This window comes from Nocardiopsis sp. NPDC007018 (assembly GCF_040635075.1).
Taxonomy (GTDB): domain Bacteria; phylum Actinomycetota; class Actinomycetes; order Streptosporangiales; family Streptosporangiaceae; genus Nocardiopsis.
In genome coordinates this window covers 1-57671 of sequence record NZ_JBEYHA010000006.1, presented here as the reverse complement: position 1 = coordinate 57671, position 57671 = coordinate 1, and the positions used below count along the sequence as shown (strand labels likewise).

Annotated in this window: 41 protein-coding genes, 1 tRNA gene and 1 riboswitch (1 of these 43 running past the window's edge); of the genes, 18 read left to right on the top strand and 24 right to left on the bottom strand. The window is 72.9% G+C overall.

The genetic code is table 11. The features are described 5' to 3' along the window. The 6 genes from ABZ635_RS04640 to ABZ635_RS04615 all read right to left on the bottom strand — a co-directional run. Positions 1-1578, bottom strand: partial view of a glycosyltransferase gene (locus tag ABZ635_RS04640; protein WP_357758886.1) — the 5' portion only. 165 nt of this gene lie to the left of the window's left edge; 1578 of the gene's 1743 nt are visible here — the first part of the coding sequence; the start codon lies at positions 1576-1578; its stop codon lies off the left edge, out of view. Beyond that, positions 1575-3575 (bottom strand): glycosyl transferase family 2, encoded by a 2001-nt coding sequence (locus tag ABZ635_RS04635; protein WP_357758883.1) that lies wholly within the window; start codon positions 3573-3575, stop codon positions 1575-1577. Before ABZ635_RS04635 ends, ABZ635_RS04640 begins: the two co-directional genes overlap by 4 nt. A gap of 218 nt (positions 3576-3793) precedes the next feature. Continuing rightward, positions 3794-5470, bottom strand: a complete 1677-nt coding sequence (locus tag ABZ635_RS04630; protein ID WP_357758881.1) for a glycosyltransferase family A protein — start codon at positions 5468-5470, stop codon at positions 3794-3796. After that, a complete protein-coding gene (locus tag ABZ635_RS04625) occupies positions 5467-7506 on the bottom strand; it encodes a glycosyl transferase family 2 (RefSeq protein WP_357758878.1) in 2040 nt (679 codons plus the stop codon). The genes ABZ635_RS04630 and ABZ635_RS04625 overlap by 4 nt, the downstream gene beginning before the upstream one ends. 154 nt (positions 7507-7660) lie before the next feature. Further along, a complete protein-coding gene (locus ABZ635_RS04620; RefSeq protein WP_357758875.1) occupies positions 7661-8695 on the bottom strand; it encodes a class I SAM-dependent methyltransferase in 1035 nt (344 codons plus the stop codon). Positions 8696-8942: 247 nt separating this feature from the next. After that, positions 8943-11024, bottom strand: coding sequence for an acyltransferase family protein (locus tag ABZ635_RS04615; protein WP_357758872.1), 2082 nt, complete (start codon positions 11022-11024; stop codon positions 8943-8945). A gap of 503 nt (positions 11025-11527) precedes the next feature. Here ABZ635_RS04615 and ABZ635_RS04610 point away from each other — a divergent pair. Next, positions 11528-12142 carry a superoxide dismutase gene (locus ABZ635_RS04610; RefSeq protein ID WP_357758869.1) on the top strand — a complete coding sequence of 205 codons (615 nt, stop codon included), beginning with the start codon at positions 11528-11530 and terminating at the stop codon, positions 12140-12142. A gap of 162 nt (positions 12143-12304) precedes the next feature. Here ABZ635_RS04610 and ABZ635_RS04605 read toward each other — a convergent pair whose 3' ends face one another. The 4 genes from ABZ635_RS04605 to ABZ635_RS04590 form a co-directional block, all read right to left on the bottom strand. Beyond that, positions 12305-13792 (bottom strand): PLP-dependent aminotransferase family protein, encoded by a 1488-nt coding sequence (locus ABZ635_RS04605; protein WP_357758867.1) that lies wholly within the window; start codon positions 13790-13792, stop codon positions 12305-12307. A gap of 205 nt (positions 13793-13997) precedes the next feature. Next, entirely contained in the window at positions 13998-14795 is a 798-nt protein-coding gene (fabI, locus tag ABZ635_RS04600) for an enoyl-ACP reductase FabI (protein ID WP_357758864.1), read from the bottom strand. A 138-nt stretch (positions 14796-14933) separates the two neighbouring features. Next, on the bottom strand, positions 14934-15638 hold the full coding sequence (gene bioD, locus ABZ635_RS04595; RefSeq protein ID WP_357758861.1) for a dethiobiotin synthase: 705 nt from the start codon (positions 15636-15638) through the stop codon (positions 14934-14936). Next, positions 15635-17020: an adenosylmethionine--8-amino-7-oxononanoate transaminase gene (locus ABZ635_RS04590; RefSeq protein ID WP_357758859.1), complete on the bottom strand. Its 1386-nt coding sequence runs from the start codon at positions 17018-17020 to the stop codon at positions 15635-15637. Before ABZ635_RS04590 ends, bioD begins: the two co-directional genes overlap by 4 nt. 334 nt (positions 17021-17354) lie before the next feature. Here ABZ635_RS04590 and ABZ635_RS04585 point away from each other — a divergent pair, with 334 nt between their 5' ends. Together ABZ635_RS04585 and ABZ635_RS04580 are read left to right on the top strand one after the other, a co-directional pair. Continuing rightward, complete coding sequence (locus tag ABZ635_RS04585) at positions 17355-18608, top strand: 8-amino-7-oxononanoate synthase (RefSeq protein ID WP_357758856.1); 1254 nt, start codon at positions 17355-17357, stop codon at positions 18606-18608. A 75-nt stretch (positions 18609-18683) separates the two neighbouring features. Beyond that, entirely contained in the window at positions 18684-20096 is a 1413-nt protein-coding gene (locus ABZ635_RS04580) for an SGNH/GDSL hydrolase family protein (protein ID WP_357758853.1), read from the top strand. An 88-nt stretch (positions 20097-20184) separates the two neighbouring features. Here ABZ635_RS04580 and rocD read toward each other — a convergent pair whose 3' ends face one another. After that, entirely contained in the window at positions 20185-21459 is a 1275-nt protein-coding gene (rocD, locus tag ABZ635_RS04575; protein ID WP_357758851.1) for an ornithine--oxo-acid transaminase, read from the bottom strand. A 373-nt stretch (positions 21460-21832) separates the two neighbouring features. Between rocD and ABZ635_RS04570 the strand changes: the two genes are divergently transcribed. From ABZ635_RS04570 to thiD, 3 genes are all read left to right on the top strand, one after another. After that, on the top strand, positions 21833-23530 hold the full coding sequence (locus ABZ635_RS04570; RefSeq protein WP_357758848.1) for an acyl-CoA synthetase: 1698 nt from the start codon (positions 21833-21835) through the stop codon (positions 23528-23530). A 353-nt stretch (positions 23531-23883) separates the two neighbouring features. Then, a complete protein-coding gene (locus ABZ635_RS04565; RefSeq protein WP_357758845.1) occupies positions 23884-24807 on the top strand; it encodes a DUF368 domain-containing protein in 924 nt (307 codons plus the stop codon). Positions 24808-24886: 79 nt separating this feature from the next. Next, positions 24887-24986: riboswitch (TPP riboswitch) on the top strand. Then, entirely contained in the window at positions 24975-25778 is an 804-nt protein-coding gene (gene thiD, locus ABZ635_RS04560; protein ID WP_357758842.1) for a bifunctional hydroxymethylpyrimidine kinase/phosphomethylpyrimidine kinase, read from the top strand. Its footprint overlaps the riboswitch before it by 12 nt. 88 nt (positions 25779-25866) lie before the next feature. Here the strand turns inward: thiD and ABZ635_RS04555 are convergent, their stop codons facing one another. Together ABZ635_RS04555 and ABZ635_RS04550 are read right to left on the bottom strand one after the other, a co-directional pair. Next, entirely contained in the window at positions 25867-27312 is a 1446-nt protein-coding gene (locus ABZ635_RS04555; protein WP_357758839.1) for a sodium:alanine symporter family protein, read from the bottom strand. 221 nt (positions 27313-27533) lie between these two features. After that, complete coding sequence (locus ABZ635_RS04550; protein ID WP_357758836.1) at positions 27534-27803, bottom strand: DUF6457 domain-containing protein; 270 nt, start codon at positions 27801-27803, stop codon at positions 27534-27536. 225 nt (positions 27804-28028) lie between these two features. Here ABZ635_RS04550 and ABZ635_RS04545 point away from each other — a divergent pair, with 225 nt between their 5' ends. After that, entirely contained in the window at positions 28029-29213 is a 1185-nt protein-coding gene (locus ABZ635_RS04545; protein WP_357758833.1) for a glycosyltransferase family 1 protein, read from the top strand. A 148-nt stretch (positions 29214-29361) separates the two neighbouring features. On the opposite strand, the gene ABZ635_RS04540 is transcribed toward ABZ635_RS04545, so the two are convergent. Beyond that, on the bottom strand, positions 29362-30687 hold the full coding sequence (locus ABZ635_RS04540; RefSeq protein WP_357758831.1) for a pyridoxal phosphate-dependent aminotransferase: 1326 nt from the start codon (positions 30685-30687) through the stop codon (positions 29362-29364). Positions 30688-30834: 147 nt separating this feature from the next. On the opposite strand from ABZ635_RS04540, the gene ABZ635_RS04535 reads away from it, so the two are divergent. Then, a complete protein-coding gene (locus ABZ635_RS04535) occupies positions 30835-31785 on the top strand; it encodes a LysR family transcriptional regulator (protein WP_357758829.1) in 951 nt (316 codons plus the stop codon). 97 nt (positions 31786-31882) lie between these two features. Here ABZ635_RS04535 and ABZ635_RS04530 read toward each other — a convergent pair whose 3' ends face one another. The 3 genes from ABZ635_RS04530 to ABZ635_RS04520 form a co-directional block, all read right to left on the bottom strand. Continuing rightward, on the bottom strand, positions 31883-32212 hold the full coding sequence (locus tag ABZ635_RS04530; protein WP_357758827.1) for a hypothetical protein: 330 nt from the start codon (positions 32210-32212) through the stop codon (positions 31883-31885). 110 nt (positions 32213-32322) lie between these two features. Continuing rightward, complete coding sequence (locus tag ABZ635_RS04525; RefSeq protein WP_357758824.1) at positions 32323-33552, bottom strand: glycosyltransferase; 1230 nt, start codon at positions 33550-33552, stop codon at positions 32323-32325. A 16-nt stretch (positions 33553-33568) separates the two neighbouring features. Beyond that, positions 33569-34462, bottom strand: a complete 894-nt coding sequence (locus ABZ635_RS04520; protein ID WP_357758821.1) for a DMT family transporter — start codon at positions 34460-34462, stop codon at positions 33569-33571. A gap of 438 nt (positions 34463-34900) precedes the next feature. Between ABZ635_RS04520 and ABZ635_RS04515 the strand changes: the two genes are divergently transcribed. Further along, positions 34901-36538 (top strand): beta-N-acetylhexosaminidase, encoded by a 1638-nt coding sequence (locus tag ABZ635_RS04515; RefSeq protein ID WP_357758819.1) that lies wholly within the window; start codon positions 34901-34903, stop codon positions 36536-36538. Positions 36539-36630: 92 nt separating this feature from the next. Here ABZ635_RS04515 and ABZ635_RS04510 read toward each other — a convergent pair whose 3' ends face one another. Both ABZ635_RS04510 and ABZ635_RS04505 read right to left on the bottom strand, forming a co-directional pair. Then, positions 36631-37869 (bottom strand): alanine racemase, encoded by a 1239-nt coding sequence (locus ABZ635_RS04510; protein WP_357758816.1) that lies wholly within the window; start codon positions 37867-37869, stop codon positions 36631-36633. A gap of 148 nt (positions 37870-38017) precedes the next feature. Continuing rightward, complete coding sequence (locus ABZ635_RS04505; protein WP_357758813.1) at positions 38018-38998, bottom strand: glycerophosphodiester phosphodiesterase family protein; 981 nt, start codon at positions 38996-38998, stop codon at positions 38018-38020. 315 nt (positions 38999-39313) lie between these two features. Here ABZ635_RS04505 and ABZ635_RS04500 point away from each other — a divergent pair, with 315 nt between their 5' ends. Both ABZ635_RS04500 and ABZ635_RS04495 read left to right on the top strand, forming a co-directional pair. Next, complete coding sequence (locus tag ABZ635_RS04500) at positions 39314-40780, top strand: hypothetical protein (RefSeq protein ID WP_357758810.1); 1467 nt, start codon at positions 39314-39316, stop codon at positions 40778-40780. Between the two features lie 264 nt (positions 40781-41044). Further along, a complete protein-coding gene (locus ABZ635_RS04495) occupies positions 41045-42853 on the top strand; it encodes a gamma-glutamyltransferase family protein (protein WP_357758807.1) in 1809 nt (602 codons plus the stop codon). Positions 42854-43217: 364 nt separating this feature from the next. Here the strand turns inward: ABZ635_RS04495 and ABZ635_RS04490 are convergent, their stop codons facing one another. The 5 genes from ABZ635_RS04490 to ABZ635_RS04470 form a co-directional block, all read right to left on the bottom strand. Further along, positions 43218-44405, bottom strand: coding sequence for a C40 family peptidase (locus tag ABZ635_RS04490; RefSeq protein WP_357758804.1), 1188 nt, complete (start codon positions 44403-44405; stop codon positions 43218-43220). A gap of 194 nt (positions 44406-44599) precedes the next feature. Then, entirely contained in the window at positions 44600-46330 is a 1731-nt protein-coding gene (locus ABZ635_RS04485) for a bifunctional 3'-5' exonuclease/DNA polymerase (protein WP_357758801.1), read from the bottom strand. 64 nt (positions 46331-46394) lie between these two features. Continuing rightward, a complete protein-coding gene (locus ABZ635_RS04480) occupies positions 46395-47315 on the bottom strand; it encodes a 2-hydroxyacid dehydrogenase (protein ID WP_357758798.1) in 921 nt (306 codons plus the stop codon). A gap of 85 nt (positions 47316-47400) precedes the next feature. Next, entirely contained in the window at positions 47401-48243 is an 843-nt protein-coding gene (locus ABZ635_RS04475) for an RNA methyltransferase (protein WP_357758795.1), read from the bottom strand. A 33-nt stretch (positions 48244-48276) separates the two neighbouring features. After that, positions 48277-48864, bottom strand: a complete 588-nt coding sequence (locus tag ABZ635_RS04470; protein WP_357758792.1) for a hypothetical protein — start codon at positions 48862-48864, stop codon at positions 48277-48279. Positions 48865-49305: 441 nt separating this feature from the next. Here ABZ635_RS04470 and ABZ635_RS04465 point away from each other — a divergent pair, with 441 nt between their 5' ends. The 7 genes from ABZ635_RS04465 to ABZ635_RS04435 all read left to right on the top strand — a co-directional run bounded on the left by ABZ635_RS04465 (position 49306) and on the right by ABZ635_RS04435 (position 57588). After that, on the top strand, positions 49306-51039 hold the full coding sequence (locus ABZ635_RS04465; RefSeq protein ID WP_357758789.1) for a substrate-binding domain-containing protein: 1734 nt from the start codon (positions 49306-49308) through the stop codon (positions 51037-51039). 238 nt (positions 51040-51277) lie between these two features. After that, a complete protein-coding gene (locus tag ABZ635_RS04460) occupies positions 51278-53080 on the top strand; it encodes a substrate-binding and VWA domain-containing protein (RefSeq protein WP_357758786.1) in 1803 nt (600 codons plus the stop codon). 163 nt (positions 53081-53243) lie between these two features. Continuing rightward, positions 53244-53861 carry a hypothetical protein gene (locus ABZ635_RS04455; RefSeq protein ID WP_357758783.1) on the top strand — a complete coding sequence of 206 codons (618 nt, stop codon included), beginning with the start codon at positions 53244-53246 and terminating at the stop codon, positions 53859-53861. A 107-nt stretch (positions 53862-53968) separates the two neighbouring features. After that, positions 53969-55864 carry a DUF2510 domain-containing protein gene (locus tag ABZ635_RS04450; RefSeq protein WP_357758781.1) on the top strand — a complete coding sequence of 632 codons (1896 nt, stop codon included), beginning with the start codon at positions 53969-53971 and terminating at the stop codon, positions 55862-55864. 74 nt (positions 55865-55938) lie between these two features. Next, positions 55939-56589: an oligoribonuclease gene (gene orn, locus ABZ635_RS04445; protein WP_357758778.1), complete on the top strand. Its 651-nt coding sequence runs from the start codon at positions 55939-55941 to the stop codon at positions 56587-56589. 67 nt (positions 56590-56656) lie between these two features. Next, positions 56657-56732 (top strand) — tRNA-His (locus ABZ635_RS04440). A gap of 310 nt (positions 56733-57042) precedes the next feature. Next, positions 57043-57588: a hypothetical protein gene (locus tag ABZ635_RS04435; protein ID WP_357758775.1), complete on the top strand. Its 546-nt coding sequence runs from the start codon at positions 57043-57045 to the stop codon at positions 57586-57588. Positions 57589-57671: the final 83 nt, after the last annotated feature.

Here is a 57671-nt window from a genome sequence, read left to right as displayed (position 1 = left end):
TGAAGCGGCCATCGGGGCCTCCAGCCGGGCCTCCTCCTCGTCCGAGGCGCGGACCAGGTCGGTCGCGGGCATCCAGTGGATGCCGTGGACCTCCTCCACCAGCCGGTCCAGCTCCCGCCCGGACGCCTCCGGGTCGAGGTGGCGGGCCCGCGCGAACGCGGCGGTGCGCTCCAGGCGCACCATGCCCTCCTCCGCGGTGAGCGCGCCCGGCATGGGCGCGCACAGCAGGCCCACCGCATGGGTGTCGCAGGCGTGCACCATCTCCGCGACGGCCCTCGGGTAGAGTTCGGCGCCCGCCTCCAGGTACAGCCGGTGCGGTACGCGCGGGTCCGTGCCCGGCTCGCTCTCGACGAACCGCACACGCGGGTCGCCCCGGAAGGTCTCGTGCGCCAGCCTCAGGTCGAGGTCGTCCTCCTCCAGCGGCGAACGGCGCTCATCCCGCAACCGCCCCCACGGGCCCACCATCCACAGGCGCAGGTCCGGCGTCGTACCGGTCAGCAGCGCGGCGGCGGTGGCGTCGACCTCCTCCAGGGTGTGCCCGGCCACGTCGAGCACGACGTCGACCAGCGGCACCTCCCACAGACGCTCGGCGCGTTTGCGGCGCAGGTGGAAGTCGGGCACCCGGTTGGCCACGTAGGGCATCCGGTAGCGCGTCCCGGCGTCCCTCTTCTCCTGCATCTGCGAACGACCCAGGTGCCAACTGCTGGTCTCCTGGTCCGGAACGAACACCGCGCCCCGTTGGGCCACCCGGTGGCCGAACTCGCTGTCGCCGCCCAGGATCATCTCCGGGTCCAGGCCGCCCGCCGCGTCGAACAGGCTCCGGTGCAGCGACCCGGTCGCCCCCACGTACACCTTGAACGCCTCGTGGTGGGCCGAACGCAACCGGTCGTGGCGGTCGATGAACCGCTCCACCCAGTGCGGGTCGGCGCCCTCCCGGTCGAACAACAACTCGGCGCGCCCGGCGGCCACCTCGTCCCGCACGTACTCCGGGGTCATCGCCGCCGGGTCGAAGTCCACGAACATCTTGTGGCCCATCACCACGGCGTAGTCCACCACGTGGTGCCAGCGCATCTGCGACTCCACGTGTTCGCGGTAGACGAGCATGTCGGCGTCCAGACGCAGCACCACCCGCCCCGTGGAGGCGGCCACGCCGGTGTTGACCGCGTGTCCCGAACCCCAGCCGCCCGGCGCCGAGGTGATCAGCCGCGTGTTCTCCGGACGCACCTCCGGCAGGGTGAGCGGAACGGGCGATCCGTCGTCCACCACGACCACCTCCATCAGGTGCGCCGGGTAGCTCTGCGCGGCCAGCGACGCCAGCACCAACGCCAGCTTCTCGGGGTGGCCGTGCGCGGGGATCACCACGCTCACCGACAGCGTCGGCGTCCACTCCCCCAGCGGCGCCGGCTCCAGTCGCGCGTAGTCGTTGCGGAACACCAGGGGCTGGCCCTGCGGCGCCGTGTACCGATCCGCTTCGGTCCGCCGCCGCTCCCGCCCCTGTTCCGGGACCATCCCGACCCGGACCCGGGTGTCGGCCCGGGTCTCCGGGCCGCGTTTGGAGACGTTGTCCGCACTGGTCACGACTGTCCTCCCGTGTACTCGGTGGTCCGGAGCAGGGTCCGCGCGGGACCGGACTCCGGCCGGCCCAACGGCGCGGGTTCACCCTCCAGCAGCGAGCTCGGCCGCCAGCCGGACCACTGCCGGGTGCTCCTGCGGAGGAAATAGCCCATGTCGGCACCCCAGGTGTGTCCCTGTCCGGCCCGGCGCAGCAGGTAGCCGAGGCCGTGGGTGCGGTAGATCCGACCACTGTGGCGGCGGACCGCGAGGAGGAGCTGGCTGTCGATCGCCCGGGGCAGCGGGCGGAAGCCGCCGACGTCGCGCAGCACGGAGCGGTCGACGACGATCGTGCTGCCCACCACGTCCGGGGACGGCTTCTCCGTCTGGTAGCTCCGCCACACGGTGAGGTCGAGCTCCTCCAGGTACACCAGGTCCTGGGTGACGCCGACCAGGTCGGCGCAGGAGTAGGCGCGGGCCATCACCATGTCGGCGAGGTGCTCGGGGCCGTACCAGTCGTCGTCGTCCCACTTGGCCACGACACTGCCGGACGTGCGGTCGACCGCGTCGTTCAGGACGGCGCCGAACACCCGGTCGGCCGGGGCCTCGTACACGGTGATCGGGATGCCGGTCGCGGCGAACTCCGCCACGGCGGGCCCGACCTCGGGGTGGCCCGCGGAGAACCCGTGCAGGGCCAGGACCAGCTCGAACCGCACCCCGCGCTGACGGGCCACCTGGGCCAGCGCGAACCCCACCAGTTCCGGACGGCGGGTGCACAGCATCACCGACACCAGCGGGTCGGGCGGTACCGGGACCCCGGCGCGTTCGGCCAGCGCCCGCCATCGGGCCCGCTGCCCGTGGGCGCGCAGCGCGGCGCGCCGCAGACGCACGCTGTGCTCCTCCCGGCTGAGCGGGTCGGCCAGCTCGGTCGCGTCCAGGCGGGTCAGCGTGGCGGTGAGCTCCGGTCCCAGCGCCGCCGCCCAGTCGGGAACCGGCCCGCTGACCACGGGCACCCCGGCGGCGGCCAGCGCGACCACGGCCCGCACCACGGCGACCGGTCGCGCGTGCCCGGACCAGTCGACCCGTACCCCGCGCAGGTAGCGGACCCGGCCCACGTCCAGGTCGGTGACGGTGCCGTCCTCGGGGACGGTGGCCAGGACCTTCTCCCCCTCACGGAGGACGGTGCGGCCGCCCCGGGCGGACAGGTCACCCAGGGGTCCGCCGGCCTTCTTCGTGAAGCCCACGGGGTTGACGCACTGTTCGTCGATCGGGGCGAGGGACGTGACGGGGTCGGACACGTCGGCGCGGGCCCCCACGGCCGGTACGTCGAGGTGGGGGACGACGGCGTCCTCCCACAGCGGCGGCTGCCTGTCGCCCGCGCGGACCACGAGGTCGGACACGGGCGAGACCCGGCGCAGCGGCACGGGTCCGGTGGCGCTCACCCCGGTGGCGGCCGTGTCACCGGGGCGCCACCGCGCCGCGCCCACACCCTGCACCCCCGCCAGCGGGGTGGCCCGGCCTCCGCGACGGCCCCCGGTGGTGCCGTGCACCACGCAGTCGAGGGCCTGGCCGGTCTCGACGGAGTTGGGGAAGAACAGCTCGCAGATCCAGCCGCGCTTGCCCACACGGCGCACGCGCGACTCGAGGAGGTCGTTCCACTCGTCGATGCCCGGCGGGCCGGGGACGAGCGGCCCGTGGTGGCCCGGGGTGTCGACGACCACCGTGACGAGGTGGACGGTGCGCGGCAGGGCCTGGACGGTGACCAGGTGGCGGCGCAGGTCGGTGAGGCTGGCCGCCACGACGGCGACGAGCCCGACCGCGTCCGGCTGGTCCTGACCGCCCACCCCGGCGATCGCGAACGGTTCGCCGAGGGGGTGGTGGTCGAGGTCGACGCGCAGGTCGCCGGGGCGCAGCCGTAGTCCGGAGAGCGCCTTCAGGGTCGACTCGCGGTCCCCGGTGTGGCAGAGGACGGCCGGTTCGTCGCCGCGCGTGCGCAGCGCCTGGCGTAGGACGGAGTGGATCATCGGGCGACCCCGGGGTTCGGAGTGGGCTGGAGGTGCGAACCGGCCCTGACCGGCCACACCGCCCCACCCTAGCCACTCCCGTCACACACGGTGACTTACCGTCACGGCGTGTCCGTCACGGGGACAGAACCACCCCTGCCACTGGGGTCCGGCCCCGTGAGCCGGACCCACGGCCCGGCCGCGACTCCGGCCCCCGCGGCCGTGGCCGGTGGTTCCGATCAGCGGGCCAGCCTGCGCAGCACCCTCCGGGTGAGACCGGGGGTGAACCAGCGCAGCTTGCGCTCGGCCCGTTCAGCCCGCGCGCGGAGCCGGTCGGCCTCGGCCAGGGCCCGGTCCAGACGGTTCCGGACCACCTCGGGACGGTCCTCGGACACCTCCTCGGCGCCGGGGTCGACCACGAACGGCTCCCCCGGAATCCAGTGAGTGCCGCAGGTCAGCTCCACCACGCGGTCCAGGTCCGTGCCGGTCGCCCCCGGTTCCAGGTGCAGGGCGCGGGCGAAGGCGGAGGCCCGCTCCAGGCGCAGGACCCCGTCGCTCCGCGTGGCCCCGGGCAGTGGGGCGCAGAGCAGACCGGCGCCCTCCCTGTCGATCTCCTTGACCAGGTCCCGCAGGGCGTCCGGGGAGGGGGCCGTCCCGGCGCTCACGGTGAGCCGGAAGGTCACCCGGGGGTCGCGTTGGGGGGCGTCGGCCACGAACCGCACGCGCGGGTCGCCCCGGAAGGTCTCGCGGACCAGGCGCAGGTCCAGGTGCTCCTCGTCGAGCGGGGAACGGCGGTCCTCGTCCAACGAGTCCCAGGGCCCCACGAGCCACAGGCGCAGATCCGGCGTCGTACCGGACAACAGGGCGGCCGCGGTGGCGTCGACCTCCTCCAGGGTGTGCCCGGCGGCGTCCAGTACGACGTCGACCAGCGGCACCTCCCACTGGCGCTCGGGGTGCTTGCGGCGCAGGTGGAAGTCGGGCACCCGGTTGGCGACGTACGGCATCCGGTAGCGGGTGCCCGCGTCGCGCCGCGTCTGCATCTGTGAGCGTCCCAGGTGCCAACTGCTGGTGTCGAGGTCGGGAACGAACACGGCGCCGCTCTGGGCCACCCGGTAGGCGAACTCGGTGTCGCCGCCCAGGACCAGCGCGGCGTCCAGGCCGCCCGCCGTCTCGAACAGGCTCCGGTGCAGCGACCCGGTGGCGCCGACGAACACCTTGTAGGCGAGGCGTCCGGCGGTGCGCAGCCGGTCGTTCTTGTTGATGAGCCGCTCCACCCAGTGCGGGTCGGCGCCCTCCCGGTCGAACAACAGCTCGGCGCGCCCGGCGGCGACCTCGTCCCGCACGTGTGCGGGGGTCATCGCGGCCGGGTCGAAGTCCACGAACATCTTGTGACCGAGGGCGACCCCGTAGTCGATCTGGTGGTGCCAGCGCATCTGCGACTCCACGTGTTCGCGGTAGACGAGCATGTCGGCGTCCAGACGCAGCACCACCCGCCCCGAGGAGGCCGCGACACCGGTGTTGACCGCGTGGGCCGAGCCCCAGCCGCCGGGCGCCGAGGTGATCAGCCGCGTGTTCTCCGGACGCACCTCCGGCAGGGTCAGGGGCTCGGGCGATCCGTCGTCCACCACGACCACCTCCATCAGGTGCGCCGGGTAGCTCTGGGCCGCCAGCGACGCCAGCACCAACGCCAGCTTCTCGGGGTGGCCGTGCGCGGGAATCACCACGCTCACCGACAGCGTCGGCGTCCACTCCCCCAGCGCGGGCGGGGTGAGCGGGGCGTAGTCGTTGCGGCGCAGCCGGGGCTGGCCGCCGAAGTCCACCGCGCCTCGGGGCAGCGGTTCCCCGGGCACGATCGCCGGACCCGTGTCGGAGACCGGGCCCACGGCCGGGGCGGCGTGTTCTTCGGTACTGGTCAAGGGTGTCCCCCCGTGTGCTGTGTGGTACCGACCGGCCGTCCGTCGTCGGCTCCGCTCCCCAGCGGGGCGGGCTCGCCCTCCAGGAGGGAGCTGGGCCGCCAGCCGGACCACTGTCGGGCGTAGTTGTGCAGGAAGTAGGCCATGTCCTCGGACCAGGTGTGGCCGCCGCCGGTGCGGCGCAGCACGTAGCCCAGCCCGTGGGTGCGGTGGACGCGGCCGCCCCCACGGGTGACGGCGATGAGCAGCTGGGTGTCGATGGCGCGGGGCAGCGGGCGGAACCCGCCGGTCTCCTCCAGCACCACGCGGTCGGTGAGGATCGTGCCACCGGCGATGAACCGGGTGGCGGTCTCCGACTCCCGGCTGCGCCAGACCATGAGGTCGATCTCCTGGAGGAAGACGAAGTCCTGGCCGGTACCGACCAGTTCGGCCCCCGAGTAGGTGCGGGCCAGGACCAGGTCGGCCAGGTGTTCGGGGCCGTACCAGTCGTCGTCGTCCCACTTGGCGAGGAGGTCGCCGGACGCCAGGGCGACGGAGTCGTTGAGGACGGCGCCGAAGACCCGGTCGGCGGGCGCCTCGTGCACGACCAGGGGCAGGTCGGTGGCCCGGTAGGCGTCGACGGCGGCCCGCACCCGGGGCAGCGAGGCGGGGAAGCCGTGCAGGGTGAGGACGGTCTCCACGTTCACGCCGCGCTGGCGGGCGATCTGGGCCAGGGCGAAGCCCACCATGTCGGGACGGCGGGTGCACAGGATGACCGACACCCGGGGCGCCGGAGGCACGGGGACTCCGGCCTCGGCTGCCAGGGCCCGCCAGCGGGAGCGCTGTCCGTGGGTGTACAGGGCGGCGCGGCGCAGGCGGACGCTGTACTCCTCGCGGGCCAGCCGGTCGGAGAGGTCGGCCTCGGCGGCGGAGCCGAGCAGCGCGGTGAGCGGCGCTCCGAGCCCGGCCGCCCAGGCGGGGACCGGGCCGCTGACGAGCGGCACGCCCCCGGCCGCCAGGGACGCCACCGCGCGCACGGCCGCGTGCGGGCCGCTGTGACCGGACCAGTCCACCCGCACCCCGCGCAGGTGGCGCAGGCGGGACAGGTCGACGTCCGTGACGGTGCCGTCCGGGGCGACCGTGACGAGGTCCTTCCGGCCGTCCGCGACCACGGCGGAGTCGCCGCGCAGGGTGAGGTCTCCCAAGGGGCCCTTCTCGGCCTTGGTGAACCCGGTGGGGTTGACGGTGGTCTCGTCGACGGGCGCGACGTGGTGGACGGGGTCGGCGCCGGGCCGGTCGGTGACCAGGAGTGGGGAGCGGCCCGCCCGGTCGTGGCCGTGCGGTCCGGTCAGCGCCTCCCAGGAGTCGGTGCCGGTGGTGGCGCGGTCCAGGACGGGCACGTTCGCGTCGGTCCAGTCGGGGGGTGCGTCGGGGCCGTGCGCGCGCAGGGCCAGGTCGCCGACCGGGGTGACCCGGCGCAGCGGCACCGGCCCCTCGGCGGACACGCCGTGGGCGCCGGTGTCGCCGGGCCGCCACAGCGCCGCCTCGACACCGTTGAGGGCGGCCGACGGGGCGACGGCCGGGCCGCGCCGACGGCCGCGTGTGCCGTGGAAGACCGCGTCCAGGACCGGTGCGGACTCGATGGCGTTGGGGAAGAACAGTTCGCACACCCAGCCCCGGCTGCCCACCCTGCGCACCCGCAGTTCCTGGAGGTCGCGCCACTGCCCCAGGCCCGGCCCGACGGGCACCGGGGGTTCCTGGTGGCCGGGTGTGGCGACCAGGGCCGCCACCAGGTGCACGGCGCGCGGCAGGTGCACGGCGTTGGTGAGGGCCCGGTGGAGGTCGGTGGTGGTGGCCGCGACCAGCGCCACCAGACCGGCCACCGGGTCGTCGTCGAGGACGGGTGCGCCGAGGGGGTGGGCGTCGAGGTCGAGGACGAGGTCGCCGGGGGCGGTGGGCAGCCCGGTCAGCTCGGCGCGGGTGTTCGCGCCCGCGTGGCACAGCACGGCCGGTTCCTTGCCGCGAGCGCGCAGGGCGTGACGAAGGACGGTGGTGATCATCGGGTGGCCTTCGAGGTCGGGCGGCGGCTGGGGGCGGGCTGCCGGCGGTGTCGGAGCGGGAGGGAACGCTACGTGGGGCGGTACGGGCAGGAGGGCGGATCGGTAGGCGGTGCTCGAAGGGGCCGCCGCCAACGGGCCGGGGACGGTGTCGGGCTCAGGGGCTCCGGCGGGTGAACACGTGGGCGCCCTTCTCCAGTGGCTCCTCGGCGCGCAGCAGGCCGAACTCGCGGACCCAGCGCTCGCCCAGGGCCCTCTCGTCCGGCCGGTCGGCGTCGTCCAGGACCACCACGGCGTCGTCGGTCAGGCGCGGCAGCAGCGCGGGGACCGCCGGGTACCGGGCCTGCGCGCCGGTGGCCTGGGGCGGACCGTCCACGAACAGCAGGCCGACGCGGTCCAGGTCGTCCAGGCGCGAGAGGTCGTACCACAGCGGCCGGGACTCGTCCGGGCCGTCGGACGCCTGCCCGGCCAGATCCGGCTCGGCCTCCGTCAGCGGGGCGTACCGGACCTCCACGAGGTCGTCGAGGCCGTGCGCGGCCACCAGGTCGCGGCTGAGATCGGCGTAGCGTTCCTCGTGCTCGATCGCGACCAGGCGGCCCGTGCCCGCGCGGCGCAGCGCGTACCCGAGCCACACGCTGGAGGCGCCGCTGCCGCACTCCACCACGAGCTCGGGGCGGTGTCGGTCGATGAGCCGGACGAGCAGGCGGAGCACGTCCGGTGAGGCGGCCCAGCCGCGCAGCGGCGGCATGAACGGGGCGGCGTCCAGGTACGCGCGCAGTTCGGCCCAGGCCACCTGCTGTTCGTAGTCGTGGCGGCCCTGCACGGTGACGGCGCGCTGGATCTCCCGGCTGACCCGGGGAAGCGCGTGGTCCTGGAGCCGGGTCAGCCGCTCGGCGACCCCGTCCAGGGACCGGGTGATCTCCAGGCGGTCCCGGCCGAGCGCCTCGGTGACCCCGCGCGCGCTCCCGGCGACCGCGACCGACAGGGCGCGCACGGAGCCGCGCAGCGACCACAGGGCCAGGCCGAGCACGCACACCAGACCGCCGAGCAGGAGCACGGCGGTGGCGATCACCGCCTCCGCCCAGTCAAGGACCCCCAGGGCGCCCGCCACGGTCGGGAGGGCGAGCGCGGCCGGGCCGAGGACGGCGCCGATCGCCAGGAGGAGTGTGGCTCGGCGGCGGAGCGTGCGCAAGGGGACCTCCACGGGGGTCGCGCGGCAGCGGGTTTTCGGGGGCGTTCCGGGATGAGGGGAGAAAAAGCCCCGGACACTTTCGACACTAACTCCTCAAAGTGCCCGCATTGTTGCCCGCCGGGGAAATCGAAACCCGAAAGGGAATCAATTCCCCCGGCGTTCACCCATGGATCACCGGGGTTTCACGCCCGGACACTTCCGCGTCCGTTCCGCCGGAACGGCCCCCGCCTCTCACCCGCTCACGGCCTCACCATCCGGTCGCCTCGACCAGTGCCTCCTCCATCGCCGGGGCCAGGGTGCGGGCGTAGGTGGCGGTGACGTGGGAGTGGTCCCAGAACACGAGGATGTTGCCGACCACGGCGTCGCACGTACCGCCCGGGCACACCTGGTCGGTGAGGTCCATGAGGGTGACGTTGGGCGGCAGGTCGGCCTCGGCGGCCGGGTCGGTCTCCGCCTGGCTCGCGGAGACCGGCGACGCGCACCGGTCCACCGGTCCGGACTCCACGCACTCGGCTCCCTGGTAGGTGAGCCGGGGCAGGTCCCGCAGGCCCAGGACCTCGACACCCAGTCCGTCCAGCCACGCCCACATGTCCAGGAAGCCGTCGTGGACCCGCTCGCCGTTGAGCGTGGCACGGGTGGAGGAGGTCAGGACCGCGTCCGGACGCAGCTCCTCCAGTTCGGCCATGGCCGCGGCCTTCCACACCTCGCACTCGTCGAAGACCACGCCGTCCCGGTAGGAGGTGTCGGTGCTGAACTGGCAGCCGCTCTTGGTGAACGAGACCAGGCGCCACCCCCGGGCGTCGGCCGCCTCACGCACCGCGGGGTACCAGTGGGCGGCCCGCGAGGCGCCGACCAGGGCGATCGTGCGTTCGGCGTCCTGGGGGCCGCTGTCGCACACCACCAGCTCCTCCGAGGCCAGCGTGACGTGGCAGCCCTCCTGGTGGTGCCAGGAGAGGTCCTGGCGGGCGTCGGCGGGGTCCGGCCGCACAGGAACGTCAGCCAGGACCGAGGCCACGGCCGGGTCGGCGACCGCCAGGGCCCCCGGGTAGCTCTCCGGGGCCGCCATCTCCACCGCGCGTTCGGCCCGCTCCCGGTCGATGCGGTCGCTCCACAGCAGGGAGACGGCCAGCACCGGGACGAGCAGGGCGGAGGCGATCCCGATCGACCACGCGGGGGTGCGGCGGGCCGCCGGACGGGTGAAGCGGTCGAGGCCGCCCTCCGCGAGGCGGTGGGTGAGCCAGGCCAGGACCAGGGACGCCCCCAGTACGCCGAGGCCGCCCAGCGGGCTGGCCAGGGAGCGGCCGGTGACCTCCAGGTAGCAGACCAGGACCGGCCAGTGCCACAGGTAGAGGGGGTAGGAGAGCTTGCCGAGGTCGGTGAGCGGCCTCCAGGTGAGCAGGCGGTCCGCGCCGTGCGGGCTGCCGGTGGTCCCGGCCAGGATCACCAGGACGGCGGCACCGGTGGGCCAGAGAGCGACGTATCCGGGGAAGAGCGTGGACACCGAGAGCAGCACCCCGCAGGAGACCAGGGCGGCCAGGCCGAACCAGCCCAGGGAAACGCGCAGCCCCCGGGGCAGGCGCACGCGGTGGACCACCAGGGCCAGGATCGCGCCGAGCGCCAGCTCCCACAGGCGGGCGCCGGTGTCGAAGTAGGCCCAGGCCTGGTCGCTCGCGGTGACCGAGACCGAGTAGCTCAGGGAGAGCGCGAACACCGCCGTGACCAGGCCCAGGACGGTGGCCCGGAACGGCAGCCGCACCCGTGCGGCCGCGAGCGCGGCGAGGGCGACCAGCACCGGCCACAGCAGGTAGAACTGGCCCTGGATGGACAGGGACCAGAAGTGCTGGACGGGGCTGGGCGCGGCCTCCCGCGCCAGGTAGTCCACGGCGCCCCGGGCCAGCGCCCAGTTCTCGTGGTAGAGCGCCGCCGCCCGCACCTCGTCGAGGACGTCGGCCCAGCGCGAGCGCGGCAGCACCAGGTACGTGGCCGCCATGGTCGCCGCCAGGACCACGGCCGCGGCGGGGACGAGCCGCCGGGCCAGCCGGGTCCAGAAGGCCGCGAAGCGGACCCGGCCCTCGCGTTCGACGCTCCTGACCAGGGACCCGGTGATGAGGAACCCGGTGAGCATCAGGAAGACGTCGACACCGCCGGAGACCCGGCCGAGCCAGATGTGGTAGACGGCCACCAGGAGGACGGCGACGGCGCGCAGGCCCTCGATCTCGGGCCGGAATCCCCCCGATCCGCCCTTGATGCGTGCGTCGTCTGGGACTGAAGTGGCTGACGTGACTGAAGTGGCCCTCGTAACGAGGGGCTTCGGAGTGGAAGGGTCCATGAGCGGCGGCGGCCTCGGAGCGCTAGGGATTCTGTGCACCGAACGAGGCGTCTGAACGGGTTTCGTCACTCGAATTCGGCGCTGCATTATCGCCGTTCCCGATGCCCGTCCGGTAAATGGCGGACCAACGCCCGAACAACGTTCTCCTACCCTGCCGGGCCGACCTCGTACGACCCGGCCAGGTTAGGTCGGCGGAACGCGAACGGACGGCCCCGGCGTTATTCGGGAGGTTCGGGAACAACGGTGATGGTTCGTGTGGCGGACGGGAGGGAAGGGTGGGGGGAGGCCACGCGGGGAGCACGGGTCGACCGGGGCCGGACCGGAGGGGTCGGACACACGCCGGGACCCGTCACACCGCCCCCGCGAGGGGGCGTTTATTCCCGGGTCCGTGTGTAAAGAGCCTGACATCGGGTGTCCGCCCGCCTGGCTGATAGCTTGCTGACTAGAGCGATCCCATCGCTGTAAGCCCGAAGAATCGCGTCATTTGGAAAGGTGCGTCAGAGATGTCTGCGCCATACTCGCTTCCCGAACTGCCCTACGACTACGCGGCCCTGGAGCCGTGGATCTCCGGTCAGATCATGGAGCTGCACCACGACAAGCACCACGCCGCCTACGTCGCCGGTGCCAACGACGCGCTGGAGAAGCTGGCCGCGGCCCGCGAGTCCGGCGACTTCGGCACCGTGAACCAGCTCCAGAAGAACCTCGCGTTCCACCTGGGCGGCCACGTCAACCACTCCGTGTTCTGGAAGAACCTCTCCCCCGAGGGCGGCGACAAGCCCGAGGGTGAGCTGGGTGCCGCCATCGACGACCAGTTCGGTTCGTTCGACGCCTTCCGCGCGCACTTCAACGCCGCCGCCACCGCGATCCAGGGTTCGGGCTGGGCGATCCTCGCCTGGGACGCCCTCGGCCAGCGCCTGATCGTCGAGCAGCTGTTCGACCAGCAGGCCAACATCGCCATCGGCACGCAGCCGCTGCTCATGCTGGACATGTGGGAGCACGCCTTCTACCTCCAGTACAAGAACGTCAAGGGCGAGTACGTCAAGGCGTTCTGGAACGTCGTCAACTGGGCCGACGTCCAGGAGCGCTTCGCCGAGGCCCGCAAGGTGCAGCTCGGCTAGGCCCCCGCGCGCGCCGGTCGGCGATCGGCCGGGGTGCCGGGAACGGCGGAGGGCGGCACCGCGCGGTGCCGCCCTCGCTGCTGCCCGGGGTCCGTTCGGGTGGGCCGCCGGGAACGGGGACCGGAGCCCGTGCCGCCCGGCCTTCGGGGGCGACCGGGTGGGTCAGACCACGAGGGAGTCGGGGTGCGCCTGGACCGGGCCGTGCCGGTCCAGCTCGCGCCAGGCGCGGGCCAGCCGCCACACCAGCTCCTCACGGGTGGCGCGGTCGTGCACCAGGGGCAGCCGGAAGTACTCGTCGTGGCCCCCCTGCTCCGAGGTCGCCATGGTCGGACCGGGGACCAGCTCCACGCCGTGCCCGAGGGCGACCTGGGCGAACGCGCGGGCGTCGGCCCCCGGCAGGCGCACCCACAGGGCCGCCCCGCCGTCGGGGGTGCGCCAGCGCCAGCCGGGCAGGTCCCTGCGCAGCAGGCTCTCCGTGTGCTCCAGCGCCTGCCGCAGGAGCTCGGACCTCTCCTTGGCGAGCCGCGCGTAGCGGTCGACCAGACGCACCCCGATCGCCTGGTCGAGGAGGGGGCTGGCCAGGTCGGCCAGGACCTTGCGGCGGCTGAGACGCAGCGCCATCTCGGCCGGGGCGCGCAGCCAGCCCAGGCGCAGGCCCGCCCAGCCCACCTTGGAGAGCGAGTCGACGGTGAGGACCTCGGCACCGCGCGGCGCGTGGGCGGCCAACGGCGCGGGTTCGCCGTCGGCCCGGATACCCGTGTAGGCGCTGTCCTCCAGGATCGGAAAGCCCAGGCGGGCGGACATCTCCCCCAGTTCCCGGCGACGGGCGGCGGACATCAGGGTGCCGGTGGGGTTGTGGTAGGAGGGCATCACGTAGAGCAGGTGGGGTGTGGCCTCGGCGCAGGCGCGGCGCACCCCGTTGGGGTCGATCCCCTGGTCGTCGAGGGGGACCCCGCGCACGCGGGCGCCCCGGTCGCGGATGAGGTCGAGGCAGCCCGCGAACCCGGGGTCCTCGGCCACCACCGGCGACCCCCGTCGCAGGTAGAGCTGGGCGACCAGGGCGACGGCCTGGTGGGCGCCGGTGGTGACCACGATCTGGTCGGGGTGGGTGGGCAGCCCCCGGGCCTCGTAGTGGCGCGCGACGGCCTCGCGCAGGGCGGGCAGCCCGCGCGGGTGGTAGTCTCCCTCGGCCATCAGCGCCGGGAGGTCCTCGGCGGTGACCTCGCGGATGGCCCGTTCCACCTCCGACAGACCCGGGGTGGTCAGGCAGGACGTGGAGATGACGTTCTCGTCGGCCTGGAGGAGGTTGCGGTAGACGGTGGTGCCGTTGCCGTGGGGGCTCCACCCGTCCGATCGGACCGGGGCCCGTGAACCGCACACCCGGGTCCCGCTGCCCCGGCGGCTCTCCAGGACGCCCTCCGAGCGCAGGTGGTCGTAGGCCGAGACCACCGTGGTGCGGCTGACGCGCAGCGCGGCGGCCAGGCCGCGTTCGGAGGGCAGGCGCTCACCGGGGACGAGGGTGCCCTGGTCGACCAGGTCGCGCAGGGCGTCGGACAGGCGCCGGTGAAGGGCCCCCTTCCCGGTGGACCAGGTTCCCAGGGAGTCCACCACGTCGTCGGTGCGTCGAACAGGTTCGGCTCCTGGCGCCATGGGCACTCCTCACGTCCGGGCCGGAACCCGATACTGGCATCGGTCCACCCGTACCACCAGAGCCTGGACCCTTCCCGGGGCGAGGAGCGACCAGGAGGCCGGGTGCCCGTGGCGGGGGCCGGGCGCCGCCCCCTCGCACGAACGGGCCCGGCCGTCGAACGACCGGGCCCGGTGCCCTCTCCCGCACGCCCCTCGCGGCGCGGGATCAGGCCGAGACGGGGCCCGGTGTGGGGGCGAGCGGCGCGCCCATCGCGTGGTAGCCGCCGTCCACGTGCATGACCGTGCCGGTGACGGCGCGGGCCGCGGGCGACATCAGGAAGAGCGCGGGGCCCGCCACCACGGAGGTGTCCTTGGTGTCCCAGCCCAGCGGGGCGTGGCCCGCCCAGGAGTCGGCGATCTGCGCGAAGCCGGGGATGGAACCGCCCGCGAGGGACTTGATCGGACCGGCGGAGACGGTGTTCACGCGGATACCGTCCGGGCCCAGGTCGCGGGCCAGGTAGCGGGCGGAGTTCTCCAGGACGGCCTTGGCCGACCCCATCCAGTCGTAGACCGGCCAGGCGACGCTGGCGTCGAAGGTCAGGGAGACCACGCCGGCGCCCTGCGGCGCCTTGGCGAGGAGGTCGCGCAGACCCACGGTGAGCGCGGCCAGCGAGTAGCCGGAGATGTGGATCGCCTTGGACACGTCCTCCCACTCGGTGTTGAGAAAGTTGCCGCCCAGGGCGGTCTCGGGCGCGAAGGCGATGGCGTGGAGCAGGCCGTCCACGTGGTCCCAGTGCTCACCGACCGCCTTGGCCGTGGCGGCGATCTGCGCGGGGTCGGTGACGTCCATCGGCAGGACGGCGACCGGCTCCTTCGGCAGCCGCTTGGCGATGCGCTCGCAGATGGAGAAGGCACGGCCGGGCGGGTTGGTCAGGATCACCTCGTGGCCCTGGTTCATGGCCTCCTCCGCGATCGCGTACGCGATGGAGGACTGCGTGGTGATGCCGGTGATGAGCAGGTTCAAGGGGTCCCCTGGAAGGCGGTGTTCGGGCTGGCAGTGGCAACGTACCGGCGCGCGGCGGGGCGCGTCTGCCGTGGAACGGCACAAAGAATCGGCTCCGGGCTTGAAGGGGTCCGCCAGTGGCGGGCTCCGACGCCGGGGTCAGCGCCGCTCCGGGGGCGACCACGTGCCGCCGAGGCCCGCGCCCAGGGACCGGCGGGCCGCCCCGGCGAACGCCGCGGGGGGCAGGTCCCCCATTCCCGAGGGCAGCACCCCGGAGAGCGGACCGGCACCCATCGCGGACAGGTCCGTGAGGTTGCAGCGCATGGCCAGGTCGGGTTCGCGCGGCCAGGAGCCCACAACCACACCGGCGGGGACGAGCCCGCGCGCGTGCAGGGCCTCGGCGGTCAGGGCGGTGGCGTTGAGCGTGCCGAGCCGGGGGTCGGCCACGAGCAGGACCGGCGAGGACAGCAGTTCCGCGACGTCGGCGAGGGTCTCGCCGTCCTTGTTGAACCGGACGAGGAGTCCGCCCGCGCCCTCCACCAGGACGAGGTCGTGCCCGCGCGCGAGGTCGAGGGCGCGGTCGGCCACCTCCCAGGCGGCCGGGCCGTCCCGTCCCGCCCGGGCCGCGGCGGTGGCGGGGGCGAGGGGTTCGGGGAAACGGGCGGTCTCGGCGGCGGTCACGCCGGGGGCCAGTCGCGCGACGGTGCGCGCGTCGCCCTCCTCGCCGGGGAGCACCCCGGTCTGGACGGCCTTGAGCACCGCCACCCGGCGGCCCCGGTCTAGGGCCAGGGCGGCCACCGCCGCCGTGGCCACGGTCTTGCCCACCTCGGTTCCGGTGCCGGTCACCACGAGCACGGTCGTCACCGATCCCCCTCCGCGTCCTCGCCCGCGTCCCGGGCCCCGGCGTCGGCGTCGGCGTCGGCGTCGGCTCCCACCGAGGCCTCGACCGCGGCCACCATCCCGGCGGCAATGGTCGCGACCTCGGCCTCGGTGCACACGTAGGGGGGCATCGCGTACACGTGGCGGCGGAACGGGCGCAGCCACACCCCGGCCCCGACCGCCGCCCTGGTGGCCTCTCCCATGCGCACCGGCCGGTCCAGCTCGACCACCCCGATCGCGCCGAGCACCCGCACCTCGCGCACGCCCGGAAGGTCACGCGCCGGGGCCAGGCCCTCGCGCAGCCCGGCGCCGATCCGCGCCACGTCACCGCGCCAGTCGCCCTCGGTGAGCAGCTCCACCGAGGCCAGCGCCGTCGCGCAGGCGAGCGGGTTGCCCATGAACGTGGGCCCGTGCGCGAGCACCGGCACGTCGCCGTCGGCGATCCCGCGTGCCACGCGCGGTGTGCACAGGGTCGCGGCCAGCGTCATGTAGCCACCGGTCAGGGCCTTGCCCGCGCACAGGATGTCGGGGACCACCCCGGCGTGGTCGGCGGCGAACATCTCGCCGGTGCGGCCGAACCCGGTGGCGATCTCGTCGAACACCAGCAACAGGCCGTGGGCGTCCGCGATCCGGCGCAGTTCCCGCAGGTAGCCGGGGTGGTGAAAGCGCATCCCGCCCGCTCCCTGCACCACGGGTTCGACGATGATCGCGGCCAGCTCGCGGGCGTGGTCGCGGGCCAGTGCCTCGAACCGGGCGACGTAGTCCGGGTCGGGCGGGGTGTCGAACCCGGCGGGCGGTTCGGGCGCGAACACCTGCGGTGGCAGGACGTCGCCCCACAGGGCGTGCATGCCGCCCTCGGGGTCGCACACACTCATGGCGTGGAAGGTGTCGCCGTGGTAGCCGCCGCGCCAGGTGAGGAACCCGCGGCGGCCGGACGCCCCGGTGGACCGGTGGTACTGGAGGCACATCTTCATGGCCACCTCCACCGACACCGAACCGGAGTCGGCGAGGAAGACGTGGTCGAGCCCCTCGGGGGTGATCCGCACGAGCGCCTCGGCCAGGGCCGCGGCGGGGGCGTGCGTGAGCCCGCCGAACATGACGTGGCTGAACCGGTCCGTCTGGGCGTGCACGGCGGCGTCCAGGCGCGGGTGGCGGTACCCGTGGATCGCCGACCACCAGGACGCCATGCCGTCGACGACGCTGTGGTCGCGCCCGTCCGCCCACAGGTCGAGGCGCACACCCGCGGCTCCGGTCACCACGTAGGGCGTCTCGGTCGCGGGGACGCTGGTGTACGGGTGCCACAGGTGGGCGCTGTCGGCGGCTCGGACCCGGTCGGGACGGGGCGTCTCGGTGCTGGTTCGCGACATGGTGACCCATTGTTCCGCGCACGCGGCCGCTGGCACCCCGTACGAGTGAGCCAGGAATCCCCGCCCAATCTTTGTGGGCTTCCACCGGTGACCGGGGCGGCGCGAACCGGCAGAGTCGTAGGCGCCTCCCTGGCACTGCAAGGGACGGGTCGCCCCAGCGGACTTGGCCGTCGCTGGGTCGACCCGCCAGGGCATCCTCCCGCCGGACCGACCACCCCGCGCACTTACCTCGTGCACGAGGTTTCTCCCGGGCCGGAGCCCCTCCCCCGCCCCCACACGCACGGAGCCGCACCAGCCACCGCATCCGCCACCCGACCCGAGGAGCCTCCTCCGCATGGATCGCCTCGACACCGCCGCCCGCCCCGCGCGCCGCCCCTGGCCCCTGCGTGCCACCAGCCCGAAGGCCGCCCCGGCGCCGCCGCGCCCGGACCACCCGCTGGCCTGGCTGGACCGCGCCGCCGAACGACGCGCGAGCGCCGGGCTCACCCGCCGCACGGTCCCCCGGTCACCCTCGGACGGACTGCTGGACCTGGCGGGCAACGACTACCTCGGGCTCTCCCGGCATCCCGCCGTGGTGGCGGCCTCCGCAGACGCCGTCCGTGTCTGGGGCGCGGGCGCGGGCGGTTCGCGGCTGGTCACCGGGGACACCGAGCTGCACGGCGAACTGGAGCGCGAGCTGGCCGACTTCCACGGGTCCGAGGCGGCCCTGGTGTTCTCCTCCGGGTACGCGGCCAACCTCGCCATGGTGGCGTCGCTGGCCGCCCCGATCCCCGAGGACGTCGAACCCCCGCTGGTGGTGTGCGACCGCCACAACCACGCCTCCCTCATCGACGCCACCCGCCTGGCCCGGGTGGCCGGGGCCCGGGTCGCGGTCTTTCGCCACCGCGACGCCGACCACGCCGCCGAGCTGCTCGGCGAGGGGCGGGGGCGGCGCCTGCTGCTGAGCGACACCGTGTTCTCGGTGGACGGCGACCTCTCCGACCCCTCCGCCCTGGCCCGGGTGGCGCGTCGCCACGGGTCCGCGCTGTTGCTGGACGACGCGCACGGGCTCGGGGTGCTCGGGGCGGGAGGCCGTGGCGCCGTCGGCGGCACCGCGCTGGGCTCCGCCGACGACGTCGTGGTGTCGGTGACCCTGTCGAAGTCCCTCGGCGCGCAGGGCGGGGCGGTGCTGGGATCGCGGCGGGTGATCCGCCACCTGGTGGAGACGGCTCGCACGTTCGTGTTCGACACCGGCCTGGCACCCGCCTCGACCGGGGCGGCCCTGGCCGCGCTGCGCGTGCTGCGGGCCGAGCCGGGACGGGCGGAGGACGTCCGTGCCCGGGCCCGTGCGCTGGCCGAGGGGCTCCGCGCACGCGGGTTGGAGGCGAGCTCCCCGGACGCGGCCGTGGTGTCGGTGCCGGCGCGTTCCCCCCAGGAGGCGCTGGCCTGGCGGGACGCGTGCCTGGCGGACGGGGTCAGGGTGGGCTGCTTCCGTCCGCCGTCGGTCCCGGACTCGCGCTCGCGCCTGCGCCTGACCGCCCGGTCCACCCTGGACGACGCCGACGTCCGACGGGTTCTCGACGTCATCGCGGTGAACCGCCCCGGGTAGTCTGGCCGGTGGATCAGGGTGTGGCGGCCGTACGCACCCCGCACGCCCCACGGACCTGGGAGGCGGTAGGAGATCGTGTCAGAGCGTGATGGTGACCCCCGAGGCCCCCGGGAGCCTGAGGACCCCGCCGCGGTACCGCCCGACGGGGGTCCCGCGAGCGGCCCGGCGCCGGATGCGACCGCGTCGGCCTCGGAAGGGGTCGACAACTCCGAGGGACCCGAACGCGCGAACGCCTCCGCCACCACCGACGCCACCGAGGACGCGGCCCCTGCCCGCCCCCGTCGGCGCCGCCGTCTCGCCCTGGCCGTCGTGTCCGTGCTCGTCCTGTCACTGCTGGCGGTCGTGGCCGTGCCCGCCAGCCGCGACGCCCTCCTGGGCCTGTGGTGCGACGCCACCGGAGGCGTGTGCCCCGGCGAGCCCCTGCCCCCCATCACCGAGGACGAGGAGCAGGACTGGCGGGTCCGCATGGAACCCGAGGAGGCCGCGGTCTGGGGGAACTACGTCTCTTTGGGCGACTCCTACTCCTCCGGCGACGGTGCCGGGGAGTACGAGGAGGGCACCGCCGAGCCCGGTGAGTGCTGGCGCTCCGAGCACGCCTACCCGCGCGTCGTCGAGCGCGAGTTCTCGTTCGAGGGCGCGCTCGGCTTCTACGCGTGCAGCAGTCACAAGGGCTCGGACATGCTCAGCCAGATCGGCTCCCCCGAATCGCAGATCGAGCGCGTCACCGAGCACACGTCGCTGGTCACCGTCGGTATCGGTGGCAACGACCTCGGGTTCATCCCCGTCCTGCGCACCTGCATCATGCGGATGCCGCTGCTGGAGCGGACCGCCTGCACGGACCAGGAGGAGGAGGTCGCCGAGAAGATGGACGCCTTCGAGGAGACGCTCACCACCGTGATCACCGAGATCCGCGACCGCGCACCCGACGCCCGGGTGCTGGTCCTGGGCTACCCGCGCCTCTTCCCCGAACAGCCGCCCGGCATGTACTACACGCTCTCCCAGAGCGACCAGCAGTGGCTCAACTCCGTGGCGCAGCGCTTCAACGACCGGATCAGGGACACCGCGATCCGCGCGGACGGCGAGGTGTACGGGGCCCGGCAGGCGGGCAGCGTGGAGTTCGTCAACGTCTTCACCGCCCTGAAGGGCCACGAGGTCAGCGAGGACGACGCCTGGCTCAACGGGATCGTCCTGGGCCAGCTCGGCCAGGGCCTGCGCGTGGACCGGGCGAGCTTCCACCCGACCGCCCAGGGACAGCGGTCCATCGCCGAGCGGGTCAGGCTCCAGATCGAGGAGGGGCCGGATCGGGTGCTGTACACGTCGCGGGAAACCCTGGACAAGGTGAACGCGGACCTGCTGCACACCGAGCTCGGCGGCCCGCTGGACCCGGCCAACGCGGTGCCGGGCACCGACGCCCCCGGGGACTCCGAGGAGGCCGACGGAGACGGCGGGGACGACGCGGGCGCGGCCGAGGCCGGGGCGGGTTCCTGACCCCGAACGCCGCTCGGCGCACACGCGCGGCCCCGCCCCAGCAGATCTGCCGGGGCGGGGCCGCGCCGTTCGCGTCCTCGGCGGCGTCCTACCCGCGTTCCGCCTTGAGTTCGGCGATGACCTCGGCGAACCGGTCCAGACCCCAGTTGAGGTCGTCCTCGCTGATCACCAGCGGCGGGGACATCCGCACCGTCGAACCGTGGGTGTCCTTGACCAGCACCCCGTGCTCGGCGAGCCGCTTGCACAGCTCCTTGCCGGAGGCCAGCGCCGGGTCCACGTCCACACCCGCCCACAGGCCGATACTGCGCGCCGACACCACCCCGTCGCCGACGAACTCGCCCAGCCTGCGCCGGAGCACCTCACCCAGCTTGCGGGCGTTCTCCAGGTAGGGGCCCTCGGTCAGCATCCGGACGACCGTCCGGCCCACCGCCCCGGCGAGCGGGTTCCCGCCGAAGGTGCTCCCGTGCTGGCCTGGCTGGATGACGCCGAGCACGTCCTCGTCGGCCACCATCGCCGACACCGGCAGGATGCCACCGCCCAGCGCCTTGCCGAACAGGTACGCGTCCGGGACGACCCCGGTGTGCTCGCAGGCCCGGATCGTGCCCGTGCGCCCCAGGCCCGCCTGCACCTCGTCGGCGATGAACAGCACCCGGTTGGCGTCGCAGATCTCCCGGACGCGGGGCAGGTAGTCGTCGGGCGGCACGATCACACCCGCCTCGCCCTGCACCGGTTCGATGAGCACCGCGACGGTGGTCTCGTCGACGGCCTCCTCGATGGCGGCGGCGTCCCCGTAGGCCACCGAGCGGAAGCCCGGCGTGTAGGGGCCGAAACCCGTCTTCGCCTCGGGGTCGGAGGAGAAGGAGATGATCGTGGTCGTGCGCCCGTGGAAGTTGGCCCCGGCCACGACGATGGTCGCCTGGTTCTCCGGGACGCCCTTGACCTCGTAGCCCCACTTGCGGGCCACCTTGATGCCGGTCTCCACCGCCTCGGCGCCGGTGTTCATGGGCAGGACCTTCTCCTTGCCGACCATGTCGGCGAGCGAGCTCACCCACGGGCCGAACTGGTCGTTGTAGAAGGCCCGGCTGGTCAGCGTCACCCGGTCGAGCTGGGCGTGCGCGGCGGCCAGGAGGTCGGGGTTGTGGTGGCCGAAGTTCATGGCCGAGTACCCGGCCAGGCAGTCGAGATAGCGTTTGCCCTCCACGTCGGTCACCCAGGCACCGCGGCCCTCGGCGATCACGACGGGCAGGGGTGCGTAGTTGTGCGCCGACCTCGTCCGTGCGAGTTCGATGTGGTCCGCGCTGGAGAGTCCCTGTCCGCCGGGGTTTCCGGCGGAGTCCTGCTGTCCCAGATTCTGGGTGGTCATCTAGCCGCTCCGATCACCATTGACCGATGTCAGACAGTAGATACCCACCGCACGGCCCGGTAGAGCCCCGCGGCGGGATCTCCACGAGTTGAGCAGATGATCCGGTGAGCCCACAAGGGGTGGCGAAGATCACCAGCGGGAGCCGGGGCCCGAAACCCCCGCCCCTTCCGCACCGGCACCCCCGCTGAGCGGGCGTGGCCCGGCGGCGCCCGTCCGGAGGGTGACGGGGGACGGTTACGCAGGTGACGCGGTACACAGCCCCCACGGCGATCGGGTCCCGGCCCGACGGGTACGTTCGCTCGTAGCCAGCCACAGCCGCCGCGAGCGCCCCCGCCGAGGACGGCAGTACCGATCGTCAGGGAGGTCATCAGACGTGCCCCACGCGTCCCCGGACACCCCCTTCTCCCTCGCCGGCCTCATGTCGGCGGTGGCCGACGCCGTCCCCGACCGGATCGCCCTGGTCGCCGGGCCCCGGCGCCTGACCTACCGCGCCCTGGACGACCGGGCCACCCGGCTCGCGCGCCACCTGGTCACGGCCGGTGTGCGCCCCGGGGAGAACGTGGCGATCCTGTCGTTCAACCGCGCCGAGTGGGTGGAGTCGTTCCTGGGAGTGCTGCGCGCGGGCGCGGTCCCGGTGAACGTCAACTACCGGTACGTGGCGGGCGAGCTCCGGCACGTGCTGTCGGACTCGCACTCGGTGGCCCTGATCGCCGAGGACTCCCTGGCCGCGACGGTGGCCGCGGTGCGCTCGGACCTGCCGCGCCTGAGGCATGTGCTCCTGCTGGAGGACGGCTCCGTGCGCGACGCGACCCTGGGCGGCGCGGACTACGAGGAGGCACTCGCCGCGCACGGTCCCGTCACCGACGACGAGGCGGTGGCCCTGCCCGTGACCAGCGGTGACGACCACTACCTGTTGTACACCGGGGGCACCACCGGCTATCCCAAGGGTGTGCTGTGGCGTCAGGCGGACGTCTTCCGCGCCGCGGTGGAGCGCCGCGACCCGGGCTCCCCCCGCGCCGCCACCCCCTCCGACGTGGCCGATCGCGCGGCCCGCTGTTTCCCTCTGCGCATGCTGGTGCTCGGTCCGCTCATGCACGCCGCCGGGCAGTGGAACGCGCTGAGCATGCTGCTGTGCGGCAAGCGTGTGGTGCTCTCCACCGACCGCAGTCTCCGGGCGGACCGCGTGCTGGAACTGGCGCACCGCGAGGGGGTGCACGCCGTGCAGCTGGTGGGGGACGCCATGGCGCGTCCGCTGGCCAGGCACCTGCTCACCGAGCCCGACCTGTGTCCGGACCTGACCTCGGTGCGCTCGGGCGGCACCCCGCTCACGCCCGCCGTGCGCGGGCTGTGGCGTGCCTGGCGCGAGGACGTCGCCCTGGCCGACGCCTACGGGGGGTCGGAGACGGGCGTGTGCGGCTCGGCGACCGCACCCGAGGAGCACACGAGCGTCGCGGACTCCGCCGACCGGCGCAGCTTCACCATGGGCGGCAGCATCGCGGTGCTGGACGGCGCCCTGAGGCCGCTGCCCCCGGGGTCGGTCGAGGTCGGCCGGATCGCCCGGACCGGCCGGATTCCGCTGGGCTACTACAACGATCCGATCGCCACCGCCCGCACATTCCCCACGGACAGTGAGGGGCGGCGCTGGGCGCTGTCGGGCGACTACGGCACTCGGGCGGCGGACGGTTCCATCGTGTTGCTGGGCCGGGGCAGCGTGGTGATCAATACCGCCGGAGAGAAGGTCTATCCCGAAGAGGTGGAGGCCGTGTTGAAGGCCCATCCCTCGGTGGAGGACGTGATCGTGGTGCCCGCCCCCGACGAGCGGCTCGGGCAGAGGGTGACGGCCCTGGTCTCGCTGGCCTCGGGTTCGGCCCCCGACGAGGGCGCGTTGAGGGCGCACTGCCGCGTGCGCCTGGCGGGGTTCAAGGTGCCCCGGACCGTGCACTTCGTGGACCGGGTGCGGCGTACGGCGGTGGGGAAGCAGGACTACCGGTGGGCCGCGTCGGTGGCCGGGGAGGACCCCGCCGCGCCCGCCGTCCCGCTCGCTCCGCTGTCGGCGTCGCGCCGGAACTGAGACGGGGTTCGGGGCCGCCTGTCACGTTCTGTTTTCGGACTCCGGACCTGACGGGCGAATACCTGACCAAAACCCCGAATATCAGGGCGCTCGGACGTCTCGGCCCCGCCCGGCGCCGCTAGAATCGGCACTGCCCGGCCCGGGGCCTGTCGGCTCTCCTCCCCCATCGCACGGCCCGGGCGGCACACATCAGCGCGGGCCGGGGCGTCGAACCGGTGGAGGTCGCCCCCGCGACCCGCGCGACACAGCACCCCTTTGACACCGCCGACCGGCATCGACACCGTGTCGGCGGCCCCATCAGGACGGAGGACGGCGCCGCGTCCCGGGACTCCCCCGGGCCCGCGCCCGACAACATGGCCAAGTCAGTAGGCTCCTACATCTTCAACGCGGTGCGCGGCGGGGCCGTCGGCACCTCCGAGGCCCTTCCCGGCATCAGCGGCGGCACCGTCGCGCTGATGGTCGGCCTCTACGACAAGCTGATCGGCGGCGCGGGCCACGTGGTCAGCGGCATCAAGCGCTACGTCACCGACGTCCCCCGGGGCAAGGGCAAGGAGCGGGCCCAGGAGCAGTTCCGCCAGGTCGACTGGCCGGTGCTCGTCCCCGCCCTGATCGGCATGGCGGTCGCGCTCATCCTGGCCGCGATCTTCCTCGCCCCGCTGGTCGAGGTGTACGAGCAGTACGCCTACGCGCTCTTCTTCGGCCTGGTCCTGGCCTGCCTGTGGATTCCCTACACCGGCGCGGGCAAGAAGTGGAAGGCCTGGCACTACGCGGTCGCGCTGGTGTTCGCCGTACTCGCGTTCCTGCTCACCGGCCTGCCCGGAGCCAACCTGCCCACCCACCCCGTGGTGGTCTTCTTCGCGGCGGCCGTCGCGATCTGCGCGCTGGTCCTGCCCGGTCTGTCGGGGTCGTTCATCCTGCTGACCCTGGGCCTGTACGAGCCCACCATGGCCGCCCTGCGCGCCGCCGACCTGCCCTACATCACCGTCTTCGTGCTGGGCATGATCACCGGTCTGGCGCTGTTCGTGAAGGTGCTCCAGTTCCTGCTGGAGAACCACCACCACATCACCCTGGTGGTGCTCACCGGTCTCATGGCCGGTTCGCTGCGCGCCCTGTGGCCGTGGCAGGACGAGAACCGCGACCTGCTGCCGATGACCGACGTCCCCGTGACGATCGCCTTCGCGGTCGGCGGCTTCGTGGTGGTCGTCGGCATGATCGTCTGGGAACAGCGCAAGCTCGCCCAGCAGCGGGTGGAGACCCGTCAGAACGTCTCCGTCTAGAGCCCCCGGTCCGCCCCGGCGAACCGTCCACTACAGTCGGAACCACCACAAACCAACACCGATGCCGGGGCCGTGAGGCCCCGGCGGCGCGGGGTGCCGGAAGCGTCCTTCCGGCTGAGAGCACACCCGTCGAACCTGCCCTAGTTCGTACTAGCGAAGGAACGCCAATGAGCGCGTACAACGTCGTGTCCATCGCCGGAAGCGACCCCAGCGGGGGCGCGGGCGTCCAGGCCGACCTGAAGGCGTTCTCCGCCCACGGAGTCTTCGGGATGACCGTGGTGACGGCGTTGACCGCCCAGTCCACACGCGGGGTCACCGGAGTGCACGGTGTCCCCGCGTCGTTCGTCACCGACCAGATGGACACCCTGTTCACCGACGCGACCGTGCACGCGGTCAAGGTGGGCATGCTGTCCACGTCCGAAGTCACCGAGGCCGTCGCGGCCGCCGTGGACCGCCACCGGCTCCCGAACGTGGTCGTGGACCCGGTGATGGTGGCCAAGAGCGGCGACCGCCTCCTGGAACGGTCGGCCATCGAGGCACTGCGGAACGTCCTGCTGCCCCGTGCCGACCTGCTCACCCCCAACCTCCCCGAGGCGGCCGACCTGCTCGACGAGGCCGAGGCCACCACCCTCGAGGAGATGCGCGACCAGGCCGAGCGACTGCTCGGGCTCGGCCCCCGCCGGGTCCTGCTCAAGGGCGGGCACCTGCCGGGCGCGGAGAGCGTCGACCTGCTGGTCGACGGGGTCGGCGCGCCCGTCGAGTTGCGCGCGCCGCGGGTGGACACCCGCAACACCCACGGCACCGGCTGCACCCTGTCCTCGTCGATCGCGGCCCTGCTGCCGCAGCGGCCGGACGCGGTGACGGCCGTGGCCGACGCCAAGGCCTACCTCACCGAGGCCCTGCGCCGCGCCGACGAGATCGACGCGGGCGGCGGCCAGGGGCCGGTGCACCACTTCCACGCCTGGTGGTAGCCGCCCGGCGCCACGCAAGGGGGGACCGGCAGTCGCGGCCGGTCCCCCTCGACGTGGCCCCGGGACGCCGTCCCGGGCCGCACGCGGACTACTTGCTGACGTCGTCCATGATCACGTCGGGGTTGCGCCACTGCGGGTGGCCGAAGAACTTGCGGGTCTCCGCGACCACGACCGGCGACAACAGGATCAGACCCACGAGGTTGGGCAGCGCCATCAACCCGTTGGCGATGTCGCTGAAGAGCCAGACCGACTCGACGCTGGCCGTCGCTCCGACGTACACGACGGCGATGAAGAGCAGGCGGTACGGCAGGACCAGGGTGCGCCTGCCCTTGGCCAGGTAGACCATGCAGCGCTCACCGTAGTACGACCAACCGAGGATCGTCGTGTAGGCGAAGACCGCGACGGCGCAGGCGATGAAGACGACCCCGAAGGTGCCCAGGGCCGGGCTGAGCATGGACAGGCCCTGCTCCATCGAACCCGAGGTGAGCAGCACGCCCTTGTCGTCGGGGTCGAACCCGGCGCTCACGTTCGCGTTCCACAGGCCAGAGGTGATGATCATCAGCGCGGTCAGGGTCACCATGATGATGGTGTCGATGAAGGTCTGCGTCATCGACACCATGGCCTGGCGGACCGGCTGCGTGGTCTTGGCGGAGGCCGCCGCGATGGCACCCGTGCCCAGACCGGACTCGTTGGAGAAGATGCCTCGGGCCACACCCGTGCGGATGACCAGCATCAGGCCGGCGCCCGCGAATCCGCCGGCGGCCGAGGTGCCGGTGAAGGCGTCGGTGAAGACGAGCACGAAGGCGGGGAGGATCTGCTCCCAGTTGATCATCAGCACCAGCAGGTTCATGAAGATGAACCCGATGATCATGAACGGCACGATCGCGGAGGCGAAGCGGCCGATGCTCTTGATCCCGCCGAGGATGACGATGGCGACGAGCACCATCAGGACCACGCCGATGATCCGCTGGTCGACGCCGGTCACGTTGTTGAGGGAGCTGGACACGGCCTCGGCCTGGGTGCCGTTGCCGATGCCGAACGCGGCGATGGCGCCGAAGATCGCGAAGGCGCCGCCGAGGAAGTACCCGAACCGGCCGGGCAGCCCGTTGCGGAGGTAGTACATCGGGCCGCCGGCCTGCTCGCCCTTCTCGTCCTTGACCCGGTACTTGACGCCCAGAAGGGCTTCGCTGTACTTGGTGGCCATGCCCGCGAGGCCGGTGAGCCACATCCAGAACAGCGCGCCGGGCCCGCCGATCCCGATGGCCAGGCCGACACCGGCGATGTTGCCGACGCCGACGGTGGCGGCGAGGGCCGTGCTGAGCGCCTGGTAGTGAGAGATGTCGCCCTCGGCCTGGTGGTGGTCCTCCTTGCGCCGGACGAAGGCGAGCCAGAGCGCGTGGCCGAGCTTCGTGAACTGGAGCAGGTTCAACCGGATCGTCAGGAAGACACCGGTCAGGAGCAGCAGCGGGATGAGGACGTACGGGCCCCAGATGACGTCCCGCAGGACTTCGGCCATTTCGAGGAGGTGGTCCACGGGGGGACCTCTCTTTCGGTGATTACGTGGGGTAGGGGAAGACTGTGGTGTGAAGGGGAACCGGGACCCACGGAAACACGTTGGAAACGGTGGGTACCGTTCGGTATCGGGAAAGAATGGCACTGGCGCGTAACGAACGCATCACACGAGGTCAGAATGCTTATTACGGCCACCTAACACGTCTTTTTCACGTGTCCTGATCCCGGTCCTCTCTGGGGGAGCTACCCCTCTCCGCTCTCGGCCCCGCCCGCTTCCTCCGCCCGGGCCAGGGCGAGGCGGCTGAGCACGGCCGCCGCGACCTCCGGGTCGGCCCCCCGGCCCACGGCCACTCCCAACAGGTAGGTCGTCAGCGGGGCCGCCGGTCGGGCGACCGAGTGGGCGGCGTCGCGCGCGAGATCCAGGACGCGGTCCACGTCGGCTTTCTGAAGAGGGTCCGTTTCGTCCAGGTCCAGTTCCGCTCGGACCAGTTCGGACCATTCCACGAGTGTCACCACACGGCTCCTTGGGGCGTTCGGTCGGTCACGTTCGGCGATCACGGCCGAGGCGGGGTCATCCGGCGGTCAGGCGACCGTCCGGACGGTGTCACCACCTGATCGGCCAACCCGGGGCGCGCCTTCGGGCGAGGTTCTCCCGCCCGGCGACCCGGGTTCACTCCCCGACCCTAGCGTCGGAGGCAGCCGCCACTCGGCGTGACACCTCGGCGTTGGGAGCCCCGCATGTCCCCCACACCCCCGCCCTCCGACCACCGGCCGCCCCTGCGCGTGGCCATCGTGACCGAGTCCTTCCTCCCCCAGGTCAACGGGGTCACCAACTCCGTGTGCCGGGTCAGCGAGCACCTCGCCGCCGAGGGCCACCGCGCGCTCGTGCTGGCCCCCGGGCCGGGGCCCTCCTCCTACGCGGGCTTCCCCGTGGTGCGGATGCCCGCCGTGCCGCTGCCGCTGTACCGCGACTTCTCCATGGGCCTGCCCGCCCACCGGACCATGACCGCCGCGATCCGCGCGTTCGCACCCGACGTGCTCCACCTGGCCTCCCCCGCGCTCTTCGGGGCGACGGCGGTGGACGTCGCCCGACGGTGGGCGCTGCCGACCGTGGCCGCGTTCCAGACCGACCTGCCCGGATTCGCGGGCCGCTACGGTCTGCCCGGCGGCGAGGCGCTGTGGGCGCACCTGCACCGCCTCCACTCCGCGGTGGACCGTACACTCGCCCCCTCCTCCGCCACTCTGAAGACGCTCTCCGACCGGGCGTTCCCCCGGCTCGGCCTGTGGCGGCGGGGTGTGGACGCCGAGCGCTTCTCGCCCGACCACCGCTCCGAGGAGCTGCGCCGGAGGCTGGCTCCGAACGGCGAGGCGATCGTGGGGTACGTGGGCCGCCTGTCCCGGGACAAGCGGGTCCACCTGCTCGCCCACCTGGCCCGGTTGCGGGGCTTGCGCCTGGTGGTGGTCGGGGACGGCCCGGAACGGGCCCGCCTGCGTCGGCTGCTGCCGGGCGCGGTCCTCACCGGGCAGCGCACCGGCGGGGACCTGTCCCGGCTGTACGCGTCGCTGGACGTGTTCGTGCACACGGGCGCCGACGAGACCTTCTGCCAGAGCGTGCAGGAGGCGCTGGCCTCGGGCGTTCCGGTGGTCGCCCCGGACGCGGGCGGCCCCGTGGACCTGGTGGCCGACGGACGCAACGGCTTCCTGTACGGCGCGGACTCGGTCCGTGAGCTGCGGGTGGCGGTGGGCCGCCTGGTCCACGACCGGCGGGTGCGGGCCCGACTCGCCGCGGGAGCGCGCCCCTCGGTGGAGCACCGCACGTGGAGGTCGGTCAACGAGGAACTGGTGGAACACTACCGGGCGGTGATCGCGCCCAGTCGCGAACTCGCCGCCCGCCGCGACCGGGTGGCGGCACGGAGCGCGTGAACGCTCCGGGCGCCGCCGCTGGAGGAGGGGCCGCGGCGGGGGCGAGCATGACGGGGCCCTCCCTGGGAGAGAGAGGGAGGGTCCCGTCCTTGGTGACCGCCTCACCCCGTAACAGCGAGGCGGGCACGACCTGGGTGCCGTCGCGCGGTCAGTGGACCGGCTGGGCGACCGGCTGGGGCGCCGGGATCACGGCGCTGGGCGACTCCGCGAGGAGCGATCCGAGGACCTCGGAGAGGCGGTCCAGGTGGCCCCTGACCCACGGAAGGGCCAGCGGGTCCTCGGCGGACAGCGCCGCGTACCGCTTGTCCTCGGTGTCCCCGTAGAGGAGGCTGGTCGCCACGCGCATCCGCAGCGCGGCGGGGCTCTCGCCGAACTCGACGGCCGGAAGCACCCCCATCCCGAAGCGGTCCAGGAGCAGCCCGGTCAGTTCCGGCCCGGTGTCCACCCCGTGCAGGGCCGAGAGCCGCTCCCGGACGGGTTCGAAGTCCGGGTAGAGGTAGAAGGCGGCCGTGGGGGGCGCCACGAGCGCCCCGGCCCCGGAGAAGACGTCGGCGACGGCGCGGGCGACGATCCCGTGCAGGCGGCGGCTGCGGTCCACGTGGTCGCGCAGCTCGGCGGGTTCGGCGAAGGCGTGCGCGGCCGCCTGCTGGACCGGCGCGGCCGGGCTGGACCAGATCTCGCTGGCCACCCCGAGGAGTCCGCCGCGCAGACGGTGGCCGATCTCGGAGTCGGGCAGGCGCAGGACGCCGATGCGCCATCCGCCCAGGGCCAGGTTCTTGCTGAGGCCGGTGGAGATGACCGTGCGCTCGGGGGCGTACTCGGCGGGGCTGTGGACGTCGGCCCGGTCGCGGCCGCCCTCGTCGACGTGGACGAGGTCGCGGTAGATCTCGTCGGAGATGATCACCAGGTCGAGTTCGCGGGCGACCTCGGCCAGGCGCCGGACGGTGTCGGCCTCGGCGACGGTGCCGGTCGGGTTGTCCGGGACGGTGACGATCACCGCGTTGACGGTGCGCCCCTGCTCCCGGGCGTCGGTGACCGCCGCGTGCAGCAGGTCCGGCTGGGGTACCCCGCCCTGGCCGGTGGCGGTCGGCACCATGACCGGGCGCTGGCCCACGAGACGGCTCTGCGCGGCGTAGCTGACCCAGCTGGGCGCGGCGATCGCGGTGTCCCCGCCGATCTCCAGGAGCAGGCTGTAGAGCAAGGGCTTGCTGCCCGGGCCCGCGATCACCAGGTCGGGGTCGGTGGGCAGGCCCCGGCGGCTCCAGTACCCGGCGGCCGCCTCGCGCAGGTCACTCGATCCGGCGACGGGCCCGTAGGAGTTGGCGGCGTTGCCCGCCGTGAGCTGGTCGCGCATGACCGGGTGCACCGGCAGACCGGCCTCACCGAACCCGAGCGGAAGCACGCGCACCCCCTGGCGGCGCTTGTCGTTGAGGGCTTCGTTCACGGCGAGAGTGGCGGACACAGTGACGGCCATGGATGACTCATCTCCGGCTTGTCGTTAGGCGCTGACCACCGGTTGAGCTGGACCGTGGTCCGGCTGGTGGCCTTTCACCACACAGCCTGCCCACTTCACGCCATCAGTACAAGCGAGTCTTTTCGATGCTGAGCATAAGATGTTCTTATGCTCGACCTACGACGCCTCCAGCTCCTGCGGGAGTTCAGTACGCGCGGGACCATCGCCGCGACCGCGCACGCCCTCGGGTACACGCCTTCGGCGGTGTCCCAACAGCTCGCCACCCTCGAACGGGAGACGGGGGTCGCGCTCCTGGACCGCTCTCCGCGCGGCGCCGAGCTCACCGACGCCGGTCAGCTGCTCGTGAACCAGGCCGAGGAGATCCTGGCCCTGGTGGAGGCCGCCGAGTCGGTGCTGGCCGAGCAGTCCAACATCGCGCTGGGCGTGGTGACGGTGACGGCCTTCCCCACGGCGGCGGTGGCCTTCGCCCCGCTGCTGGCCCCGCCGCTGCGCGCCTACGAGGGGATGCAGCTGGTGCTGCGCCAGACCCTGCTGGCCACCGGCACCCAGAAGGTGCGCTCCCGCGAGGTGGACATCGCCCTGGTCGACGACTGGACGGGACAGCACCCGGGGCGTGGCCCGGACAGCGGGCTGCGCCACGTCCACCTGCTGCGCGACCCGATGGTGCTGGCGGTACCGGAGGAGCACCGGCTGGCCGACCCCGGGGTCCCGCTGGTGCTGGAGCGGATGCTGGGCGAGTCGTGGATCGTGGCGCCGGAGGGTGAGCGGTCCCGGTACGGCACGGAGAGGCTGTTCGCCGAGGTGGGCGGATTGCCGGCGGCGGCGTGGGAGTTCGAGGGGCTGGGCACGATCCTCAGCCTGGTGTCGCGGGGCATCGGGATCGCGGCGGTGCCCGCGCTGGCCATGGTGGGCGCCCCGGCGGGGCTCGTGTACCGGAGGTTCCCCTCCCCGCCCGAGCGGCACGTGTACGCGGTCCTGCGTCCCGCCTCGCTGCGGCGACCGGCCGTGCAGGTGACCCTGTCGGCACTACGGGACGCCGCCCGCAGCGTGGAGCGGGAACTCCGACTGGACTCCCCTCCGGAGCCCGGGGCCGGGTGAGCGGAGGCGGGAACGAGCACACGGCCCGCCCCTCAGCCGGGGTCGGGCCGTGTTCGGTGTTCTCTGGTTCGTGTCCGGCGGGCTGGTCGGTCTCCGGTCACGGGTCGTCGCTCCGTCGGCGCGCCTTGTCGATCCTGCGGCGGAGCTTGCGACAGACGTGGCGAGCTCGGTCGCGGTCGTCGCGGGCGTTCCACCAGCGCGCGTAGGCTTCCAGTCTTCTCTTGCGCAGGGACTCCAGCTCGGCCTCCATCCGGTTCACCCGGTGCTCCAGGTCGATGCGCTCTCGCTCGAACGACGACATGTCGCGCTCGTGGAAACCCGCCTCGCGTTCGGCACTGACCAGCCGATCCGCGAGGCCCTCGGTGGCGTTTCCGCTCCGGGCGATCCGGCCGACGCCGGCCTGTCCGCTGATGCCTTCGAACCACACAGTTCTGGTCTTTCCCGAAGTGGTTCAAGATCACCGTTCGCTACGCAAAGAATACAGAAAGTACCCAAAGCGGACTTTTTTGGCGGGCACACCTGGACACGCGCCCTCACCTAGGCCACCATGGCCCGCTCCGCCTCCAGACGGCCCGAACCCTCGCCCTGGAGCCGTGTGTAGACCGCCTCGAACCGCTCCAACGACCGGTGGTGGTCGTGCTCCCGGGCGATCTCCCGGCTGGCCCGCCCCAGCTCCTCGCGCCGACGCTCCGAGCCGAGCACCGTCAGCAGCCGGTCGGCCAGGAGCAGGTGGTCACCCGGCGGGAAAAGGAACCCGTTCCGTCCCTCCTCCACCAGGTGCGGCAGGGCCATCGCGTCGGCCGCCACCACGGGCAGACCCGTGGACATCGCCTCCAGGGTGGCGATGCTCTGGAGCTCGGCCACGCTCGCGATGGCGAACACGTCCGCCGCCGCGTACACGAGCGGCAGCTCCTCGTCCGGCACGAAGCCCAGGAAGTACACGCGGTCGGCCACACCCAGGGCGGCGGCGAGCGCGCGCAGCTCGGTCTCGCGCTGCCCGGTTCCGGCCAGCACCAGCTGAGCGTCGCGCTCGGGCACCGTCAGCGCCAGAGCGCGGATCGTGTCGTCGATCCGCTTCTCCTCGTCCAGCCGCCCCACGAACACCACGGTCTCCCGGTCCGGCAGGCCGAACCTGGCCCTGGCCCCCGCACGGTCTCCGGCCCGGGGCTGGAACCGGTCGAGGTCGATCCCACAGGAGATCGCCTCGATGTCACGGGCGAACCCCCGGTCCCGCAGGAGTTCGGCCGCGCGCGGGGTCGGGGTGGTCACGTGATCGGCCTCCGCCGCCACCCGGACCATGTCACGCCAGGCCAGCGAGCCCGCCGCCCGCTGCATCGAACGCGGCACGCGGGCGTGCGCGTAGAGGTTGTCCGGCATGAAGTGGTTGGTGAGGACGACCGGGACCGCCGCGGCCCGGGCCCGGCGCAGGGTCGAACGGCTGAGGGTGAAGTGGCTCTGCACGTGGACGACGTCGGGGTCCAGCCGCCACAGGACCCGGGCGATGTGTCCGCCCATGCCCAGCGGTACCGCCGCGCGCATGGAGGGTTGGAAGGGGATCGGAGCCGAGCGCAGACGGTGCTCGGTGACGCTCCCGTTGACCGTCACCCGGGGTTCGCCACGCTCGGAGGGGCACACCACGTGCACCCGGTGCCCCCGGGCGGCCAGCCCCTCCGCCAGACGGTGGGTGAAGTAGCCCGCGCCGTTGACGTCGGGGGGGTAGGTGTCCGAGGCGATCAGGACGCGCAGTGGACGGTTCGGCTGTGCCATCTGGGAACTCCCTGTTTCAACGAGTGCGGCTACTGGGGGCGGCGGCGGAACCGGTGTCGTCGTCCGCCTCCGGGTTGCGGTGCCGGGACCTGGCCAGCGTGACCGTCCCCGCGAAGGCGAGGAGGGCGAACAGGACCGCCCCGACCTGTTCGAGCGGGGTGTTCGGGACCCCCTCGCCGAGCAGGAGCGCGCCGATGCCGACGCCGACCACCGGGTCGGCGATCAGGAGCGTGGCGTAGGCCGCGGCGAAGTGACCGGTCCGGTAGGCGTTCTGGAGCAGGAGGGCGCCGAAGACGGCGGTGACCGCGGCCATGACCGTCAGCCAGCTGAAGAGCTTGAGCGGGTCCCCCACGGCCCCGGAGGTGATCACCCGCGCCAGGCCCGAGGTGGTGCCGAGGGCCGCGCCGCCCGCCGCCGCGAGGAGCAGGGCGCGCACGCCGCTGGGCAGCCAGTGCGCCGTGACGTACACGACCCCCCCGGCGGCGATCATGCCACCGGACAGCCACAGGGCGGTCTGGGTCGACATGACCGGCGGATGGGAGCTGTGGGGGAAGGTCGTCAGGAGGCCGACCAGACCGACCATCACCGCGATCCCGGCCAGGATCTGCGAGACGCGGACCCGCTGCCGGTTGAACACGGCCGACAGCACGATCGCGAACAGCAGACCGGTGACGCCGATCGGCTGGATGATGGTGAGCGGCGCCCCGCTGAGGGCGAGCAGGTGGAGGGAGGCGCCCACGACCGCCGCGCCGGTGCCGAGGAGCCAGCGGGGCTGGCGCAGCAGGTGCAGGAGGAAGCCCGCGCGGGCCACCTTCTGTCCGGGGGCCCGGACGGCGTCGCGTTCCTGCAGGGCCGAGCCGAGCGCCAGGGAGAAGGCCCCCGCCACGGCCATGAGTACGTGCAGGGGCATCAGGCGCGCCACCCCGTCCAGGCCGGCGCCGTCTCCGGTGCTCCGCGCATCACCGCATCTCCCCGTCCCTCGGTACTCGCCCGTGACCGCCCGGAATCCGGGTACGGGCCAAACAGTACGGAGTGACGGCACGCTCCGGCGATAACGCCACCCCCCGTCTTCGTCGTAGTGTCGTCCCCACCCCGGAGGACGGGCACGCACCCGCCCCGGGACTTCCGGCCCCGCTGACGGTTTCGGCACCGAGCGAAGGCGCTCCTCCTTCCCTACGTCTCCCGCAAAAGCCACGCGGCTAAGAGTCCCCGCCGGTCAAGAGTGGGTATTGGGTGGACCTGAATAGCGGAACCCACCTGGACCGATTGCCGGTCAGCCCTGTGCCCGCACAGCAGGACGTGACACTATGTCCGGGTATTGGTCTAGACCGGACAGGAGCAGTACCCCGTGCCTGAGAACCCCCACCCCGACCCCGTCTCCCTGCTGCCCCGGCCCCGGGAGCTGACCACCGACGGCTCCGGCGGACTCGTCCTGACCGCCGCCACCCGGATCTCCGCCGACCAGGAGGCCCAGGGAACGCTCGCCTGGCTCCAGCGCGAGCTGGGCGCCGCCACCGGCCTCCCCCTGGCCACCGGCGACGAGGAGGGCGCCCAGATCCGGCTCAGCGTCGACCCCGGCGCGGGGCTCGGGCGCGAGGGCTACCGCCTGATCATCGACGCCGAGGGCGCAATCGTGGTGGGCAACGAGCCCGCCGGGGTCTTCTACGGGGCGCAGAGCCTGCGTCAGCTGCTGCCCGCCGACGCGTACCGCACCACCCCCCTGGGCGGCGCCGAATGGCGCCTGCCCGCCGTCAGCGTCACCGACGCCCCGCGCTTCCAGTGGCGGGGCGCGATGCTCGACATCGCCCGCCACTTCCAGCCCAAGCGCGAGATCCTGCGCTTCGTCGACCTGCTGGCCATGCACAAGCTCAACGTGCTGCACCTGCACCTGACCGACGACCAGGGCTGGCGGATCGAGATCCGCCGCTACCCGAAGCTGACCGAGGCCGCCTCCTGGCGCACCGAGAGCCAGCTGGGTGCCACCAAGCCCGCGACGTTCGACAACCGTCCGCACGGCGGGTTCCTCACCCAGGACGACATCCGCGAGATCGTCGCCTACGCGGACGCCCGGCACGTGGCCGTGGTCCCGGAGATCGACGTGCCCGGCCACTCGCAGGCCGCCATCCACGCCTACCCCGAACTCGGCGAGGTCGGCGAGATCCCCGTGGGCACCCAGTGGGGGATCTTCGAGGAGATCCTCGCGGTCACCGACAACGTCCTGGAGTTCTACAAGAACGTCTTCGACGAGCTCATCGAACTGTTCCCCAGCACCTACGTCCATGTGGGCGGGGACGAGGTTCCCAAGACGCAGTGGAAGAACAGCGCGTCGGCACAGAAGCGGATCAAGGACGAGGGGCTCGCCGACGAGGACGAGCTCCAGAGCTGGTTCATCCGTCAGCTCGACGACCACCTGACCCTGCGCGGCCGCCGCCTGCTCGGTTGGGACGAGATCCTGGAGGGGGGTCTGGCCCCCGGCGCGACGGTGATGTCGTGGCGCGGCGAGCAGGGCGGGATCGCGGCCGCCCGTGCGGGCCACGACGTGATCATGGCCCCCACCGCCACCTCCTACCTGGACTACAAGCAGTCCGAGCGGCCCGACGAGCCCGTCCCCGTCGGCACGCTGCTGCGGCTGGAGGACGTGTACGCGGGCGACCCGGTCCCCGCCGACCTCACCGAGGACGAGGCCCGGCACGTCCTCGGCGGCCAGGTCAACCTGTGGAGCGAGCACATCGACAACGCGCGCCGCCTCGACTACATGGTCTTCCCGCGCCTGACCGCGTTCGCGGAGAAGGTCTGGACCGAGGGCGAGCGTGACTTCGCCGAGTTCGAGCCGCGGCTGCGCCACCATCTGACCAGGCTCGACGCGGCGGGCGTGGAGTACCGGCCGCTCGACGGCCCGCACCCCTGGCAGACCCGCCCGGGGGTCTACGGCTGGGGCTACCAGCCCGGTCAGGAGGCCCCGGAGCAGGGACACACCGGGGTGTAGCCCCGACGTCGCGGCCGGCTCGGGGAGTCGGCCGCGACGGCCCGCACACCGCGCCCCCGCCTCCGTGAGGCGGGGGTACACCAGGGCACGGGTCAGAAGTAGGTGGCGATCGCGTCGACCACGCGGTACCCGTCGTCGACGACCGGGACGGCCCTCCAGCGGTCGAAGGCCGTGCACGGGTGCGAGATCCCGAAGGAGACCAGGTCACCCGGGCGCACCCCGAGCTCCTCGGGCACGTCCAGGTAGGCGTGGTGGTCGTTGAGGTCCGTGACCGCGACCCCCTCGGCCCGGACCAGGCCACCGTCGCTCCGGCGCAGGACGCGCGCCACCGGGAAACCCTGGTCGGAGTTGGCCTCACGGCGGCCCATCCCGGCGATCGCCCGGCCCGGTTCCGGGGTGGAGGTGACCTGCGCCCACAGTTCGAGCGCCCCGGACAGCGCGTCGCCGCCCTCGGGCAGCCGGTTGTAGGGCGTGGTCCGCCGGTACAGGCCGTCGTCGTGGGCGACGTAGGCCCCGCTGCGCAGGATCGGCGTGACGTCGGCCCGGCCGCCGACCTCCTCCGCGACGACGTCGAACCACGCGCTTCCACCCACCGACAGCACCGGTCGCTCCAGCTCGTGCGCGTCGGCCAGCGCGGCCGCGTCACCGAGGAGGTCCCGCACGAAGCCCCGGACCCCCGCCGCGTCACGGAGCGGCCCTTCGTAACCGGCCACCCCGGCCAGTTCCAGGCCGGCGGCCCGCACGACCTCGCGGGCCACGCCGAGCACCGCCTCCCTCGTACGGCACCCCGTACGGCCGCCCGGGACACCTCGCTCGACCAGGACCCTCAGGGGACGTCCCCCGTCGCGGGCCACCGCCTGGGAGGCCAGGGCGACGCCCTCGGGGGAGTCCACGTAGAACAGGAACACGAAGTCGGGGTCGGCGTCCTGCTCGGCCGCCGCCCAGCGCAGCACCTTGGGGTCCAGGAGTTCGTTGGCCAGCAGGACCCGGTCCACCCCGAAGCGGCGGAAGTCGAGGACCTGGTTGGCGGTGGCGGCGGTGATGCCCCAGGCCCCCGCGTCGAGTTGGCGCTGGGTGAGCACGGGGGACATCGCCGTCTTGCCGTGGGGAGCGAACAGCAGCCCGTGGCCGCGCGTGAACTCGGACAGGGCGGCGATGTTGCGGTCCAGGGCGGAGGCGCCGAGCACCATGAGCGGCCAGGTGAACGGGCCGTCGAACAGGTGGTCGCCACGTGCGGCGAACTCGGCCAGGGTGACGGGTTCGCCCGGCCACCACAGGCCCTTGGTGCGCCAGTCGACGTGTTCCTGGGGGACGCTCAGCCGGTCGCTCACATGGCCTCCGCTGCCGGATCGTGTGGGTACGCGACCGATCCTCCCACCACGGGCACCGGATGACACCCCTCCCCGGCGCCGGGTCCAGGGCCCCGGAGACGGCGCGGGGACCGCCCGGCGCTCCGGACGGTCCCCGCGGGCGCACCGGCTAGCCGGGGTTCGGGGCCATGACGCGTTCGTCGGCGTACCCCCTGGTCACGCCCGGGTTCGCTTCGAGGTACTCCGCGATGGCCCGCTGTCCTCGGTCCGGGAAGTCCGTGATGAAACCGTCCACGCCCATGTCCAGGACCCGCCCCATGTCCGCGGGGTCGTTGATCGTGTAGGGCATGATCTCCAACCCCGCGTCGTGCACGCGACCGACGTAGTCGGCGTCGATGGTGGTGTGGTTCGGGTTGATCATGTGCGCCCAGTCGAACTCGCCGATCCGCTCCTCCGGCACCCGGCCGAGCAGTGCGTGCGGGAGCGTCGGCAGCAGGCCCTTGGAACGCTCGGTGGACTCCCAGTCGAAGCTCTGCACGACGATCCGGTGCGGCTGGTCGGGCGCGTTGGGCACCAGCCAGTGCGGGTTCCTCGCGAGTTCTTCGGCGATCTGGTTCTCGATGCCCGGGTACAGGGCGGGCTCCTTGACCTCCAGGAGCAGGTTCATGCCGTGCGCCTCCAGACGGTCCAGCGCCTCCCCGAGGAGCGGTACCCGCTCTCCCGCGAACGCGTCGTCGAAGGACGACCCCGCGTCCAGGCGCCGGATCTCCGCCAGCGTGAAGTCCCCGACGTCGTAGGGCGCGCGGCCGGGGAAGACCTCGGCGACGTCGGTGGTGCGGCCGAGCGTGGTGTCGTGCATGAGGACGAGCCGGTCGTCGGAGGTGAGCTGGACGTCCACCTCGACGGCCTCCGCGCCCAGCCGGTGGGCCTCGTCGATGGCCGCCAGGGTGTTCTCGGGCGCGTGGCCGGAGGCCCCCCGGTGGGCGACCGCGATCAGCGGGCGGGTCGGTGACGGCTGCTGGGGCGGACGGAATCCGGCACCGGGTCCGACCCGCTGCGCGGTCGCGGCCCCTGCGGCCGCGACCGCCTGGGCGTTCTCGGTCGCGGGGTTCGGGACGGCGAGCCCCGGGCTCGATCCCATGGCCAACATGAGTGATACGGCTCCGACTACGAATCCGATGCGCTGGTGCACCGGGCCTCCCAAGTACGCGTGGACTGGCCGACTGCCACCTCAGGGTGAGTGCGCATGGTGACCGGACGGTGACCACGCGCGGAGCATCCGGTGATGCGGCGCCCATCTTCTGGTGCGAGCGCGTCCCTTGGGCAACAAGGGATACCCGGCGAAACATCTCACCCTATGTAGGCAATTGATCGCTTCATGTCTGATTTTTGACGGCACGCCCCCTCGATAATCACCCAGAGTCCTGAAAACATCACGACTAGTAGTCGATGGGAAGGAACTCTCATGCGCAAGCACCACACGAGGTGGGTCGCGCTCTTCGGCGCCGCCGCGATCTCCACGACGGGGCTCGTCTGCCTCGCGGGACCGGCCACGGCGGACGACCGGGACACGAAGGCGCTCAGCTGGCCCGTGGTACGGCAGGGGGTGTCCACCTACAGCGTCGACGGGTTCGAGATCACCTACCTGCCCGCCGGTCTGGAGCGGTACGGCATCAACGCCACCTCCACGACCGACCGCAGGGGTAACAGCCAGTCCCAGCTGTCGTGGGTGCAGGGCCCCGACCAGCTGTACGGCCGGGTCGCCGTACTGCGTTCGGAGCGTCTCCAGGACCTGGACGACGTGCGTGAGAGCCGTTACAGCCACCTCTCGGAGAGCTCCCTGGAGGAGGTGGAGCCCAACGAGGCCTTCGAGCACGGCGCCTACCTCTCCGAGGAGACGGGGGACCTGTTCTGGGTGGAGCGTCCGGGCGTGGCGATCGCGACCCACCTCCAGCCGGACCGCTGGGACGGCGCCGACCTCGTGAAGCTGGCCGAGTCCGTCACCGAGGAGGACGCCTCGGCGGAGGACGGGGAGCCGGTGACCGAGGACGCCAGCGCGATCACCTCCGAGGAGGCAGCGGCCCCGGTCGAGGAAGCCCCCGTGGAGGAGGCTCCCGCCGAGGAGGCCCCGGACGCAGAGGCCCCGGTCGAGGAAGCGCCGACCGAGGAAGCCCCCGCCGAGGAGGCCCCGGACACAGAGGCTCCGGTGGAAGAAGCGCCGGTGGAAGAGGCTCCGGTGGAGGAGGCTCCCGCCGAGGAAACTCCCGCCGAGGAGGCACCGGTCGAGGAGGCACCGGTCGAGGAAGCTCCCGCCGAGGAGGCCCCGGACGCCGAGGCTCCCGCCGAGGAGGCACCGGTCGAGGAGGCCCCGGTCGACGAGGAGGTGGTCGACGGGGCCGAGGTCGGCGAGATCACCCCCGTCGAGGAGGTCGTCGAGGAAGAGGCGGCCGAGCAGACCGAACCCGCCGCGAACGTCTCCTCCCGTGAGGTCAAGACCTGCCTCACCGAGCACTTCGTGGACTTCGGGTCCGGCTCGTCCGAGCTCGACACCACGCAGATGACCAGCACCAGCGGCGCCTTCGTGGAGCGCGCCCTGGCCACGACCGACCTCGGCGACGCCGAGCGCGACCGCCTGCTGGCCACGGTCTGGTACTACGGTGACGAGAGCGCCAAGGTGAACGCCACCAACGACTGCGCGCGTCAGCTCGGCCTGGAGCGCGCCGAGGTGGAGGACGCCCTGGCCGAGGTCTCCGGCATCATCGGCGAGCTCGTCCAGGAGGCCAACGAGAGCATGGCCAACTCGATGGACGAGGTCAGCAAGGCGAGCGGCGGGGCCGCCGGGGCCGGTTCGGTGACGGAGCCGGTGGGCGCGGACGAATGGGCCGATCTGTGGGACTCCCTGCCGTGGTCCATCCCGGTGGAGAACCCCTGAACCACACCCGTCGAACCGCGTTGACCGAAGCCCGGTCGTGACTCCCAGGGAGCCGCGGCCGGGCTTCGGTCATGCCCGGCCCGGGGTACGCCACACCGGCGCCGCCGCGAACGGCGACCAAGGTCCCGAACCACCCGATCACCCGACATCCGGGCCACCCCATGCGATACCGTCGCCCTCGTCCGGCCGGTTCCCACCGAGCACCGGTCGACGCCCCCAGACCGGCGGCGACCCCGCCCTCCCCCGTCCGCAGGAGGACAGCCCATGTCCGGATTCACCACCCGACCCCAGCTCCGAGGCGACTTCGGCATGGTCGCCTCCACCCACTGGCTGGCCAGCGCCACCGGCATGTCGGTCCTCGAACGCGGGGGCAACGCCTTCGACGCGGCCGTCGCGGCGGGCTTCACCCTCCAGGTCGTCGAACCGCACCTGAACGGACCCGGCGGTGAGGTGCCGGTCGTGTTCCAGGCCGCGGGCGGCTCACCGCGCGTGCTGTGCGGGCAGGGAGTGTCCCCGGCCGCCGCCACCGTCGGGGCCTTCGAGGAGCGGGGGCTGGACCGCGTCCCCGGCAGCGGTGTCCTGGCCGCCACCGTCCCCGGCGCCTTCGACGCGTGGATGCGGCTCCTGCTCGACCACGGCACGATGTCGGTCCGGGAGGTCCTCGACCACGCCATCGGCCTGGCCGAACGCGGCTACCCGGTGCTGGAGCGGATCTCCGCCGCCCTGGAGACCCTCACCCCGGTGTTCTCCCGACACTGGGCGGGCTCGGCGCGGGTCTACCTGCCGCACGGCTCCGCTCCCGCCGCCGGGACCCGTCTGCGCAACCCGGCGCTGGCCGCCACCTACCGGCGTGTGGTCGCCGAGGCCGAGGCCGCGGGCGTCGACCGGGAGGCCCAGATCGAGGCGGCCCGCCGCAGCTGGTCCCAGGGTTTCGTCGCCGAGGCGGTCGGCGCCTTCCTCGCCGGTCCGGTCGCCAACGGTCGCGGCGAACCCGAACAGGCCCTGCTGACCGCGCAGGACATGGCCGACTGGAGCGCCTCCTACGAGGACACCGTCAGTGTCTCCTACGGGTCGCACACCGTGCACAAGACCGGCCCCTGGGGCCAGGGGCCGGTGATGCTCCAGCAACTGCGGATGGCGGAGGCGGTCGGGGTCGGCGCCGACGCGCGCGCGGGCGTGAGCGCGGACTTCGTGCACTGGAGCACCGAGATCGCCAAGCTCGCCTTCGCCGACCGCGAGGGCTGGTACGGCGACCCGGACTTCACCGAGGTCCCCCTCAAGGAGCTGCTGTCCGCCGACTACGCGGCCGAGCGGGTGCGGGGGATCGACGGCGGTCGGGCCTGCCTGGAGCCCTTCCCGGGCGCCCCGGGCGGCCGCGTCCCCTTCGAGGCGCCCGTGTACCTGCCCGGAGCGACCCCGGGCGACCGCACCACCGGTGAGCCCACCGTCCGCGACGCCTCCGGCCGGACCCCCGCCGACCTGCGCGGTGACACCTGCCACGTGGATGTGGTGGACGCACGCGGCAACATGGTCTCCGCGACCCCCAGCGGGGGCTGGTTCAGTAGTTCGCCGCTCATCCCGGAGCTCGGGTTCCCCCTGGGCACCCGGGCGCAGATGTTCTGGCTCGACCCCGCCTCGCCCAACGCGCTCTCCCCGGGTCGCCGCCCCCGCACCACCCTCTCCCCCACCCTGGTCACCCGCGAGGACGGCGAGGCGGTCCTGGCCATCGGCACCCCCGGCGGCGACCAGCAGGACCAGTGGACCACCACGGCTCTGGTGCGGGTCCTCAACGGGGTGGACGACCTCCAGAGGGCCCTGGACACCCCGATGTTCCACACCAACGCCTTCCCCAGCTCCTTCCACCCCCGGGAGACCGTCCCCGGCGACCTGGTCGTGGAGCCGGGCGTGGGCGCGGAGGTCGTCGAGGAGCTGCGGGGGCGGGGGCACCGGGTGAAGGTGGCCCCGGAGTGGTCCCTGGGTCGGCTGGCTGCGGTCGCCCGCGACCCCGAGAGCGGTGAGCTGCGCGCGGCCGCCGACCCCCGGGGGGCCCAGGGGTACGCCGCAGGCCGCTGACCGGTGGCAGACGAAAGCGCACGGAAGCCCCCTTCCGCTGGACAGGAGGGGCTTTGTCGCGGGGTGGGGGTACTTGCATGGCTTGACCGGACCTCTTGCCAAATCGGTCGGTCACTGCTTATGTAGTCCTGTGCGGCGGGGCGCCGGGCCGCTGGCCCGCGAGCCTCCGCCACAACTCCATACCACCCCAAGGGCCGACCACCGCTGTCTCCCCCTCCCTCAGCGGCGGCCCTGTCCCCCCTCCTGACCGAGGCCTGCCTTCCCCTCCCGGCGGTTTTTCGGACATGGAGAAGGAAGGGCCGTGGTGCCACCGCCCCGGTGGCGCCACGGCCCTTCCCCGTTTCCGGTTCCGGTCCCGGGCGACTCAGGTGCTCACGCGCACCGCGCCCGCGTAGTTGGCGGTCCGCACGGGGGTGACCCGCACGTCGAGTCCGCTGCGCGGGGCCTCCAGCATCGTGCCGTCGCCGAGGTACATCGCCACGTGCGAGATGTAGTCGGGCGCGGTCGGGTCCGAACGCCAGAACAGCAGGTCGCCGCGTTGGAGGTCGTCCCACTCCACGCGTTCGCCCGCGTTCCACTGGTCGTGGGTGACGCGAGGGATGGACACCCCCGCCTCACGGAACGCCCACTGGAGCAGGCCGGAGCAGTCGAAGCCGACGTCGGGGGTGGTACCGCCCCAGACATAGGGCACGCCCAACTGCGTCTCGGCGTTGGCGATGACCTGTTCGATCACCGAGGAGGGCACCGCGTCGCCGTCGACCCGGGGTTCGGGCGCGTCGGCGACCAGCTGGAGGGAGGCGTCCTCGCCGAGGGCCTCCTCCAGCTCCCCGTGAAGCTCCCACAGGTCGGCGTCGGGAGCGGAGACGACCAGGGCGTTGCCCTCGGGCATGCCCAGGTCCCGGGCGACCTCGCGGGAGACGAGCGCGTCGATCCCGGCGATGCCCGAGGTGGCGTGGGTCCACACCTCCCGGGGGATCTCGCCGTTGCCACCCGCGAGGGTGATGCGGCCACCCACCTCCAGTTCGCGTTCGGTGCCCGCGTCCTTGGAGAGCGCCACGTGCCCTTCCGCCACCCCCTGCCAGACGTCGTCGGACTCGGCGGAGGGCCGGGGGGCGTGGTTGCGGAAGCTGGAGGGGTTGACGCCGAGCACGGCCGTGGGCTGCCCCTCGACCTCCACGCGCGCCGCGTCGACGGTGAGCACGTGCTCCACACCGTCGATGTCGCGGACCGCGTCGACGACCTCGCGGGGCAGCCGTTCCGGGGCCACGGCGAAGTACTCGACGGAGCGCGCTTCGAGGAAGGGGGCGACGTAGGTGTCCCGTTGGAGCTCACCGACGTCGGCGACGTCGGGGCTGACGGGGGTTTCGGTCGGAGGGGAGGGTGCTCGGGGAACGGTGCCGCTGGGGGGCGCGGTCTCGGGCGAGACCTGCTCGGCGAGGGGCGGCCGGTCCTCGGCGACGGGTTCGGCCATCGCGGGGTTGGCCCCGAAGGCCGTGAAGGCGACCGCGAAGGCGGCCGTGGTTCCCGCACATGTTCTGAGACGGTTCCGCACGGGGTTCCATCATCCTTTCTGAGGCCGCGGCAGGCGGGGGAGTCGCTGCGGCGCACGGCCTCGAAGACAGGGTCCGCGTCCAAGAATGGGCGTACCCGAGCGTGTTGGCAAGACGCCCACGCCGTCCGATACCGGACGTCCACCTATCAGCCGCTTGTCCGTTCACTGAGGGAATCGCGTCTTTCGGCCGCGTCTCACCTATCGGCATAACAGTCCGTAACCGACACGGACAGGGGGAAGCGGACCGGGGTGTCCCCGAAGAGGGTCTCCCGGGTCCGGACCTCGGCGCGGTCGATCGCGCGGACCGTCTCCTCGGCCAGCTCCCGCGGGACGTGCGCCACCACCTCGTCGTGGACGAAGAAGACGATACCTCCGCCCTCGGGGAGCGGCGGGAGTTCCTGGCGAAGCGCGGCCAGCAGGACCAGCGCCCACTCGGCGGCGGTGGCCTGCACCGCGAAGTTGCGGGTGAACCGTCCGTGAGCGCGACGTCTTCGGTCGCCGTCCGCGGCCGCGACGGTGGCCGACCAGTCGTGCGGTGCTGGCGAGGTACGGCCCAGCCACGAACGGACGATGCCGCCGCCCTCACCGGTGCGAGCGGCCGCGTCCACGTACTCCAGGGCTCGGGGGTAGAGGCGGCGCAGGGTGGCCAGCAGCGGCGCGGCGTCTCCGGAGGTCTGTCCGTACATGGCGGCGAGCAGGCCGATCTTCGCGCGTTCGCGGTCGTCGCCCACGTGCACGGCCAGCCGGGCGTACAGGTCCTCCTCGGCCGCCGCGGACGCCAGGGCGTTGTCCCCCGAGACGGCGGCGAGCACACGGGGTTCGAGCTGACCGGCGTCGGCGCGCACCAGAACCCATCCCGGGTCGGCCCGCACGGCCCGGCGCACCGACCTGGGGATCTGGAGGGCGCCGCCGCCCCGTGTGGCCCACCGCCCCGACACCACCCCTCCCACCACGTAGTCCGGGTGGAAACGGCCCAGGCGCGGGCCGCCGGGGTCCGCACCGGGCAGCTCGCGCACCCACGTCTCCAACCACGACCATCCGTTGGCGGAGTACAGGCGGGCCAGCTCCTTGTACCGCAGCAGCAGCGGTACGAGGGGGTGGTCCACCCCCTCCAGGACCCAGGAGCGGGTGGAGGCGACCGGGTGGCCCACCCACGCCATCGCCCGCAGCACCTGGGCCGGTGAGTCCGGGTTGACGTCGTGCCCGACCACCTCGCCGATCCGGGTGACCAGGTCGGCCAGGACCGTCGGCCGCTCTCCGGGTCGGGGGCGGGGACCGAGGATCTCGGTGAGGACGCGGTCGTGGACGTCCGGTCGCCAGGGCAGGCCGTCGTGACCCATCTCGACCGCGGCCAGGGCGCCCGCCGACTCCACCGCCGCGAGCAGCGCCATGCGCCCGGGCTCGGGAAGCGCGGCGACCCGCCGCCGCTGGTCGTCGTGGACCTCCACCAGGGCGGCGAACCGGTCGGTCCCGGGAGGCAGGGTGGAACGGTCGGCCTCGAACAGCGCGGGCTGGGCGGCCGTGCCCTCGCCCAGCGGCCGCACCGGGTCGTCGGGAACCGGCAGGTCGCGCAGGCGGGCCCAGGCCGCGCCCAGGGAGCGGGGTTCGGAGTGTCGGGCCGCGTACCCGAGCAGCAGGGCCTCGGTCAGGGCGACGTCGTGGCACCGAGCCACCCGCACCCCGGCCCGGACCAGGTCGGGGTAGACGTCGCAGGTGTCGGCCCAGACCCAGCGGACGGGCGCGGAGGAGCTCTCCCGCTGGTCCGGGGCCGGGTCCGACACGGCCGTGACGGGCCCGGCCCGCTCGATCTCGCGCACGGCGGCGGCGAGGTCGTCCACCCGGCGCGGCCGAACCGGCCCGGCGCCCTCACCGAGCTCCCGCAGCCATCCCCCGCCGTCGCCGTCGGCGACCACCGCGATCCGCATGACCCCAGTGTCCTCCCGGACACCGACAATCGGCATCCGGCGCACGGGCGCCGACGCCGGTGTCTCAGCTCCCGGGGCGCACCACGTTGGCCAGGGGTTCACCCGCGGCCCAGCGTTCCAGCTGGGCGTCCACAAAGGCGCGGGCACGCGGGTAGAACGCCGCCGAGCCCCCGGCCACGTGGGGGGTCAGGTACACGCCGGGCGCGTCCCACAGCGGGTGGTCCACCGGCAGCGGCTCGGGGTCGGTGACGTCCAGGGCCGCGCGCACCCGACCGTTCTGGGCGATCAGTGCGGCGGTGTCCATCACCGCGCCCCGGCCGACGTTCACCACCAGGGCGTCGTCACGGAGCAGCGCGAACTCGTCCGCGCCGAACAGGCCGCGCGTCCGTTCCGTGAGCGGGGTGACCAGCACCACCACATCGGCCTCCGGCAGCAGGGCGGGCAGTTCGTCCACCCCGTGGACGTCCTCCTCCGGGCGGGCCCGGCTGGCCACCCGCACGACCTCGGTCTCGAAGGGCAGCAGACGGCGCTCGACGGCCCGCCCGATGCTGCCGTAGCCGACGATCACCACGCGCGAGTCGGCCAGGGAGCGCTGCGGGACCGATCCCCAGCGGTGTTCGCGCTGGTCGACGGCCCACCGGGGCAGGTCGCGCTGCGAGGCGAGGATGAGCGCGAGCGTGTGCTCGGCGGTGCTGGCGTCGTGCAGCCCGCGCCCGTTGCACAGGGTCACGTGGTCGGGCAGCAGGTCGAGGACCTGCTCGTACCCGGCGGAGACCAGCTGCACCACCCGGAGCTCGGGCATCCTCGCGATGACGTCCAGCCGCTCGTCCACACCCTGCGTGGAGGGCGCGTAGGGCACCTGGTAGAACGTGACGTCCTCCAGCCCCCTGTCGGGGGCCGGTCCCCCGGTGTAGAGGTCGACGTGGAGAGATCGGGGCGCGTTGTCCCTGTTCTGCTCCCACTGCACCAGTACTCGGCCGCCCATGTCGCGCGCCCTCCTTCGGCTCGGTCCGTGTCACCCGACACCCTAGGGGCTCGGTGGTCGGGTGACACGGACCGGTCCGCCCTCCTCAGACCCGGTGGTCGCGGGCGGGCACGACACCGATGCGCGACAGCTCGTAACAGGCGACGGCGGCGGCCGCGGTGACGTTGAGGGAGTCGACGTCGCGGTCGGCCATGGGGATGTGCACACGGGAGGTGGCCCGCTCCAGCCACCGTGCGGACAGGCCGTCGCCCTCGGTGCCCAGCAGCAGCCCCACGCGGGCGTCGGGCGCCAGGGCGTCCATGGCCTCCCGCAACGGCAGCGACCCCTCGCCGGGGGTGAGCGCCATCAGGTCGAACCCGGCCCCGCGCAGGGTGTCCAGGCCGCCGTACCAGTCGTCGAGCCGGGTGTAGGGGAGGGTGAAGACGGCGCCCATCGACACCTTCACGGACCTGCGGTACAGGGGGTCGGCGCAGCGCGGCGCCAGCACCACGGCGTCCACTCCCAGACCGGCGGCGCTGCGGAAGATCGCGCCGACGTTGGTGTGGTCCACCAGGTCCTCCAGCACCACGATGGCGCGCGCCCCGGTGAGGACGTCGTCGAGCGAGGGCAGCGGTTTGCGGTGGAACGCGGCGAGCGCGCCCCGGTGCAGGTCGAAGCCGACCAGGCGTTCGGCGGTCTCCTCGCTCACGACGTACAGCGGAGCCTCGGAGGAGGCGACCACGTCGTCCAGTGCGCGGGCCCGCCGTTCGGTGAGCAGGAAGCTGCGGGGAACGAACCCGGCGTCGGCGGCGCGCCGGATCACCTTGTCGCCCTCGGCCATGAACAGGCCGTGCTCGGTCTCCAGGTGGCGGCGCAGGTTGACGTCGCGCAACCGGGTGTAGTCGGCCAGACGCGGGTCGGCGGGGTCACTGACCCTGATGGCATCCATGGTCAGCGATTATCCCGTGCGGCGCGGGGTGGCTCAGCCGATCTGTTCCGTGACGGCGCGCAGGCGCTGCCAGCGGGCCTCCTCACACGAGCCCTTACGGGAGAGTGTGGTGTCGATCTCCTCGCCGTCCCAGGTGCCCTCGATCGCCGCCTCCTGGGGGCCGTACACCTTGTCGGTGCAGACGGTGCCCTCGCGGACCTCGGTGAACAGCTGGTCCCCGGAGGCCGTGGGGGCGCCCTCGTCGTCGGCGCCGGCGGGCTCGGTGGCGGTGGGGTCTCCGGCGAGCTCGGCCGCGGCCTCGGCCATGACGGCGCAGGGCTCGGGGTCCTCGGCCAGGTTCCCGGTGCAGTTCAGCGTCTGCACCCAGGCCAGGCCCCGGTCGCTGACGTTGATGCGCAGGTGCCCGACCGGGCCGTCGAGGTCGGTCGACTCCTCCTCGGGTTCGATGACGCTTCCGAGCACCTCGGGGGTGCTGACGTTCGTCGTCTCGACGTCCTGCGGCGGCAGCATCGAGGGTGCCACCAACACGGCGTAGGCCACCGCGCCGGCACAGCAGGCTCCGGCGAGCAGCACGGTACCGACACTGCCTCGGCTTCGACGGTCACTGTGCGAATGGGACATGCCATAACCCTCGGGGGTCGATTGGTCACGGGGGGCGAACGCCACGCGCGACGCCCCGTTCTCGGGGCGTCCGGGCAAGCGGACGCCAAGTATCGGTCAAGCGAATACCGGGGCAATGGTAGCCCGGAGTGAACACCGGCACCCGTCGGGCGCCGTAACAAAGCGATCACCGACCGCACCGGACCACCCCGCGTGCGGGCCCTGTGAGCCAGACCACCCCTCCCCTTCCGCTCTCGCGTTACCAACGAGTAAGGTCCTGGTGAGGAATCGTTCGTGTCCGACCGGTCGGTTGATCACATCCACGGGGTGTGACGCCCTCCGCCCCACGATGGTTCTCACCGATCCGCCGCGCGCCGGGCGCCGACCCCCGCGACCGCCCCCGAAGACCGGTTCCCGGCCGCTCCCCGGCCCGGGACCGGAGCCCACACCCCCGGAGTTCCCGTGTCCAGTGGACGCCACCGCCACCCCTCACAGACCGCCGCCCGCACCCGCCGGGCGGTGACGTCACCGCTGGGAGTGACCGCGATCGTCGTCGCGCTCATCGCCGTCGCGGCGATCGCCGTACCGGTCACCCTCAACGCCCTGGGCTGCGGCGAGACCCGCTACCTCCGCGTCTCGACCACCCAGAGCGTCGCCCCGGTGATGCGCGCCGCGGCGACGGAGTTCAACGCGGACCGGCCGAACTACGGCGGACAGTGCGTGTTCGCGCAGGTCGACGAGATCGCGCCGCACCGGATCATGGCCGCGCTGACCGGCGGACAGCCAGCGGACTCCACCATCGCCCCGCACGTGTGGGTCCCCGAGTCCTCCGCCTGGGTCGAACTGGCCCGCGTCTCCGACGGCGGGGCGCGCGGCATCGAGACCGATCCGCCCTCCCTGGCCAGTTCACCGGTCGTGCTCGCCGCTCCCCCCGGCACCGAGGGCATGCCGGACCAGGACGACGCCAGCTGGACCATGCTGCTGCCCGACGCGCGCGACCCGGACCGGCCCGTGGTGATGGTCGACCCCAACCGGGGCGCCGACGGTATGACGGTCATGCGCGCGATCCGCGAGCACCTGGGCTCCGGGGACGACGCAGACACCGCCATGACCGACTTCGTGCGCGACGTCCAACTGGACAGCGCGTTCGGCGAGATCGACCTGACCAACGTCTTCACCGGCTCCGCGGCCTCGAACGACCGCGTGGACCCGGTGATCGCCGTGCCCGAGCAGGCCGTGGTGGCCTACAACGACCGCCGCGCGGACTCGGCTCCGGCCCTGCGCGCGCACTACGTCGCCGACGGGACGGTCAACCTGGACTACCCCTACGTCACCGTGGCCGAGGACACCGCGCTGCGGTCGGCCGCCACCGACCTCTACGAGGTCGTACGCGGCACCGAGTACCGGGAGCGCCTGCGCGAACTGGGCTTTCGCGACCCCAACGGCGAGGCCGCCCCGCCCCTGGCCGACCGGTCCGGCGTCATCGCCGAGCCGCCGCCCGCCGGGGCCCCCCTGACCGGCGACGCCCTGCTGGCCTCGGTCACCGACTGGAACCGGCTCTCCATGCCGTCCCGGACCCTGGTGCTGGCCGACGCGTCACAGAACATGGACGACGACCTGAACGGCGGCCCCCGGCGCATCGAGGTCGCCAAGCAGGCGGCTCTGATGGGGCTCGGCCTGTTCCCCGACGAGACCGACATGGGCCTGTGGCTGATGTCGGAGGGCTTCGGCGACGACGGGCGCGAGGAGTCGGCGGACCTGCACCCCCTGGGCGCCGCCGACGACGGCGACGTGACCCGGCGCCAGGAGATGGTGCGGGTGGCCCAGGAGCTGGAGGTCGAGGGCGGCGGCTCCCGGCTGTACGACAACATCCTGGCCGCCTACGACGAGGTCCAGGCCAACTACCACGAGGACAAGATCAACAGCGTCATCCTGTTGACCGCCGGACAGGACGAGGGGTCCAGCGACCTCACCCACCAGGAGCTGGTCGCGGCGTTGCAGGACCGGTTCGACCCCCAGCGCCCGGTCACGATGTTCGTCATCGCCTTCGGGCAACAGGCGGACGGCCCGGAGCTGGCGCAGATCGCGCGTGCGACCAGCGGATCGTCGTTCGTGACCGAGGACCCGGACGAGATCGGCGACATCTTCCTGAGCTCGATCTCCCGGCGGCTGTGCGTCCCCGACTGCGACAACTGATGCAGCCGCCCGATCCCGGCTCGGGCCACCAAACAGGACGAAAGCCCCGGACCTGCCCCTTCACCCGAACACGGACGTTCAGTAACGTTCCCCCAGGCAACACACGCTAGGCCAGGCGGCAGGACGCCGGTCGCCGCGCACGGACCACCCGTGACCCCGTCAACGGGTGCCCGTCACCCCCGAACGACCCCATCCCCCTGTACGACACCCGTCCGTACACCACCTCGTGAGGAAAGCTGTGGGACGTCACCGCGGAAAGTACGCAGAAGGACCCTCGGACCGGAGCAGGCGCCGCAAGGGGCGCGGCGGCGCCGTCGCCGCCCTCGCCGCCGCGATGGTCATCGTGGTCGGCCTCGCCGTGGCGGGCGTGTACGCGTTCGGGCGGGGTGACGGGTGCGGTGGCTCCGACATCGACCTGGTCGTCGCTGTCAGCCCGGAGCTGGCCCCCGCCCTGAGCGAGCTCGCCGACGACTTCAACGCCGAGGAGCACACCGTCGACCAGCGGTGTGTGCGCGCCGACGTACGCGAGGCCGACTCGGCCAACGTCGCCTTCCAGATCACCGGCGCCGGCGCCACCACCGGCGACACCGACTCCCACGTGTGGATTCCGGACTCCTCCCTGTGGCCCCGCCTGGTCCAGGGGCAGGCCGGAGACGCCGTGATCACCGAGACCGGCACCTCCGTGACCCGCACCCCCCTGGTCGTGGCCGAGCTGTCCGAGTTCGCCGACGACCAGGACGGCACCACCTGGGCGGACGTGGTCCCCACCACCGCACCCGGCGACGAGGCCGAACGGGTCGTCCGCGTGGTCGACCCGACCCGCAGTTCCAGCGGCCTGGCCACCCTCTATCTGCTCAACGGCGCCCTGGAGGAGGCCAGCCCCGACGCCGACACCTTCAACGCGCACATGACCGCCGCGCTCCAGGCCCTGCACCGGGGCGCCTCCGCCGACGAGGGCTCGGCCTTCCTGGCCCTGAGCGGCGGCAGCTCCGAGGCCCCGCCCGTCATGGTCATGTCCGAACAGGCGGTGTGGCGCTACAACACCGGCCACGCCGACGCCGTGGCCCAGCCCAACTACCTCGACGACGGCACCTACTTCCTCGACTACCCGTACATCGTGCGCAGCGATGACAGCGAGATCACCCGCGCCGCCGAGGAGTTCCGGGCGGCGGTGCGCTCCGACGCGGCCGTGGACCTGTTCCTCGGCGAGGGGTTCCGGGGCCCCGAGGGCGAACTCGACGACGGCGTGCTGACCGCGGACGCCGGCTTCGGCGCGGACGTCCCCACCGAGCTGCCCGCCCCCTCCGACGGCTCCGTCAGAGAGCTCACCCGGTTCTGGAACCAGCTGAAGATGGACTCCCGGGTGCTGACCATCGTCGACGTTTCGGGGTCCATGCTGGCCGAGGTGCCCGGCACCGGGCTGACCCGCATGCAGGTGGCGGGCGCGGCCTCCGCCGAGGGCCTACAGATGTTCTCCGACAGCTCCGAACTGGGCCTGTGGAAGTTCTCCACCAACGTCAACAACGCCCTCCACTACCAGGAGGTCGCCCCGATCCGCGAGCTCCAGGCCACCGGCGACACCGGGGAGGAACACCGGGACGTGCTCGGCGCCGCCCTCCAGAGCATGCAGCCGCTCCCCGAGGGCGACACCGCGCTGTACGAGACCTACCTGGCCGCCTACCAAGAGATGTCACGCACCTACCGCCCCGACCGCACCAACGTGATCCTCATGCTCACGGACGGCGACAACGACAACCCCGGCGGCATGGAACTCGACGAGCTGATGTCCCAGCTCGAATCCATGGCCAGCCCCTCACGGCCCATCCCGATCATCACCATCGCCTTCGGGCCGGACGTCCAGAACCTGGAGCCGCTCCAGCGGATCGCCGCCGCGACCGGCGGCGCGGCGTACATGACCGAGGACCCGACCGAGATCGGCGACATCTTCCTCCAGGCCTTCTCCCTGAGGATCGTCGGAGACGAGGAGGGCGCCGAGGGTGCCGACGGCGCGGAGGACGCGGAGGACGCGGACGAGGGGTAGCGGGGCCGCGGTTCCGGAACAGGAGGTGACATGACCCTGTCCCCCGGCTCCCGACCCTGGACTTCTCCACCCCGGTCGCGTACCACGGGAAGGGTCCGGACACGGGCCCCGGCGCCCCGCCCGGACCGACGGGCCGCAGGGCCGCAGGGCCGGAGGGGGTTCCATGGCGAGAGCGTGGATGGCCGGAGCCGAGAGGATCGCCGGGGCGACCGTGCGGACCGCGCCGGGAGTAGGCGCTCCACGCGCCGTCTGGACGGTGACCGGAACCGACCCGGAGACGTGGTCGGCGCGCGAGGAGGCGCTCCGACTGGTCCGTGAGGGCGGGGCCGCGCACCTGGTGTGGAACCCGCGGACCGGTGCGGTCGCCCAGGCCCTGGCCGCGACCCGCCGGAGCGGCCTCCCCTTGGGTAGCACCCCCTGGTCCGGCCGGGAACTGGACCACGGCGACGAGGGTCGCGTCTGCCTCGTGGTCGCGGTGGTGTCCCCGGAGCACGAGCCGTTCACCGACGGCCCGCTGGCCGGGCTGGAGCCGATCCTGGACTGGCTGGGATCGTGGGGCGTCCCCCGTACATGGCCCGCCGGCCCTCCCGGGCGGGAGCGCGCGCACCGGCCCGGCACGGCGGAGCGTGCCCGCGCGTGGTCCAGGGGAGGCCACTTCGGCCACGACCAGGTGCCGGGCTCCACCTCGACCGCACCGGGACGGGTGGACCCCGAACACCTGCTGGGCTCCCGGCGAGGAGCGTCCACCCACGCCCCACGCCCCTGCGGACACCTTCGGTAACCGCTCGGGCACGCACACGCAACACCAAACGGAGCAAAGGCCCACCACTGTGGAGAATCGGATACCACTGGTTAAGTACAGCTCCAAAACCCCTTAGTCTGTCGCCCATGGGTGGATCTATCGAGCCGGGTTGGTACGCCGACCCGCAGGGCGACGCGCAGACGCTCAGATGGTGGAACGGTGACGAGTGGACGAGGCATACCCGTTCGCTGAGCGAGCTCCAGGGCGGCGCCGACAGCGCCGACGAGGAAGCCACCACCTACCTGGGCCAGGACGGGGACCCCTCCCCCGACGACGAGGAGGGAACGGTCCGGCTGGGGACGACGACTCCGGCTCCGATCAACGACGATCCGAGCACCATGCGCATCGACCCCTCCTGGGCCCGGCGCACCCCCGACCCCGCCCCCCAGACCCCGACCACCCCCTCTGACGAAGAGCCCAGCACCGTCCGGATCAACCCCGCATGGGGCCAGGACGCCTCACCCCGGCAGTCGCCGTCGCACCCCTCCCCCACCCCGGTCGGCGACGAGCCCAGCACCATGCGCATCGACCCCTCCTGGGCCCAGCGGGCCCCCGCCGCGCACACCGCCGACGACGAGCCGACCGCCGACATGGGCGACGTCGGCGCCACGATGCGTGTCAGCCCCTCCGACCTGCCCGGCGCCCAGGACGAACCGCCCACGGTGGACCTCACCGACGACGAGGTGCCCACCGCCAACCTGACCGGCGACGACATCGGTGACACCCCCCGCACCGCGGTCTTCGACCCCACGTCCGTCAGCGAGACCCCCCGCACCGCCGTCTTCGACCCCAACACGATCGGGGACACCCCGAGCACGGCGGTGTTCGACCCCCACACCGTCGGGGACACCCCGAGCACGGCCGTGTTCACCCCCGGCGGGGCGGCCCCGGGCGGTCCGGCCCCCGGCGGAACCGCCGTCTTCGACCCCAACGACCCGATGTTCTCGGGCGGGGGCGGCGACGAGGACGACCGCAAGGGCGGCAAGTTCAAGGGCTTCCTCGGCAACCTGAAGGAGGGCTGGGCCGACCTCTCCGAGGAGCGCAAGGAACAGCGCCGCCACGCCGAGGAGGAGGCCGCCAAGAAACGCGAGGAGGAGCGGGTCCTCCGCGAGGCCGAGGCCAAGAAGCAGGCCGAGGAGGCCCAGCAGCGGGCGGAGGAGGAGCGCAGGCGCGCCGAGGAGGCCGCCCGCAACGCTCCCGTCACTCCCCCCGGCGCGGTACCTCCGGGCGCGGTCCCTCCGGCCGAGGGACCCCAGTCCGCTGGTGTCCCGCCGGTGGGCTGGACCCCGCAGAACCCGGGGCAGCCGCAGGGCGCCGGTCAGTCCCCGGCCCCGGGACAGCCCCAGCCGCCTTCCGGACCCCACCAGGCCCCGGGACAGCCCCAGCCGCCTTCCGGTCCCCAGCCCGGGTTCGGCGGCCCCGCCCAACCCCCGTCCGGCCCGCAGCCGGGCGCCTTCCCCGGTCAGCGTCCACCGACCGGACCGCAGCGCCCGCAGCAGTACGCGCCGAACCAGCCGTCCTCCGGCCCCCAGCCCGGCTTCCCGCCGCACCAGCAGTACGCCCCCGGGGGCTATCCGCCGCCGGGCGTGAACCGGCCCCCGATGCCGCCCCACGGCCTGCCTCCGCAGGGCCCGCCGCCGCAGCGGTTCGGTCCGCCCACCGCGGGCCACGGCCCGCACGGCCCCATGGGGGGCCCGCCCGGGCCCCCGACCGGCGGCCAGTGGGGTCCGCCCCCCGGCGGCCCCAGGGGCGGCGCCCCCTACGGCGGCCCGCCCAACAACCCGTACGGCCCACCGCCCGCCCCGCCCAAGCCGCCCAAGAAGAAGGGCGGCTGCGGTTGCGGCTGCTTCTTCTTCGTGCTGCTCTTCCTCGTCGTCCTGTTCATGGCCTACCTCCAGTTCTGGGACGTGTGGGACTGGATGTACGACATCTTCGGCGTGGGCATGCCCCAGGGCGGGTCCGACCCGTTCGTCTGGGACTAGCGCACCGCGACCGGGGGCGGCGGGTCGACGACCCACCGCCCCCGTCGGCGTCCACAAGCCCTAAGCTGACCGGTATGAATGACAGTTTGGTGTGGATCGACTGCGAGATGACCGGCCTCGACTTCGAGAACGACGCCCTGATCGAGGTGGCCTGTCTGATCACCGACGGCGAGCTGAACATCCTCGACGAGGGTGTGGACGTCGTGATCAAGCCCCCGCAGGAGGCTCTGGACCGGATGGGCGACTTCGTCCGGAACATGCACACCACGTCGGGGCTCCTCGACGAACTCGACAAGGGCGTGACGCTCCAGGAGGCCGAGGACCGCGTCCTGGAGCACATCCGCCAGTACGTGACCGAGCCCCGCAAGGCCCCCCTGTGCGGCAACTCGATCGCCACCGACCGGACCTTCCTCGCCCGGGACATGCGCCGCATCGACGACTTCCTGCACTACCGGATGGTGGACGTCTCCTCCATCAAGGAGCTCCTGCGCCGCTGGTACCCGCGCGTCTACTACGCGAGCCCGGAGAAGAACGGCGGCCACCGCGCCCTCGCCGACATCACCGAGAGCATCCGTGAGCTGCGGTACTTCCGCGCCGCGGCCTTCGTGCCCGAACCCGGACCGAGCTCGGCCACCGCCCGCGCCATCGCGGCGGAGGTCGGGGCGGACGGCACCGGTCTGGTCGCACGTGACGCGGCTCTCCACGACCCGTCCCCGCAAAACTGATCGAAGCACTCCCCGGAGTCCGCTAAGATTTCATACGTACGCAGGGCCGCGAGGCCAGGCGGACGTGGTGGGTGTAGCTCAGCCGGTAGAGCACTTGGTTGTGGTCCAAGAAGTCGCGGGTTCAAGTCCCGTCACTCACCCCAGAGGCTCAAGCCCCTGACCAGCGAGAACATCGCAAGGTCAGGGGCTTTTGCGTTGTCGGGGGTGCACCGGAGGGTGCACGGGACCCGCGACCTAGACCGGTGAGTGCGCACCGCCCATCCCGTCACTCACCGATGTGGCGGGGGTGCACGCCCGTGCACCCCCGAACCGGACCCGCCCCGAAATCGCACAGACCCGCCACATACGGGCATCGGTACATCCGTCGGGCACCCGTCCTGGCCTGCGCAAAGATCTTCGAGGACCTTCGCGGATTCCCTTCGCTTTGGCCCGCACCCAAGCGATGCTCCACCCATGGCAACCATCAACCAGTGCACCCTGGCCGACGGACGCTCCCGCTACTGGGTCAAATGGCGGCTCGGCGGAACCCGTGGCGGAGCGCCCCAGTCCGAGCCCTTCGACACCCGCGCCGACGCCCACACCTTCAAACTCCACGTCGAAGCCGCCGGACACCACTGGCCCGAGAACTGGATCCCCCGCCAGAGCTGGGCCGAAGGCTGGGTCCCCGGCCACGGCTGGATCAACACCTCGCAAGACGACGAGCCCGAGGCCGAACCCGTCATCTTCGCCGACTTCGCCCGCGAGCTCATCGACTCCATGACCGGCATCGAGGAACGCACCCGCGCCGACTACCACCGCGAACTCGAAGTCCATCTGATCCCGCACTTCGGGCAGGTGAACCTGCGGGACGTCACCCAGCTCAAACCCAAGGACGTCCGCGCTCTACGCACCGGCCTCCCCGATCCCAAGGCCTCCTACTGTTTCGTGCCGGGTTCTTTAGAGGCTCTGGTGTGTCCTGCGTTCTTCGGAGTCGGATTTCTGGATTCGGGGACCACGTGACCTCAAGGAGGCATCGTGGGACGTCGTGGATACCCGACCGAGTTCCGGCGCAAGGTCTTGGACTTGGTCCAAGCCGGGCGCAG

Coding starts and splice junctions, on each gene's coding strand:
- ABZ635_RS04635 (WP_357758883.1), bottom strand. CDS start 3,575: ATGATCCACTCCGTCCTACGCCAGGCGCTGCGCACGCGCGGCGACGAA.
- ABZ635_RS04625 (WP_357758878.1), bottom strand. CDS start 7,506: ATGATCACCACCGTCCTTCGTCACGCCCTGCGCGCTCGCGGCAAGGAA.
- ABZ635_RS04615 (WP_357758872.1), bottom strand. CDS start 11,024: ATGGACCCTTCCACTCCGAAGCCCCTCGTTACGAGGGCCACTTCAGTC.
- ABZ635_RS04610 (WP_357758869.1), top strand. CDS start 11,528: ATGTCTGCGCCATACTCGCTTCCCGAACTGCCCTACGACTACGCGGCC.
- ABZ635_RS04605 (WP_357758867.1), bottom strand. CDS start 13,792: ATGGCGCCAGGAGCCGAACCTGTTCGACGCACCGACGACGTGGTGGAC.
- ABZ635_RS04590 (WP_357758859.1), bottom strand. CDS start 17,020: ATGTCGCGAACCAGCACCGAGACGCCCCGTCCCGACCGGGTCCGAGCC.
- ABZ635_RS04585 (WP_357758856.1), top strand. CDS start 17,355: ATGGATCGCCTCGACACCGCCGCCCGCCCCGCGCGCCGCCCCTGGCCC.
- rocD (WP_357758851.1), bottom strand. CDS start 21,459: ATGACCACCCAGAATCTGGGACAGCAGGACTCCGCCGGAAACCCCGGC.
- ABZ635_RS04565 (WP_357758845.1), top strand. CDS start 23,884: ATGGCCAAGTCAGTAGGCTCCTACATCTTCAACGCGGTGCGCGGCGGG.
- thiD (WP_357758842.1), top strand. CDS start 24,975: ATGAGCGCGTACAACGTCGTGTCCATCGCCGGAAGCGACCCCAGCGGG.
- ABZ635_RS04545 (WP_357758833.1), top strand. CDS start 28,029: ATGTCCCCCACACCCCCGCCCTCCGACCACCGGCCGCCCCTGCGCGTG.
- ABZ635_RS04540 (WP_357758831.1), bottom strand. CDS start 30,687: ATGGCCGTCACTGTGTCCGCCACTCTCGCCGTGAACGAAGCCCTCAAC.
- ABZ635_RS04535 (WP_357758829.1), top strand. CDS start 30,835: ATGCTCGACCTACGACGCCTCCAGCTCCTGCGGGAGTTCAGTACGCGC.
- ABZ635_RS04525 (WP_357758824.1), bottom strand. CDS start 33,552: ATGGCACAGCCGAACCGTCCACTGCGCGTCCTGATCGCCTCGGACACC.
- ABZ635_RS04520 (WP_357758821.1), bottom strand. CDS start 34,462: ATGCCCCTGCACGTACTCATGGCCGTGGCGGGGGCCTTCTCCCTGGCG.
- ABZ635_RS04505 (WP_357758813.1), bottom strand. CDS start 38,998: ATGTTGGCCATGGGATCGAGCCCGGGGCTCGCCGTCCCGAACCCCGCG.
- ABZ635_RS04500 (WP_357758810.1), top strand. CDS start 39,314: ATGCGCAAGCACCACACGAGGTGGGTCGCGCTCTTCGGCGCCGCCGCG.
- ABZ635_RS04495 (WP_357758807.1), top strand. CDS start 41,045: ATGTCCGGATTCACCACCCGACCCCAGCTCCGAGGCGACTTCGGCATG.
- ABZ635_RS04485 (WP_357758801.1), bottom strand. CDS start 46,330: ATGCGGATCGCGGTGGTCGCCGACGGCGACGGCGGGGGATGGCTGCGG.
- ABZ635_RS04480 (WP_357758798.1), bottom strand. CDS start 47,315: ATGGGCGGCCGAGTACTGGTGCAGTGGGAGCAGAACAGGGACAACGCG.
- ABZ635_RS04475 (WP_357758795.1), bottom strand. CDS start 48,243: ATGGATGCCATCAGGGTCAGTGACCCCGCCGACCCGCGTCTGGCCGAC.
- ABZ635_RS04470 (WP_357758792.1), bottom strand. CDS start 48,864: ATGTCCCATTCGCACAGTGACCGTCGAAGCCGAGGCAGTGTCGGTACC.
- ABZ635_RS04455 (WP_357758783.1), top strand. CDS start 53,244: ATGGCGAGAGCGTGGATGGCCGGAGCCGAGAGGATCGCCGGGGCGACC.
- ABZ635_RS04450 (WP_357758781.1), top strand. CDS start 53,969: ATGGGTGGATCTATCGAGCCGGGTTGGTACGCCGACCCGCAGGGCGAC.
- orn (WP_357758778.1), top strand. CDS start 55,939: ATGAATGACAGTTTGGTGTGGATCGACTGCGAGATGACCGGCCTCGAC.
- ABZ635_RS04435 (WP_357758775.1), top strand. CDS start 57,043: ATGGCAACCATCAACCAGTGCACCCTGGCCGACGGACGCTCCCGCTAC.